This is a genomic window from Streptomyces sp. NPDC090021, assembly GCF_044748225.1.
GTDB lineage: Bacteria > Actinomycetota > Actinomycetes > Streptomycetales > Streptomycetaceae > Streptomyces.
The window spans coordinates 160,854-208,257 of record NZ_JBIVFO010000007.1 but is presented as its reverse complement, the minus strand read 5'-3'; the positions used below and the strand labels follow the sequence as shown (position 1 = coordinate 208,257).

Below are 47,404 nucleotides of genomic sequence, written 5' to 3'. Positions count from 1 at the left end.
GCGGACCCGAGAACCACTACAAGGGCTGCACCCGTATCACCAGCCGAAACGCCGAGCGTTGCGCCGCCAACCGAACCCCTAACCGAACGGCATTGGCCCTAGGCCCTGTCGGGCGGGTCCGGCGGGGCGGGGGTCGGGGCGGGGTGCGGTGACAGCAAGTACCCGGCCTGGAAGCGGGACTTGGCGCCCACCGCCCGCATGATCTCGGCGATGTGACGCTGGCAGGTCCGCTCCGACATGCCGAGGCGGCGCGCGATCACCTTGTCCTCCAGCCCCTCCGACAGCAGCCGGACGATCGTCTGCCGCAGTTCGTCCGAGATCGACCGTGCCGCCTCCGGGCTCACCGACGTGGGGAAGGGCTCCGCCCCCAGCCACGACCGCTCGAAGGCCGCGGTCATGAAGTGCACGACGCTCGGCTCGCGCACCACCAGCGCCGCCCCGCTGCGGTCCGGCACCGACATCAGCCCCGTGCGCCCGTCGAACACCAGCATCCGCATCAGCCCGTCGCCGAGCGTCCGCACCTGCGCGCCCAACGCCGTCACCCGCTCCACGTACGCCGCCGTGGGCCGCGAGTACCGGGCGGTGTGCTGGTAGATCGTCCGCATCCGGACCCCGCGCGTCAGCAGCGACTCGTCCCGTCCGATCGACTCCTCCAGGGTCTCCGGCGGACGGCCGCCCCCCGGCTGCGAGGTCAGCAGCTCCTGCTCGCACGCCGCGGCCAGCTCCGCGATCAGGCCCCGCACGGCGCCGAGGTCGGTGACCAGCTCCAGGCGTCCCGCCCCGCTGAGGTCCCGGTGCGCGGTTCCCGCCTCGTACGCGGGCACGAGCGCCTCCAGCCGGCCCCGCAGCCGGTCCATCTCGTCGTGGGTCTCCCGTACGAGCAGGGCCAGCGGGGCCAGGGCCCGGGCCGCCGCCGCCCGCGGCGCCACCGCGCTCCACCGGTCCGGTCCGCCGCCCGGCGCCCGCTGGAGCAGGTGCGCCGCGGCCAGCTCGGTGAGCGCGGCGGCCGCGCGCGCGCCGAGGGCCCGCGTGGCCTCGTCGGCCTCAAAGGCGTGCCGCTCGACGGCGTACGCGTAGAGGCGCCGGGCGGCGGGGGACAGCTCTCCGGACGCACCGGCTGCCCCGGACGCCGCCCGCGACGATGCGGTCTCCTCGGCTGGCATGTGCGTATTCGTCCCGGTCTGGACCTGTTCGTAAACCCCTCGTGTTCCCGCAAGGCGGCAAGACGACGCCTGAAAGGACCCGATCGGCACATGCCGGCAGGGCACAGTGGTCACACGGCGTGAAGGGGGAGCACGGTCGCGCCGGTCCATCCGTGCCATCCGACCGAGAGGGGGCGGAGCGGCGGGTACGGACGGACCGGCGCGACCACGGGGCCGCGGCGCCGCGACGGGCACGCGACGGGCACGCGACGGGCGGACCCGTCAGGCGGAGGGCTTCGCGTAGTCGGAGAAGCCGGTCCAGTCCAGCGTCACGCACGGCTCGTCGCCCACGACCCAGGCGTTGTGCCCGGGGTGTACCCGCATGTAGTCGCCGGGGCCGAACTCGGCGCTCTCCCCGCCGTCCATGACGACCTTCATACGACCGCTCACGACGTACCCGGTGTGGTCGGCCCGACAGCTGTCCGTCCCGGCCAGCGGCTTGACGTGCTCCGACCACTTCCAGCCCGGCTCGAAGACGGCCCGTCCGACGGCGCCGTCCCCCGTGTCCACGAGATCCAGCCGGCCCATGCCGCCGGCGAACGGCCTGGTCTCGTCCGGATCGTCGAAGGTCCTGCGGTCGATCGCGGCCATGGCGGATCGCCTCCGGGAATGGTGCGGACACCCCGAGTCCACTTCTCACGGTACGCCGTGGGCCCGGGGCGCGACATGCGTCCCGCCCCGCCGCCTCACCCCCGCAGCGACCTCCCGAAACCCGAGGCCAGCGGCATCCTCAGACCCAGCGGCGGAGGCGCGGCCAGGGCGTCCGTGACGGGGCGCGAATACCGCCCCGAGAAGACCGCGCCCAGGACGAAGTCCACGCCCAGCGCCACCACTTCCGCCTGATGCTCGCGCAGCCCGTGGCCGTCCGAGTGCACCTCGAACCGGCACGTCGAGCGGTTCGCCTTCTTCGCCCGCTCCGCCAGCCGGAAGGAGGTCTCCGGGTCGCTGCGCGCGTCGTTCGTGCCGTGCACGATCAGCACCTGCCGCCCCGAGAGTTGTTTCACCGGTTCAGGGGAGTCGGAGGGCATCCCCTCCAGCAGGCAGGGGGCCAGTGCCAGAACCGAGTTGACGGCTTCGTGGCCCGCCGCCCGCAGTGCGGCCAGACCCCCCGCGTCGTAGCCGGCCAGGCACACCGGCACATCCCCGTACCGCCGCACCACCTCGTCCACCGCCCACCGCGCCTGCTCCTCCCGCGGGGACTCCCCGCCGTGCACGACGCCGTGCGCGACCAGGCCGTCCGTACCGCCCGCCCGGGCCAGCGCCCGCGCGAGCGGACGCAGGGGACCGGGGGAGAATCTGGACGCCCCGGGAAGCAGGAGCACCACCCCGTTGACCGGGCTTCGCGTCGGATCCGAGCCGGTTCTCGCGCCGGCCGCCCGCCCCAGGCGGGCCCCGCGCGCCGGCGGCGCATGCTGTGCCATGGCGGAACAGTCTCAGACCTTCGGGTGTACGCCATCCGTCCGCGCGGTCTCTGTTACATATCGACGCCCTCCGGGGAGGCTCCGCTCTACGCGCGTAGGAGTAGAGTGCGCAGATGACGAGCGAGACCCCCAACCTGCCGACCCCGGACCAGATCCGTCGTTCCCCCAAGGTGCTCCTGCACGATCACCTCGACGGTGGACTGCGTCCCGGGACCATCATCGAGCTGGCCCGCGAGGTCGGCTACGAGAACCTCCCCGAGACCGAGGCCGACAAGCTCGGCATCTGGTTCCGCGAGGCCGCCGACTCCGGCTCCCTGCCGCGCTACCTGGAGACCTTCGCGCACACCTGTGCGGTCATGCAGACGAAGGCGGCCCTCTACCGCGTCGCCGCCGAGTGCGCCGAGGACCTGGCCGAGGACGGCGTCGTCTACGCCGAGATCCGCTACGCCCCCGAGCAGCACCTGGAAGCCGGCCTCACCCTCGAAGAGGTCGTCGAGGCCGTGAACGACGGCTTCCGCGAGGGCGAGCGCCGCGCCAAGGCCAACGGCCACCGCATCCGCGTCGGCGCCCTGCTGACCGCGATGCGCCACGCGGCCCGCGCGCTGGAGATCGCGGAGCTGGCCAACCGCTACCGCGACAACGGCGTCGTCGGCTTCGACATCGCCGGCGCCGAGGCCGGGTTCCCTCCCACCCGCCACCTCGACGCCTTCGAGTACCTCAAGCGCGAGAACAACCACTTCACGATCCACGCGGGCGAGGCCTTCGGCCTGCCGTCGATCTGGCAGGCGCTGCAGTGGTGCGGCGCCGACCGCCTCGGCCACGGTGTGAAGATCATCGACGACATCGAGGTCGCCGAGGACGGCTCGGTCACGCTGGGCCGCCTGGCCAGCTACGTCCGGGACAAGCGCATCCCCCTGGAGATGTGCCCCACCTCGAACCTGCAGACGGCCGCGGCCGCCTCGTACGCCGAGCACCCGATCGGTCTGCTGCGGAAGCTGCACTTCAGGCTCACCGTCAACACCGACAACCGCCTGATGAGCGGCACCAGCATGAGCCGCGAGTTCGAGCACCTCGTGGACACCTTCGGCTACACGCTGGACGACATGCAGTGGTTCACCGTCAATGCGATGAAGTCCGCGTTCATTCCTTTCGATGAACGACTGGCCATGATCAATGAGGTCATCAAGCCCGGCTATGCGGAGCTGAAGTCGGAGTGGCTGTTCCGTCAGACCGCCTCCACCAGCGGTTCTGTCTCGGCCTAGGCCATGGCATGACGTACTGAAAGCGCCCGGGAGAGGCAATTTCCGGGCGCTTTCTCGTATAAGCGGATGTTTGCGGGCGGGGGTTTGAAGTGACTAGTTTGCGGAGCCGCTCAATTCCCCGTCGCAAGGAATACCTTTCATGAAGCAGTCAGCTGCCAAGTTCCTCGGTGCCGCCGCCGTCGGTGCCGCCCTCGCCGCCGTCGCCGCCGGTACCGCCTCCGCCGCCGTTCCCGCCATCGGCATCACCGACGCGCTGGGCACCGCCACCGGCGCGCTCGAGGGCGTCACCAGCCAGCAGCAGATGAAGGCGGAAGAGGGGCAGCCGAGCGACCCCACCGCCGCGGTCACCGGCCTGCTGGGCCCGGTCACCGGCGCCCTCAACGGCTGACGCCGAAGCGAGACGGACGAACGCACGCGCGGCGGTCGCACGCTCCTTCGACGAGGTGTGTGTGCCGCCGTGCGGTGTGCCACGATCACCACCAACTGCCCGCCGACGCACGGGGTATGAGGTTCTCGGTCATGCGCATGAAGGCACGAGCGACGTTGGTCGCGCTGGTCCCCGCCCTGCTGTTCGCCGCAGTGGGGTGCAGCAGCCCGGACGCCCCCGCGACGGGCAGGTCCCCCGACCCCAAGGGGTCCGAGGGCAGCACCGGCGGCGCGCCCGGCGCCCCCGCGGCGTCCCCGGACCCGGGCGGGTCGGCCCCGCCGAAGACCGGCGGCACCAGGCTGGAGCGGTCCGCACTCGCCCAGGGCGACCTGCCCGGCTACCAGATCTCCGCCCAGGGCAAGAACCCCAACGCCCCGGACGGACAGCCGCAGGCCGACAAGAAGGCCTGCCAGCCGCTGGCCGACATCATGGGCGACAAGCCGGACCCCGCCGCGCGCGAGACCGTCAACCGGGGCATCGGATCCCAGAAGCAGGCGGGTCTCGCGGTCTCCGCCTCCGTCAGCTCCTACTCCGAGAGCGACGCCAAGGCGCTGCTGGCCCGGCTCAGGGCGGCTGTCGCCGCCTGCGGCACGGGCTTCTCCGCCACGGTCGACAAACAGACCGGCAGCTACCGCGAGGTCCGCGCCACCGACTACCGCACGGCCGGCGACGAGAGCGTCAGCTGGACCACCATCGCGGCCGCCCAGGGCGTCTCCGCGCAGGTCCACATCGTCGTCGTCCGCGAGGGCGACACCGTCGTACGGCTGATGGCTCTGAACGTGGCGGGTGGCGAGCAGAAGGTCCAGGTGCCGCAGGAAGTGACCGACAAGCAGCTGGAGAAGGTCGGTAGGGCCGGCTGAGCGGCGGCCCCGCTACCAGGCGGTCGAGGTGGACTTCTCGTTCGGCAGCAGCACCCACAGCGCGATGTAGATCAGGAACTGCGGGCCGGGCAGCAGACACGAGACCGCGAAGATGGCGCGCATCGTGTTCGCGGAAATTCCGAAACGCCGTGCGAGTCCGGCGCAGACTCCGCCGATCCAACGGCCGTCACGGGGGCGGACCAGGGCGCTCATGGGGTTCTCCTTCGTCGGGATCGCCTTCTTGCGATGCCTCAATACTCCCGCGGGACCGCGGACAGGACGTCGGTCCACGGGCCGAGCCCGACCCTGGAAATCCTCGGGGTGTCCCCCTGATAAACGGCATGTGAGCGGCGCATCCGCGCCCGCAGCGCCGGTACGACGGCAGCGTGGGCCAGCAGCACGCCGAGGGTGTTGAGCAGCACCGAGTCCACGTCGACGACCCGGCCCGGGACCCCGCTCTGGAGCATCTCGATGCTCATCGAGACCAGCGCGCCCGCGGCGGTGGTCCGCGCCAGGGAGGACCACTGGGCCAGCCGCGACAGCCGGAGCCGCCCGCTGACGAGCGGTACCAGCACCCCGAGCGGGGCCAGCAGCGCGAGTCCCTCCCCGATCCGCCGGGTGGCCTCCAGCGGCCCGAGGGCGAGGTCGGCCCGGATGCCCTCCAGCGGGGACAGGTTGCCGGCGGCGGCCCAGGGAACGTCGAGGGGGCGCAGGGTCAGCCAGCCGACGAGCAGGAGATGGGCGGCGAGCAGGACCCCGGCCAGGAGTCGCAGACGGAGGGGGATCGCGGTGGCGCCGGCGGGACTGCCGTCGGCCTCAATACGCTGCACACCTGCCAGGACGCACCAGGTGGTAGCCCCGGTTCCGCCCGGCGGGGGTGGCGGCGGGCACGGACCGGCGCGGCCGTCGGCCGCCCGCGGGGTCAGCGCAGGGCGATCAGGACGATCAGCAGCAGCGCGCCCGCCACGGCGGGCGCGATGATCTCGTACGACCACTGCACGCGCACGCTGCCCTGGGCGCCGGCCCGCTCGGCCCCGCGCTCGGCCAGCCGCTGGAGCTCGTCGACAATCCGGTCCGCACTGGCCCGCATCGGCTCCGCCGGGACCCGGGACTTCTCGCCGGGGGACCGCTCCTCGCGGTCGCGGAGCCCCTCGTGGCGCAGGCGCTGGCGGTTGGCCTTCTTCCGCTCGCGCAGCGATACGGGCACGGACCACAGTTGGTACTTGGACCCCTCGGCCAGCACCTCCGCCGAGTACCCGGAGCGCACGGCGTCCACCGCGGCCCACGGCAGCTCGATGATCCGGAACGGGTTGCGCACGCGCATGCGGTCGTCGTTGGCGAAGACGGCCGGGCGGATGGTGAACGCCACGATCAGCGGTACCGCGCACAGTGCGACCGCCAGCGCGATCCACGGGGTGTTCCCGGAGCCGCGCAGCACGGCGTCCCCGCAGAGCCACGCCGTCAGCGCGAGCAGCAGCACCCCCGAGACGACGCCCATGGTGGAGCGGTAGACCCGGTCTTCGTAGACCGGTTCATCGGTCGGCTGCTGGCTGCTCATGGGGTCGATTCTGCCCCACGCTGCCGCGTGGGCGTATCAGCCGACGAGATCGGCGTACAGGATGCTGTCGTCGGGCCGGCGGCCCTCCCCGATCTCGCCGCCGCAGGTGATGACGCGCGGCTCGGGGCGGGTGGTGTCGCCGGACACCTTGGCGGTACGGGTGCTCCGGGAAGCGGGTCCGGCGGGCCACCGTGAAGGCGGCCCGCCGGAGGGTGGGACGAGGGTGTGCTCCCGGATCAGTGCCGGCTGCGGGCGCGGCGGCGGGCGATGAAGGCCGCGCCGAGTCCGGCGACGATGGCGCCGAGGCCGGCGCCGGCGTACACGGTCGTGGAGTCGTCGCCGTCCTCGGCGGCGATCTCGGCGCCGGCGGCGACGCCGCCCTCGGGCACGACGGCGGTCTGGCCGACGGTCTGGGCCTTCGGGGCGCCGGGAACGGCGGAGGCGGCCGTGGCGGACGGCTGCGCGGACGGCGCGGTCGACCCCGTGGCGGGTGCGGACGGTGCGGACGGTGCGGCGGAGGGGCCGGTGGCCGGCGTCGCCTCCGGCTTCGGGGCGGGGGCCTCGTCCTGGACCGCGTAGGTGAACGTGCAGCCCGCGGGGAGCTCCGGGAAGAGTGCGGTCCCGAACGGGTCCGCCTGCCCCGGGGTCTCGTACGAGAACGACGGCCGGGCCGCGCTCGGGTTCACGATGCGGGCGACGGTCCGGTCGCCCTTCGCCAGGGCCGGGGCGGTACGCGTCAGCTTCCTGTAGGGCTCCTTGGTGACCCCGTCCACCAGCTGCACCTGCGGCCCGTCGGGCGTGGTCGTCAGGTCGGCGACCAGCGTCCCGTGCAGACCGAGCCGCTTCGTCGCGGAGACGCACTCGGCGCCGTGGGTCCGGCCCGCCTCGGACAGCGGCATCGGGAAGGACGTGGCGACGCCCTCCTTCGTGACAGTGAGGAGGGGCGCGGCCGAGTTCATCCGGGTGATCTCCAGCCGCAGGCCGTTCGCGGAGTCGACGGGGTTCATGCGGTCCAGCACGGTCAGCACCCGGTACATGTAGTTGTCGCCCGGCTTCCAGTCCGGCCCGACGGCGCGGATCCAGGCCTCCGGGCCCTCCGCCTCGTGGCGCAGCACCGCCACCAGGCCCTCACCGATGTACACCGGGGTGCCGGAGAACCGGTCGGCGGGGGCCTCCTGGGCGACGGTCGCAGCCTGCGCGGCGGTGGCGGCGTACGCGGCGCCCGCGGCGGGGGCGAGGAGCGCACCGGCGACGACGGCGGCGGCGAGGGAGGCACGGAGGGCGGTGCGCACAACGACTCCTTGAAGCGTGGTTCGGGAAGTGGAGGAGAGCCGCATGCCGCGTTTCTCTGTCGGGTTTTCGTCCGACGAGCTTCTGACGGGCTGCTGTGAAGAAATGTATTGATCGTTTGCGTGCGGTTGATCGCTCTCCGGTCATGGGCGGGTAACGGAGAGCGGAGGTGTCGATTCCGTAGCGGAACGGCTGGAATCAGGGAAGGGGGGTGACAGGTCGCTACGCGCGTAGATATGCTCATCTGGTGACCATGCCCACCACCCTCACCGCATTCGCTGACGTGACGACGTCCGACAGTGCGCTGCGCCGCTTCCTGCACGGGCTGCCCGGCGTCGACGCTGTCGGCCTGGAGGCCCGCGCGGCCTCCCTCGGCACCCGTTCGATCAAGACGACGGCCAAGGCGTACGCCATCGACCTGGCCATCTCGATGATCGACCTGACGACGCTGGAAGGCGCGGACACCCCGGGCAAGGTCCGGGCGCTCTCCGCCAAGGCCGTCAACCCCGATCCGACCGACCGCACGACCCCCATGACGGCCGCCGTCTGCGTCTACCCCGACATGGTGGCCACCGCCAAGGCCGCGCTGAACGGAGCCGACGTCAAGGTCGCCTCCGTGGCCACCGCCTTCCCGGCCGGCCGCGCCGCGCTGCCCGTCAAGCTCGCGGACACCCGTGACGCCGTCGCCGCCGGCGCCGACGAGATCGACATGGTCATCGACCGTGGCGCCTTCCTCGCGGGCCGCTACCTGGAGACGTACGAGCTGATCAAGGCCGTCAAGGAGGCCTGCGCCCGCCCCGACGGCAGCGCGGCCCGCCTGAAGGTCATCTTCGAGACCGGCGAGCTGTCGACGTACGACAACATCCGCCGCGCCTCCTGGATCGGCATGCTCGCGGGCGCCGACTTCATCAAGACGTCGACCGGCAAGGTGGGCGTCAACGCCACCCCCGCGAACACCCTGCTCATGCTCGAAGCCGTCCGCGACTTCAAGGCGCAGACTGGAATCCAGATCGGCGTGAAGCCGGCCGGCGGCATCCGCACCACCAAGGACGCGATCAAGTTCCTGGTCCTGGTCAACGAGACCGTGGGCGAGGAGTGGCTGAGCAACACCTGGTTCCGCTTCGGCGCCTCCAGCCTGCTCAACGACCTGCTGATGCAGCGCCAGAAGCTGAGCACCGGCCGTTACTCCGGTCCCGACTACGTGACGGTGGACTGAGACCCCATGAACATGGACAACAAGACTTCCCTCTTCGAGTACGCACCGGCTCCCGAGTCCCGCTCGGTCGTCGACATCGCCCCCTCCTACGGGCTCTTCATCGACGGCGAGTTCACCGACGCCGCCGACGGCAAGGTCTTCAAGACCGTCTCGCCCAGCAGCGAGGAAGTCCTCTCCGAGGTCGCCCAGGCCGGCGCCGCCGACGTGGACCGCGCCGTGAAGGCGGCCCGCAAGGCCTTCGAGAAGTGGTCCGCGCTGCCCGGCTCCGAGCGCGCCAAGTACCTCTTCCGCATCGCCCGGATCATCCAGGAGCGCAGCCGCGAGCTCGCCGTCCTGGAAACCCTCGACAACGGCAAGCCGATCAAGGAGACCCGCGACGCGGACCTCCCGCTCGTCGCCGCGCACTTCTTCTACTACGCGGGCTGGGCGGACAAGCTCGACCACGCGGGCTACGGCGCGAACCCGCGCCCCCTTGGCGTCGCCGGCCAGGTCATCCCGTGGAACTTCCCGCTGCTGATGCTCGCGTGGAAGATCGCCCCGGCCCTCGCCACCGGCAACACGGTCGTCCTGAAGCCCGCCGAGACCACCCCGCTCTCCGCGCTCTTCTTCGCGGACATCTGCCGCCAGGCGGGCCTGCCCAAGGGTGTCGTCAACATCCTCACCGGGTACGGCGACGCGGGCGCGGCCCTCGTCGAGCACCCCGACGTCAACAAGGTCGCCTTCACCGGCTCGACCGCCGTCGGCAAGGCCATCGCCCGCTCGATCGCCGGCACCGACAAGAAGGTCACCCTGGAGCTGGGCGGCAAGGGCGCCAACATCGTCTTCGACGACGCCCCCATCGACCAGGCCGTCGAGGGCGTCGTGAACGGCATCTTCTTCAACCAGGGCCAGGTCTGCTGCGCGGGCTCCCGCCTCCTGGTCCAGGAGTCGATCCACGACGAGCTGCTGGACTCCCTCAAGCGCCGCCTGTCCACGCTGCGCCTCGGCGACCCGCTCGACAAGAACACCGACATCGGCGCGATCAACTCCGCCGAGCAGCTCGCCCGGATCACCGCTCTCGCGGACACCGGCGAGGCCGAGGGCGCCGAGCGCTGGTCCCCGGCGTGCGAGCTGCCCTCCACCGGCTACTGGTTCGTCCCGACGCTCTTCAGCAACGTCACCCAGGCGCACACCGTCGCCCGCGACGAGATCTTCGGCCCGGTCCTGTCCGTACTGACCTTCCGTACGCCCGACGAGGCCGTCGCCAAGGCCAACAACAGCCAGTACGGCCTGTCCGCCGGCATCTGGACGGAGAAGGGCTCGCGCATCCTCGCGGTCGCGAGCCAGCTCCGCGCCGGGGTGGTGTGGGCCAACACGTTCAACAAGTTCGACCCGACCTCGCCCTTCGGCGGCTACAAGGAGTCGGGCTTCGGCCGCGAGGGCGGTCGCCACGGCCTGGAGGCGTACCTCGATGTCTGAGAAGTCCGAGCAGCGACTCAGCGTTTTCAAGACCTACAAGTTGTACATCGGGGGCAAGTTCCCCCGCTCCGAGAGCGGCCGGGTGTACGAAGTGACGGCGAAGACATCAGCCGCCGGCGCGGCGGGCAAGGGCAAGTGGCTGGCCAACGCCCCGCTGTCGTCCCGCAAGGACGCGCGTGACGCAGTCGTCGCCGCGCGCAAGGCCTTCGGCGGCTGGTCGGGCGCCACCGCCTACAACCGCGGCCAGATCCTCTACCGCATCGCCGAGATGCTGGAGGGCCGCCGCGAGCAGTTCGTCCGCGAGGTCGGCGAGGCCGAGGGCCTGTCCAAGTCGAAGGCGGCCGCCGTCGTCGACGCGGCCATCGACCGCTGGGTCTGGTACGCGGGCTGGACCGACAAGATCGGCCAGATCGTGGGCGGGGCCAACCCGGTCGCGGGCCCGTTCTTCAACCTCTCCACGCCCGAGCCGACCGGTGTCGTCACCGTCGTCGCGCCGCAGGACTCGTCCTTCCTGGGTCTGGTCTCCGTGATCGCCCCGGTGATCGCCACCGGCAACACGGCGGTCGTCATCGCCTCGGAGAGGGCGCCGCTCCCGGCCCTCTCCCTGGGCGAGGTGCTCGCCACCTCCGACCTGCCCGGCGGCGTCGTCAACATCCTGTCCGGAAAGGCCGGCGAGATGGGCCCGCACCTGGCGTCCCACCAGGACGTCAACGCGATCGACCTGGCCGGGGCCGATGCGGCACTCGCCAAGGAGCTGGAGATCGCGGCGGCCGACAACCTCAAGCGCGTCCTGCGTCCACAGCCTGTGGACGACTGGAACGCCGACCCGGGCACGTCGCGCATGACGGCGTTCCTGGAGACCAAGACCGTCTGGCACCCCACCGGGTCGCTGGGCGCGGGCGGCTCGTCCTACTAGGACACGCCCCCACAAGACCGGCCCCGGCAGCGTCCCCCGCGCTGCCGGGGCCGTTTGCTGCCGGGGCCGGTCCGCCTCCGGCGGCGCTCCTGCCGGCTCCAGGCGGGCGTACGTCTTCGAAACCGCTCGTTCTCCCCCTTTTCCGGGCTCGGTTCGCCTCCGGCGGCGCTCCTGCCGGCTCCAGACGGGCGTACGTCTTCGAAACCGGTCGTTCTCCCCCTTTTCCGGGCTCGGTTCGCCTCCGGCGGCGCTCCTGCCGGCTCCAGGCGGGCGTACGTCCTCGAAACCGCTCGTTCCTCACGGTTTCTCCGGGCGCTCGCCCGCCTTCGCCGACGCGCCGCCTTCGGCTCACTCGCCGGGGCGCGCCGGGGCGCGGCGGGGGTCGGAGCGGGGTCAGCGGGGGGCCAGGGGGCCCAGGAGGGACGAGACCGCCGCCGTGGGGAGCTCGCCCACCGAAGGGCCCTGGGTGAGGATCCCCGTGACCGCCGTCGTGCCCACCGCCGGGAAGTCCGCGACCTTGGTGGCCACCCCGTTGTCCAGCGGATCCACACCGGTGTGGGCCAGCGGGTTCACCTTGAGGTTCGCGATCGGGTCCGTGACCCCCGCCAGCGCCGCCGGAACGTCCAGCTCGCCGGCCTGCGCACCCCCCGCCGCCATCGCCAGCGCGGCGCCGGCCATCGAGAGGGTCAGACCCGCGCCGCGGAGCAGGTTCGGCGCCGAAGGGGCTGCGTGACGTGCCATGAGGATCCCGCCTGTGGTCGTGGTCGCGTGCGCACGCAGCGTAGTCGAGGTGTGTTCCTGGACACCAACCGGTCACCGGGAGGATCCCCTACCCGGGGGAATGGTTCAGACTGGTGTCCCGTGAGCTCTTCCTCCCCCTCGCCGACCCGAGTCGTCCTGCTGACCGGTCCGTCCGGCTCCGGAAAATCCTCGCTGGCCGCCCGCTCCGGGCTGCCCGTGCTGCGCCTCGACGACTTCTACAAGGAAGCCGACGACCCCACCCTCCCGCTCGTGGAGGGCAGCTCCGACATCGACTGGGACTCCCCGCTCTCCTGGGACGCCGACACCGCCGTCGCCGCGATCGCCGAGCTGTGCGCGTCGGGGCGTACGGACGTGCCGGTGTACGACATCGCCACCAGCTCCCGCACCGGCTGGGACACCCTCGACATCGCCCGCACCCCGCTGTTCATCGCGGAGGGCATCTTCGCCGCGGACGTGGCCGCCCGCTGCCAGGAACTCGGCCTCCTCGCGGACGCCATCTGCCTGCGCGGCCGCCCCTCGACGACCTTCCGCCGCCGGCTCGCCCGCGACCTGCGCGAGGGCCGCAAGTCCGTGCCGTTCCTGCTGCGCAGGGGCCTGCGCCTGATGCGCGCGGAGCGCGGCATCGTGGCCCGCCACGTGGCCCTCGGTGCGCACGCCTGCGCCCGCGACGAGGCCCTCGGCCGCCTGGCCGCCGCCGCTGCGGGACGTCACCGTACGACCGCCCCGGCATAGTGCGCCGGGGCCGGCCCCGCCCCCGCCGCACGCGCGAACCGCCTGCGACCGCGCATGCGAGAAGGCGGGACCGAGCGGACCCCCGGCCGCTCGATCCCGCCTTCTCTTCCCCCCCCGACGGCCCCCGTCCCACCCCCGCAGGACGGGCCCCCGGCCCGGTGGTCTTCGTGGGTCGCGTCAGGCGACCAGCTCCTCGAAGGACTCCGCCTCGTCGCGGCCGAAGCTCAGCGACTCGTCCTCGCGCAGGCGCCGCAGCGAGCGCCAGATGCTCGACTTCACCGTGCCGACGCTGATCCCGAGGATCTCCGCGATCTCCGGGTCCGTGCGGCCCTCGTAGTAGCGGAGCACCAGCATCGTGCGCTGCGGCTCCGGGATCCGCGTCAGCGCCTGCCACAGCACCGCGCGCAGCTCCGTACCGCGCATCGCGTCCGTGTCGGAGGCCGTCTCCGGCAGCTCCTCCGTCGGGTACTCGTTCAGCTTCCGCCGACGCCATGCGCTGATGTGCAGGTTCGTCATCGTGCGGCGCAGGTAGCCGCCGACCGCGGCCTTGTCGCTGATCCGGTCCCAGGCGCGGTACGTGGAGAACAGCGCGCTCTGCAGCAGGTCCTCGGCCTCGTAACGGTCACCGGTGAGGTGGAAGGCCGTCGCGTACAGGGCGGCCCGCCGCTCCTGGACGTACGCCGTGAACTCCGCCTCGGAGGCGGCGGACGGGGTCTGCTGCCGGTCGGGAACCGCCTGGTACTGGTGTGCGTCAATGGCTACGACGTGGGCCGGCCGGGGCCGGGCGACCGCCACCGTACGGACAGCCGTCCGGCGGTTCACATCGTGCAGCCGCGTGACAACCGCGCTGGTGCTGGTGCTGTGCAGCGTGTTCATCTCGCGCCCCCCGTCGTGGAGTGTCTCTGCTTCGGATCGCTGTGCGTTGACAAGAAGACTGCCGGGCCGACTTAACCGGGGTGTCCGTCGACTGTCACAGCACTGTCACAGCGACCGTCGGCAGGTCCCGGGCGGACTCCCGCAGGATCCGGACCCCTGACGGTCGAACTCCCGACGGCCCATGAGACAGAATGAGCCCGTGCCTTTCCTGTTGCTGATCGAGGACGACGACGCCATCCGCACGGCCCTCGAACTCTCCCTGTCACGCCAGGGCCACCGTGTGGCCACTGCCGCGACGGGCGAGGACGGCCTGAAACTGCTGCGCGAGCAGCGGCCGGATCTGATCGTGCTGGACGTGATGCTGCCCGGGATCGACGGTTTCGAGGTGTGCCGGCGCATCCGCCGCACCGACCAACTGCCGATCATCCTGCTCACCGCGCGCAGCGATGACATCGACGTGGTCGTCGGCCTGGAGTCCGGCGCCGACGACTACGTCGTCAAGCCGGTCCAGGGGCGGGTCCTCGACGCCCGCATCCGGGCCGTACTGCGCCGCGGCGAACGCGAGTCGAGCGACTCGGCGAGCTTCGGCTCCCTCGTCATCGACCGGGCCGCCATGACGGTGACCAAGAACGGCGAGGACCTCCAGCTCACCCCGACCGAGCTGCGGCTGCTCCTCGAACTGAGCCGCCGGCCCGGGCAGGCCCTGTCCCGCCAGCAACTGCTGCGGCTGGTCTGGGAGCACGACTACCTCGGCGACTCGCGGCTCGTCGACGCCTGCGTCCAGCGGCTGCGCGCCAAGGTCGAGGACGTGCCCTCCTCACCCACCCTGATCCGTACGGTCCGGGGCGTCGGCTACCGCCTGGACTCCCCGCAGTGATCCGGTCGTTGCTCGCGGGCCGGCGCTGGACCAGTCTGCGGCTGCGGCTCCTCGTCGTCTTCGCCCTGGTCGCCCTGACCGCCGCCGTGTCCGCGTCGGGGATCGCCTACTGGCTCAACCGCGAAGCCGTGCTCACCCGCGTCCAGGAGGCCGCCCTCGGCGACTTCCGGCAGGAGATGCAGAACCGTGCCGCCGCGCTGCCCGTCGACCCCACGCCCGAGGAACTGCAGCGCACCGCCGAGCTGATGGCGGGCAGCAGCCCCGGCTACAGCGTGCTGCTCGTGCAGGAGGGCAAGGACGACCGCCAGATGTACGGCGCGGCCGGGCCCGACAACTTCCGGCTCGCCGACGTGCCGAAATCCCTGCAGAACGCGGTGAACGACCGGCAGAAGACGACCGCGGCCAACGACGCCGAATACCACGTGTACTGGCAGCGGACCAAGCCGCGCGGCAACCCGTACCTCGTCGGCGGCACCCGGATCGTGGGCGGCGGGCCCACCGGATACATGTACAAGTCGCTCGCCCAGGAGCGGGACGACCTCAACGCGCTCGGCTGGTCCCTGACCATCGCGACGATCCTCGCGCTGCTCGGCTCCGCGCTGCTCGCGCAGGCCGCGGCCCGCACCGTGCTCAAGCCCGTGCAGCGGCTCGGCGACGCGGCGCGCCGGCTCGGCGAGGGCGAACTCGACCACCGGCTCGACGTGTCCGGCACCGACGAACTCGCCGACCTGTCCCACACCTTCAACAAGACGGCCGAAGCGCTGGAGAAGAAGGTCGCCGACATGAGCGCGCGGGAGGAGGCCAGCCGGCGCTTCGTCGCGGACATGTCGCACGAACTGCGCACCCCGCTGACGGCGCTGACGGCGGTCGCCGAGGTGCTGGAGGAGGAGGTCGAGGACCTCGATCCGATGATCGCACCGGCGGTCGGCCTGGTCGTCAGCGAAACCCGTCGGCTCAACATCCTCGTCGAGAACCTGATGGAGGTCACCCGCTTCGACGCCGGAACGGCCAAGCTGGTCCTGGACGACGTCAACGTCGCCGACCAGGTCACGGCCTGCATCGACGCCCGGGCCTGGCTCGACGCCGTCGAACTCGACGCCGAGCGGGACATCATGGCACGGCTCGACCCGCGCCGCCTCGACGTCATCCTGGCCAACCTGATCGGCAACGCGCTCAAGCACGGCGGCTCGCCGGTGCGGGTGTCGGTGACCGTGGAGGAGGACTGGCTGGTGATCGCGGTCCAGGACAACGGGCCGGGCATCCCCGAGGAGGTCCTGCCGCACGTCTTCGACCGCTTCTACAAGGCGAGCGCGTCGCGGCCGAAGTCGGACGGGAGCGGGCTCGGACTGTCGATCGCCGTGGAGAACGCACACATCCACGGCGGCGACATCACCGCGGCCAACGTGCCGGGCGCGGGGGCGCTGTTCACCCTGCGGCTGCCGATGGACGTGCGAAAGGCGATCAGTGGTGATCCGGATGCGTAGGACCCCGCCGGCGCTGCCGGCCGTACTGGTCCCGCTCGTCGGGATCGCGCTGCTCGCCACGGCGGGCTGCGGGATCCGGGCGACGACCGTGCCCGTGGACGTGGGCGCGGCGCCCTCGCGGGTCTCCTGCGACACCCCGGCGCAGCCGGGCGGTCAGAGCGGGGCACCGGGCTTCCCGGCCACGGTGGAGCTGGTCTGCGGATCGCAGCTGGTGGGCGTGGAGCGGATCGTCCCGATGCCCGAGAAGGGCACCGTACGGGACCCCGTCGTGCAGGCCGCGCAGGCACTGCTGGAGGCGCTGGAGCGGACGCCGAGCGCGGAGGAGCGCGACGCGGGCTTCACCACCGGGGTCCCGGCCGGGCTGACGGCGGGCGCGCCGAAGCCGGGCGACCCGGCGGGCACGGTGCGGCTCAGCCGCAAGCCGGAGGATCTGCCGCCGGTGGCGCTGTCGCAGATCGTGTGCACGCTGGCCGGCAGCGAGGCGGTGTCGGCCGGGCCGGGGCCGGTGGTCCTGGGCGGACCGGACGCCGATCCGCCGCGGGCGTGGGAGTGCACGGACGCGGTCCGCTCGCGGCCGGAGTCCGTCCCGACGCTGGGAGAGATCGTCCGCCCGACGGCGACAGCGACAGCGACCGCGACGGCGACGGCGACAGCGACCGCGACGGCCCCCGCAGGCTGAGGTCCGCGCGCGGGCGCGCCGCCGCCGCAGGGGCTCCGCCCCGAGCCCCCGAGCCCCCGCGCCTCAAACGCAGGCGAGGCTGTTCTTCAGCCCGTCCGGCGATTGAGGACCGGGTCCGGGCGGAGCCCGGGAAACGGCGAAACGGCGAAGGGGCGGGGAGAAGGCTCCGCAGCGGCCCGGCCCCGGACACGCCGACGGCCCCCCGAGCCTGAGCTCGGGGGGCCGAGGGGAAGCGGGTGGCCGGGCCCCCGCCGGACGGGGCGGGGGCCCGGCCGGGCGGGGCCGGAGCCCCGGGACCGGTCCGACGGACGGAGTCCGGCGCAGCGGCGCGACGCCGGGCGCGTCCCGGCCGGGGCCGGGACGCGCGAGCGGCGCCGAGAAGAATCAGATGCCCATCGCCGCGGCGAGGTCCTTCTTGATCGCGTCCAGGACTTCCTGGCCGGTCGCGCGCGCCGACGCCAGGTCGGAGGCCTCGGCCACCGGCACGACGACCTCCAGGTAGCACTTCAGCTTGGGCTCCGTGCCCGACGGGCGGCAGATCACCCGCGCCTTGTACGCGCCGTCGAGGTAGTACCGCAGGCCGTCCGTGGGCGGCAGCGACGGCGTGCCCCTGGTCAGGTCCTCCGCCGACTCGACCCGCAGGCCCGCCAGCGAGACCGGGGGCTCCGCGCGCAGCCGCGCCATGGCGTTCGCGATGACCGACAGGTCCGACACGCGGATCGAGAGCTGGTCGGTGGCGTGCAGGCCGTGGGCCATCGCCAGGTCGTCGAGCAGGTCGGTCAGGGTGCGGCCCTGCTCCTTCAGCTCCGAGGCCAGTTCCGCCACCAGCAGGGCGGCGGTCACGCCGTCCTTGTCGCGGACGCCCTCGGGGTCCACGCAGTAGCCGAGCGCCTCCTCGTAGCCGTAGCGCAGGCCCTCGACGCGGGCGATCCACTTGAAGCCCGTGAGGGTCTCCTCGTACCCGACGCCCGCGGCCTCCGCGATCCGGCCCAGGAGGCTGGAGGAGACGATCGACTCCGCGAAGACGCCGGTCGCGCCCTTGTGGACCAGGTGCGCCGCGAGCAGCGCGCCGACCTCGTCGCCGCGCAGCATCCGCCAGCCGTCCGCGGTGGGGACGGCCACCGCGCAACGGTCCGCGTCGGGGTCGTTCGCGATCACGATGTCCGGCCGGACCTCGGCGGCCCTGGCGAAGGCCAGGTCCATCGCGCCCGGCTCCTCCGGGTTGGGGAACGCCACCGTCGGGAAGGCCGGGTCGGGTTCGGCCTGCTCGGCGACCAGGTCCGGCTCCGGGAAGCCGTGCCGGGCGAAGGCCGCCATGACGACGTCCTTGCCGACGCCGTGCATCGCCGTGTAGACCGTCCGCACGCCCCGGGGGGAGCCGGGGGTCAGGACGGCGTCCGTACGGGCGAGGTAGGCCTCCAGGACCTCGTCGCCGAGGTCCTCCCAGCCGGACTCCGGACGGGGGACCGAGGCGAGCGTGTCGACGCGGGCGATCTCCGCCGCGATCTCCGTGTCCGCCGGGGAGACGATCTGCGAGCCGTCGCCGAGGTAGACCTTGTAGCCGTTGTCCCGGGGCGGGTTGTGGCTCGCGGTCACCTCGACGCCGGCCACGGCGCCCAGGTGCCTTATGGCGTACGCGAGGACGGGCGTGGGCAGCGGGCGGGGCAGGACGGCCGCGCGCAGCCCGGCGCCGGTCATGACGGCCGCGGTGTCGCGGGCGAAGTCCGCCGACTTGTAGCGGGCGTCGTAGCCGACGACGACCAGGCCGCCGGCGTGGCCCTGCGCCTTCAGGTAGGCCGCGAGGCCCGCCGCCGCCCGGATGACCACGCTGCGGTTCATCCGCATCGGGCCCGCGCCGATCTCACCGCGCAGTCCGGCGGTGCCGAACTGGAGGGTGCCGGAGAACCGGTCGGCGAGCTCCGCCGTGTCGCCCGCCCCGATGAGCGCGGCGAGCTCGGCCGCGGTCTCCGGGTCGGGGTCCTCCGCCAGCCAGGCCTGCGCCCGGGTGATCAGGTCGTCCTGTTCCTGCACTACTTCCGCCTTACCTCTCGTACGGTCCCGGAGCCTCAGATGCGGGCGAGGACCTGGGTCAGCAGCTTGCCCATGCGCGCGGCCGAGTCACGGCCGGCCTGGAGGACCTCTTCGTGGTTCAGCGGCTCGCCGGAGATGCCCGCCGCCAGGTTCGTGACCAGGGAGATGCCGAGCACCTCGGCGCCGGCCTCGCGGGCGGCGATGGCCTCCAGCACGGTGGACATGCCGACCAGGTCGGCACCCATCACGCGGATCATGTTGATCTCGGCCGGGGTCTCGTAGTGCGGGCCGGGGAACTGGACGTAGACGCCCTCCTCCAGGGAGGGGTCGATCTCCTTGCACATCGCGCGCAGCTTCGGCGAGTACAGGTTCGTCAGGTCCACGAAGTTCGCGCCGATGATCGGCGAGGTGGCCGTCATGTTGATGTGGTCGCTGATCAGGACCGGCTGGCCGGGCTGCATGCCCTCGCGCAGACCGCCGCAGCCGTTGGTCAGCACGACGGTCTTGCAGCCCGCGGCGACGGCGGTGCGGACACCGTGGGCGACGGCGGCGACGCCGCGGCCCTCGTAGTAGTGGGTGCGGCCGAGGAAGACCAGCGCACGCTTGTCGCCGATCTTGTACGAGCGGACCTTGCCGCCGTGTCCTTCGACGGCGGCCGGGGGGAACCCGGGCAGCTCGGTGACGAGGAACTCGGCCTCGGGGGCGCCCAGGGCCTCGGCGGCGGGGGCCCAGCCGGAGCCCATGACGAGGGCGACATCGTGGGTCTCGGCGCCGGTGAGCTCCCGCAGGCGGGCGGCTGCGGCGTCGGCGGCGGCGGTGGGATCGGTAACAGATGCGTTCACGCAGACGAGCGTAGCCGCTCATTGCCTACGCGCGTAGATGGCACAGCTCACCATGCTCGGATCGTTGTCTTGTCGTTTCCGACCAAATGTCCGCCGTGACCCGCCGGGACCCGCCGTGACCTGCGATGACCTGTGGTGACCGGCCGGACGGCCCGCCCCGGGCGGCCCCGGGAGGTCCCGGCGCGGAATCAGCAGGGGCGCTTGCGCAGCTCCATCACGTAGTCGTGCGGGGCGCCCGCGGACTCGGCCGCGTCCGCGATCTCGCCCAGGTAGCGCGCGGAGGGCAGGCCGCCCTCGTAGCCGTTGAGCACGTAGCACCAGGCGGCCTCCTCGCCGTCCAGCGTGTGCACCCGGATCCGCATCCGCCGGTAGATGTCGAGGCCGACGCCCTCCCACCGGTCCATCGAGTCCTCGTCCAGCGGGGCGATGTCGTACAGGGCGACGAAGACCTGGTGGCGCGGTGCCTCGACGATCGTGGCGAGGGAGCCCTCCCAGCCCATCTGCTCGCCGCCGAAGGTCAGCCGCCAGTCGTTGATCCAGCCCGTGCCGCGCAGCGGCGAATGCGGAGCGCGGCGCGTCATCAGCCGCGGGTCGAGGTTGCCGGCGTACGCGGCGTAGAGCGACATGAGGTCGAGGGTACGGGAGGGGCGGCCGTGGAGGTGTGCCCGGCCGGGCGTACCCCGGACGGAGTCCCGGGGCGGGACCGGGCGCGAAGCACCTTGAAGCGTGCGGGACAATGGAGCACGGAATGCATCCCCCGGGGAGACCCCCCGGAACACCGGCCGGGGCGGCAGCCGGCCGGGTAGACGTGAGGCGGACTTTTCGTGACCCGGATCGTGATCATCGGCGGCGGACCCGGCGGGTATGAGGCGGCGCTGGTCGGCGCCCAGCTCGGCGCGGAGGTGACCGTCGTGGACTGCGACGGTCTGGGCGGGGCCTCGGTCCTGACCGACTGCGTACCTTCCAAGACTCTGATCGCGACCGCAGAGGTGATGACCACCTTCGACTCCTCCTACGAGGAGCTGGGGATCATCGTCGCGGACGACACCCCGCACGTCGAGCAGGCGGCGCGCGTCGTCGGCGTGGACCTCGGCAAGGTGAACCGGCGCGTCAAGCGCCTCGCGCTCGCCCAGTCGCACGACATCACCGCCTCCGTCACCCGGGCCGGCGCCAAGGTCATGCGCGGCCGTGGCAAGCTCGGCGGCCCGCAGGGCATCGACGGCACCCGGGACGTCATCGTCACCGCCGCGGACGGCACCGAGACGATCCTGACGGCGGACGCCGTCCTCATCGCCACCGGTGGCACCCCGCGTGAGATCCCCGACGCCCAGCCCGACGGTGAGCGCATCCTGAACTGGACGCAGGTCTACGACCTGGACGAGCTCCCCGAGGAGCTCATCGTGGTCGGTTCCGGTGTGACCGGCGCCGAGTTCGCCGGCGCGTACCAGGCGCTCGGCTCCCGGGTCACCCTGGTGTCCTCCCGCGACCGCGTGCTGCCGGGCGAGGACCCCGACGCGGCCGCCGTCCTGGAGGACGTCTTCCGGCGCCGCGGCATGAACGTCGTCGGGCGCTCGCGCGCCGAGTCCGCCAAGCGGGTCGGCGACCGGGTCGAGGTCACCCTCTCCGACGGCCGGGTGCTGACCGGCACCCACTGTCTGATGGCGGTCGGCGCGATCCCGAACACGCAGAACATGAACCTGGAGGAGTCCGGCGTCCGCCTCAAGGACTCCGGGCACATCTGGACCGACAAGGTCTCGCGCACCTCCGCGCCGGGCGTCTACGCCGCCGGTGATGTCACGGGCGTCTTCGCGCTCGCCTCCGTCGCCGCCATGCAGGGGCGCATCGCGATGTACCACTTCCTCGGCGACGCGGTGGCCCCGCTGAACCTGAAGACGGTGTCCTCGAACGTCTTCACCGACCCGGAGATCGCCACCGTCGGCTACACCCAGGCGGACGTGGACGCCGGAAAGATCGACGCCCGTGTCGTGAAGCTCCCCCTGCTGCGCAACCCGCGCGCCAAGATGCAGGGCATCCGGGACGGCTTCGTGAAGATGTTCTGCCGCCCGGGCACCGGCATCGTGGTCGGCGGTGTGGTCGTCTCCCCGCGCGCGAGTGAGCTCATCCACCCGATCTCGATCGCCGTCGACAACAATCTGACGGTCGAGCAGATCGCAAACGCGTTCACCGTGTACCCCTCGCTGTCCGGGTCGATCGCCGAAGTGGCCCGCCAGCTGCACACCCGGAAGGCCGGCGGGGAGGCGTAACGGTCTCCAACCGCCCCACGCCCCAAGGGTGTTGGGGCGGTGCGCGGCCATGTGGCCGGGCGTTCACCCAGACCTCGGCCCGCGTATACCACTAGTCGCCCCGCCATATGGACAACTTCGGTATTCCGGCGCAAAGAGCTGAAAGCAGACGGTCGTTGGGGTTACTGTCAGTTTCGTGTTCGCTGCAGAACGTCGCCAATTGATCCTCGAAATGGTGCGGGCCAACGGAGCGGTGTCGCTCCGGGAGCTCGCCCGTGTCGTCCAGACCTCCGAAGTGACCGTACGGCGGGACGTGCGGGCGCTGGAGGCCGAAGGACTCCTCGACCGCCGACACGGCGGTGCGGTCTTGCCGGGCGGTTTCACGCGGGAGTCCGGCTTTCCGCAAAAGTCCCATCTCGCGACGGCGGAGAAGACCGCCATCGCCGATGTCGCGGCCGGCCTCGTCGAAGAGGGCGAGGCCGTCGTCGTCGGCGCGGGCACCACGACCCAGGAGCTGGCCCGTCGGCTCGCCCGGGTGCCGGGCCTGACCGTCGTGACCAACTCCCTGCTGGTCGCCCAGGCGCTGGCCCACGCCAACCGGGTCGAAGTCGTCATGACCGGCGGCACCCTGCGCGGGTCCAACTACGCCCTCGTGGGCAGCGGGGCCGAACAGTCCCTCCAGGGCCTGCGGGTCTCCCGCGCCTTCCTCTCGGGCAGCGGTCTGACGGCGGAGCGCGGCCTGTCCACGTCCAACATGCTCAGCGCGAGCGTGGACCGGGCGCTGGTGCAGGCGGCCGCGGAGGTGGTGGTCCTGGCCGACCACACCAAGCTCGGCACGGACACGATGTTCCAGACGGTGCCGACGGACGTGATGACCCGCCTGGTCACGGACGAACCCCCGCCGCACGACGACCGCGCCGCCACCGAGCTCCAGGCCCTGGCGGACCAGGGCGTCCAGATCACGGTGGCGGGCGGCCAGGCCGCGGCCTCCGGCGGCCTGGACGGTCTGGGCGGCCGCCGCCCCCGCCGCGACTCCCCCCTCCCGGTCCAGCGCCGCGGCGGCCCGACGGCCCAACTCCGCAGCGCGTCCCCCCTGTCGGACCCGGGCGACCGCGAGCGGGAACGAGCCAGGGTGGCGGACATGCGGCGGCGGTGAGAGGCGGGGGCGCGTACCTCTGTCCGGTGCGGGAGTTGATGAATGAGCGCAGTGAACGAGGGTCCCGTCGGAGTGCGACGAGACCCTCGTTCTGCTACGAACCAGTCAAATCAGTTGTTTTCCGGAGGTCCTTCGGACTCTCCCGAAGTGTCGCTGTACGAGCGGCTGTAATTGGCCAGCCACTGATCGACGTCACCAGCGAGAGAAGGGTGCCGTTCCTTCACGGAATCGGCCAGTTCGACGAGATCTTTCCAGGAGTCCGCCATGAAGGCCTCGTCCAGTCCCATCGCTACGGCGACCCGAAATTCGTCCTTCGACGCCAGCCACTTCTTTCCGACCTCGAAAATTCGCCCACCTTCCTGTGCGTCAAGAATCCAGGACAGTGATAGGAGCTGCTCCGACAGGTAGCCCGGCGGAAGATTCGGCGCTCTATGTCTTGCCAGGTGATCCATTACATCTTCGATGTCCAAATAATCACTTCTTCCGGTAGATCCTGGTTTCGAACTTGGCGCCTGCCGGTATTTCGCCGCCGTCTGCACGCTTCATTATGCCGAACGCATGCTCGGGTATGAGGTCGCCGACTGAAACCAGCTCGAATCCCGCCTCCGCTATGGCGTCAGCGCTTGCCTTTCTCCATTTGTTCGACCTTGCTGCCGTCACCATCAGCATGCCACCGCTCTGCATGACGCGTGCGGTCTCTGCGGAGACGGCTTGGAAGCCGAACGGATTGATGGCGTGCACGGTACTGAAGGTTCCATCACGGAAGGGCATCGACTCGGCGCTGGCGATGACGTCCACTCCGGCGTTCGGTTTGATGTCCAAATTGGTGGCCCCCTCCATGGGGTTGTCCCCGGAGCCCAGGTTCAGATCGCAGTTGCGGACCAGAACCGCAGTCGCCCCAGCCAGCACGTAGTAGGTGTGCTCACTGGAGACGGTCAGGTTGCGGACCTGCTTCTGCTGGGTCCAGCGCTTGACCTCGGTGACCTGCACCCAGGTGCCCGCAGATGTCTGCAACCACTGCCCAGCCGTGAGGTCGGTGGCCTTCAGCCATCCGTTCAGAGCCGGGGCCCAGAAGGGGTGGCCGTCGGTCGCGGTGACCGATTCGGAGGCGTCACCCCTGTCGCCGTCCGTATCGATCGTGACCTCGACAAGGTTCTTCTGTCCCTCGCCGATAATCTGCGCTACCACCGGCTGCGAGGACGTGGCACCGGATGAACTCAAACGGACCTGGAAGGGGATGGGTGAATGAAGGATGCCTGGATCATCGTCGCCGGCGTGGCTGCCCTGAATGTGGCGGGCTTCCTCGCGGCGGTGCTCTTCGTCAAGCTGCACCGTCTTCGAGCCCGCCGCCGGGGCTGACGAGACGTCTGAGCGAGCCCCTCCAGAAGTGGCGAAGGCGGACCAGAATGGACCTCGGGCTCATCACGAGCGCGTGGAGCCGCACGTGTGCCCGACGTCCACCTGCGCGAGCAGGAGATGAGCCTGCGTGACATCGCCGCCCGACTCCGCAAGGAGACGGGGCAGCGCCCATCGGCGGCGACCGTCCTCCTGCGGGGGTCCAGGTGGTGCCGCTTCCGCAACTCGATCTCGCACGCGCTGACCGGCCGCCACCGCCCGGTGGGGGCGAACCCCGGGGAATTGCATCGAATGCGTGACCCCTACAGGGCCCATGCCGCCAGGCTGCGGGAAGTCTAGCGTCGTCGCCCTGCCAGGCACACCGATGTGATCGAAGCTCTGACCTGGCGGTTTGGTAGAGATCAGTCATTAGATGCACGATTCTGCCCCCTCCTGAGAGGGGGCGGGGAGTGTCCGAAGGTACGCGTGAAGTCGCTGGCTCGGCTCGGCTGGAGCTGGTCTCGGGGGTGCATCTGCTGCATCCCGAGGACGTGGTGTTGGAGGCGATGCTGGCGGGATGGGCACGCCAGCAGATCGGCGGCCGTGGCCTTGCGAAGAAGACGGTCCACGACCGTCGCAAGATCGTCGAGCAGTTCAGGGACTTCACGAACGAGTACCCCTGGAAGTGGACGGCCGCGGACATCGACGAGTGGATGGCCGACCTGGTGATGCGCCACGACCGGGCCAAAACGACGCTCCGCACCTACCAGGGGGCCGTGGGCGTGTTCATGGACTACCTGCTCAACCCGGTCTACGGGTGGGTGGAGGTCTGCCTGGAGAGGTTCGGTACGCACCCGACGCCGATCCTCCACGACGGTAACCGGCGCGAGCACCTGGTGGACTACGAGGGCGATGGAGACCGCCGGCCGATGACGCGGGAAGAGTGCCAGCTGTTCTTCGACCACATCGATGAGCGGGTCGAGAAGGCCATCAAGCGCGGCCGCAAGGGGGCTTTGACCGCCTACCGTGACTCCACGCTGTTCAAGACGATCTACGGGTGGGGGCTGAGAGCCTCGGAGGCGTCCGGCCTGGACGTCGCCGACCTCTACCGGAACGCGAAGGCTCCGCAGTTCGGCCGGTACGGCATGGTGCACGTCCGCAAGGCCAAGGGCACCCGCGGTTCGGGACCACGGCGGCGGAACGTCGCCAGCATCAAGCCGTGGGTGGTCGAGGCCCTGGAGGACTACGTCGTCAACCTCCGGCCCCGCTACGGCTTCCCTGGCCACCCGGCCCTCTGGTTGACCGAACGCGGTGGCCGGCTGCGGGTCCGCGAGATCGAGGACCGGTTCGCCCTCTACCGCGACGAGCTCGATCTCCCCAAGGAGCTCGTGCCGCACTGCCTGAGGCACTCCTACGTGACGCACAACATCGAGGACGGCGTCGACCCCAGGTTCATCCAGGAACAGGTCGGCCACCTCTACGCGTCCACGACCGCCCTCTACACCGCGGTCAGCGACGACTTCGCGAACACGATGATGCTCAAGGCCATCGACCTGGCCTTCGGCAACGACTCCGGCCTCACGGGCCGGGAACGGAACGGACGACGATGACGGTCAAGCTCGACTACAAGTGGCATCTGCGCGAGGTCATGGCGACCAGGGGCATGTTCTCCACCACCGACCTGCGGCCTCTGCTGGCCGAGCGGGGCATCGACCTGTCGGCCAGCCAGGTCTACCGCCTGGTGGTCGAGACGCCGGAACGGCTCAACCTCAAGGTGCTGATGGCTCTGCTCGACATCCTTGGCTGCTCGATGGATGACCTGATCGAGCCGGTCGCCGCGGGCAGGTCCCGGGCGAACAAGGCCGCGGATGGCACCGAGAGCACCGGCGTTGGCGCTCTCCGTCCCAAGCGGGCCCGGATCGTCGGGCCGTCGTGACCGCCATCCCGAGGGCCGAGACGGATCCGAACGCGGTGATCGTCGACCTCGTCGCCGCGGTCGAGCCCGACTTGCCGCCGCAGACGGTCCAGCACGCGATATCTCAGGCCGTGCACGCTAAGCCGCGTGTTGTCCTCCTGGCCCGGACGCTGGAGCGCGATCCCGGGCTGCTGACTTCGGGCCGGGCCGAAGGCCCGGCTTCGGTTGAGCGCTTGATCCGCCTTCTTGTCCAGGCCGGCGCCGTCAACGTCGTCCGGCCGCCCTGCTCGCGCTGCGGCAGGCTGGGGCCGCTGACGAACACCAACGGCTCTGGCCTGCGGACTTGTGCCTCATGCGGCGCCAGACGCCCGGACATGCAATGGGCGTGCGGCGGCTGCGGCAACAGCAAGACCCCGCGCTACGGGCTGGACCGCTCCGGTCGTGAAGTCTGCCGGTCCTGCTACCAGGCCGAGTGCACCGAGGACCCGGCCGCCGACCTCCTGAACTACCTCAACGGCCTTGCCCTCGGGCTCGGCGAGTCCGTGCTCCAGGAGGTGATCGCCGAGGTCACCAAGGGCAGCAGCTCCATCACCCGGCGCCTGCTCTGGGACGTTCAGTGCGTTGTGGCAAACCGGATCTTGTTCGAGCGGCAGCAGGTGATCATCTGGACGGAGGTTCGGGTGCGGCCGCGGCCATGAGAGAACGGGCCCCTTGGTAGTGACGCGGTTACGACACCCAGCACGACCAAGAAAGCCCGTTGCCGGATCAGTTGAGCAGCATCTCTGTGGCTGCGTCCACCGCGGTCACTCCTGGGTGTGACTGCTACGTGCACCGGTTCGGTTCGATCGCTCCGGGACTACGGGCAGCCTGCTATCCGAGTGACATGACGGATGCGGAGTGGGCAGAAGTCCGCTCCGCGATGCCGGTGCCGACCTGGCTCCTCAAGCAGGGCGGGCGTCCCGAGGGGTATTGCCACCGCGAAATACTGGACGCGGTGCGCTACCTCGTCGACAACGGTGTGAAGTGGATGGCCCTGCCGGTCGATTTCCCGTACTGGCGGGCGGTCTACGACTTCTTCCGCCGCTGGCGGACCTACGACTACGTGGCGGAGCTGCACGAACGCCTGCGCCGTACGGCCAGGGAACGTGAAGGGCGCAACGCCGAGCCGTCCGCGGGAATCATCGACAGTCAGTCGGTGGACGCCTCCGAGACCGTCGGTGCGGACAGTAGCGGATACGACGGCGGAAAATCACGCGACGGGTGCAAGCGCCACATCCTGACCGACACCGAGGGCCTGCTCCTCGAGGTGACCGTGACCACAGCCGATGTGCACGACTCCAAGGCCGCTCCCTCGCTGCTGGAGACGTATCTGGACCAGCCGGGCCGACTGCTGAAACTGGTGTGGGTCGACAGCGCCTACCAGGGTCCGGCACTGGCGAAGGCGTTCGCCCGCCACGGAGTACGGGTCGAGGTCGTACGCCGCTCCGACGGAGAACGCGGGTTTGTCGTCCTGGCCCGCAGGTGGGTGGTGGAAAGAACGCTGAGCTGGCTCTCCCGGTCCCGCCGCCTCAACCGCGGCCACGAACGCCGCCCCGACCACCACGCGGCGATGGTGTGGTGGGCCGCCGTGATCAGGCTTTCGCGCCGGATGGCCGGCGACGCTCCACGCTGGCCGGAGAAGCGTCCCGGCCGACCGCCCCGGGCGCGGGCATGAACCGTCCGTCCTTCGCCCGCACCAGCCAGCCCCGCTTCTCCAGCACGTAGGCGCGGTGACGGATCTTCTCCACCTCGTTCTTGATCTCCGCTTCCCGGCCCACCGCCCGCGTCAGCTCCACTCCGTTCACGGGCCCCGCAGCGGTCACCACCGCGGCGAACACCTCCCGATACAGGCCGCTGAGCACATCCTCGCCCAGGCCCGGCCGCCACACCGGCGGCCTCTCGCCAGGCCCCGCGCCGGAGCCGCCCGATCCCACGGCAGTAGCCACCTCACCACCAGACGGCACGGAAACCGGCGTATCCACCGGGCTCTCCTCGGCCAGCACCGACACGAGCTCCTCCCGCCCCACCCGGGCCCGCTCGACCCGCTCCCGCGCGGCATCCACCTCCGCCTGAGCCTGCTCCAGGACCTCCGTCCAGGACTCCAGATCCTGCCTCGCCCGCGCCTCACGCCGTTCCATCAACCCCAGCACCGACGGCATCGCACCCTCCTCGATCCACAACACGCCGCCCGCTGCCTGCCCCTACCCCATCGCGGTCATGCCCCGCACACGAAGAAGCCCCCGCTCATCGAACAGGGGCTCCCTTTGCCACAACGCACTGAGTCCGGCCGTTGCGCGGCCCTGCTCGACATCTGCACCACGATGCCCGCAGGCGTCCTCGAACGGCTCCTCGGCATCAGCCCAGCCGCTGCCGACCGATGGGCAGCAGGAGCCGTCAGAACGGCCTACGCAGCCGAGGTGGCCCGCCGATCAGACGCTGGCGAGACTCTGGATCACTTTTGATGTCCTCAGCTGGTGCTGTCCTTGACGCCTCCTCGGAGGCCCCACTCATCCAAGCCGGAGTAGATCAACGCAGTGCGGCCCCGCGGAAAGGAGAGGGCCTCGGCCTCACCTGTATAGACCGCCACCAGCGAGTCGGCTCCTCGCCACCAAGTGTCGGCCAGTCCCATCACTTCGCGCACCGGCTCGAACCCGTCCAGCACGATGCTATCGACGTCGTCGCCGGTGACCTTGATGATCCGTGTTGCCCACATGGACGCGTGGTGGGTCAGCGCGAGCGACTCCACCCAGCCTTCGACGGTGGCATGGAGAGGCACCCACTGACCTGAGCGAATGCCGAACTCGCCAGACGGCCCGATCCAGAACCCGTACGGGACCGCGCTCCGCTGCATCCCAGCCTCGAACCACCAACCTTCAGATTCAGAGCCTTCGGGGGAGTCTGCTGCGAGGTACCTCGGGCCGCCGTCGTACCGAGATGCGGGTGGTAGGACCAGACCGCCCCAGCGCTCCTCATAAGCCGCCATCCGGTCGATGACCGCAGCCGGGAGGTCTCGCTCAAGCCACCACTGTCTGTGGTCCTCAACGCGCATGACGTCGACTTTGACTCCGTGCACTGAGACGAACGATCGAGCTCGCTGAGTCAGGCCGTCGGGCACATCGTTGAAGAGGTTGAGATTCACCAGAAGGACGCTACCGAGTAGCCCAGGGACAGCAGGCTCCGGCTCCCTGCGCCTCCTGTGGCACCGTGTCCCTGCCGAGCTGGAGGCATGGGCCTCATTGCCCTATTTCACACGCCCGAATATCGGAACCTACCGACAGTGAGCCGTCTGCGGACGTCCGTCCAGTTCCAGTGATGCCGCTCTTGCAGCAGCCGGATGACTCGCCACCAGACGAGGTTGTCCAGATTGCTGAAGGTGCGCTCTGTACGGCTTCGGCGACGGCCGTTCGGCCCTGTTCACGCTGACGGGCCGACCCGACGGCGGGCTCAACGACGACTTCGTGAGCTGGACCCGCGAGAGCGGATGGTGGGCGAGCTCCCTCGGGAACCTGGTGTCCGGTGACACGGACAAGGACGGCCGTGCCGACGTCTCGGTCATGTACAACACCGCCAAGGGCGCGACCTCGGCCTACACCTTCAAGGCCCGGCCCGACGGCGGCTTCAACGAGCACCTGAGGAGCTGGGAGGCGACGCCGGGCACCTGGTAACAGGACGCCCGCACATGACACCGGCCCCCAGGACCCGTTCGGGTCCTGGGGGCCGGGTGCGTTCCGCGGGGCCGGGGTCAGTCCTTGATCTCGCAGATCGTGGCGCCCGAGGTGACCGAGGCGCCGACCTCGGCGGTGAGGCCCACGACGGTGCCGGAGCGGTGCGCGTTGAGCGGCTGCTCCATCTTCATCGCTTCCAGTACGACGATCAGTTCGCCCTCGGTGACCTGCTGGCCCTCCTCGACGGCGACCTTGACGATCGTGCCCTGCATCGGGGAGGCGAGCGTGTCGCCGGAGGCGGCCGGGCCGGACTTCTTGGCCGCGCGGCGCTTCGGCTTCGCGCCGCCCGCGGCGGCCGTACGGGCCAGGGTCATGCCGAGGGAGGACGGCAGCGAGACCTCCAGGCGCTTGCCGCCGACCTCGACGACGACCGTCTCGCGGCCCGGCTCGTCCTCGGTCTCCTCCGCGGCCGGAGCCGTGAACGCGGGGATCTCGTTGACGAACTCCGTCTCGATCCAGCGGGTGTAGACCGTGAAGGGGCTGCCGTCGGTGGGCGCGAACGCCGGGTCGGCGACGACCGCACGGTGGAAGGGGATGGCCGTGGCCATGCCCTCGACCTCGAACTCGGCGAGCGCGCGGGCGGCGCGCTGCAGCGCCTGCTCGCGGGTGGCGCCGGTGACGATCAGCTTGGCCAGCAGGGAGTCCCAGGCCGGGCCGATGACGGAACCGGACTCGACGCCCGCGTCGAGGCGGACACCCGGGCCCGTCGGCGCGACGAACTTCGTCACCGTGCCGGGCGCCGGGAGGAAGCCGCGGCCCGGGTCCTCGCCGTTGATGCGGAACTCGATGGAGTGGCCGCGCAGGACCGGGTCGCCGTAGCCGAGCTCCTCGCCGTCGGCGATGCGGAACATCTCGCGGACCAGGTCGATGCCGGCGACCTCCTCGGTGACCGGGTGCTCAACCTGCAGGCGGGTGTTGACCTCCAGGAAGGAGATCAGGCCGTCGGCGGAGACCAGGAACTCCACCGTGCCGGCGCCGACGTAGCCGGCCTCCTTCAGGATGGCCTTGGAAGCGGCGTACAGCTCCGCGTTCTGGGCCTCCGTCAGGAACGGCGCGGGGGCCTCCTCCACCAGCTTCTGGTGGCGGCGCTGGAGGGAGCAGTCACGGGTCGAGACGACGACGACGTTGCCGTGCGTGTCGGCCAGGCACTGGGTCTCGACGTGGCGCGGCTTGTCGAGGTAGCGCTCGACGAAGCACTCGCCGCGGCCGAAGGCGGCGACGGCCTCGCGGACGGCGGACTCGTAGAGTTCCGGCACCTCTTCGAGGGTGCGGGCGACCTTCAGGCCGCGGCCGCCGCCGCCGAAGGCGGCCTTGATGGCGATCGGCAGGCCGTGCTCCTTGGCGAAGGCGACGACCTCCTCGGCCCCGGAGACCGGGTCCGGCGTACCGGCGACCAGCGGCGCGCCGGCGCGCTGGGCGATGTGACGGGCGGCCACCTTGTCGCCGAGGTCACGGATGGCCTGCGGCGGCGGGCCGATCCAGGTCAGACCGGCGTCGAGCACGGCCTGGGCGAAGTCGGCGTTCTCGGACAGGAAGCCGTATCCGGGGTGGATGGCGTCCGCACCCGAGTCGGCGGCGGCCTGAAGGACCTTGGAGATGTCCAGGTAGCTGGCGGCCGGGGTGTCACTGCCCAACGCGAAAGCTTCGTCGGCCGCGCGGACGTGCAGAGCGTCCCGGTCCGGATCGGCGTAGACGGCTACGCTCGCGATCCCGGCGTCCCGGCAGGCCCGAGCAACGCGGACAGCGATTTCGCCACGGTTGGCGATGAGCACCTTGCGCACGATGGCTCCCTCCTTGAAACAAGCTGAGTTTAGGGACAGCCCACACGGCCTTTCGACCCTTCCCCGGTGGTGACCTTGCCCACACAGAGTGTGATGCGAGGCCCGCTCGGCCGGGGAACCCTTGTGGCGCCCCAGGTCAGGGGGATCCCCGACTGCACAGTAACCCCGTCATGTATCCAAGGTCTCTGTCCCCCGGGTCAGCGGCCCCGGGTGATTCTTTGTCGAGTCCCTACGAACGGCCCACATTTTCTTTGCGGTCGAGCGAGGAGTTGTCCCCTTGTTTACTGATTGGTAGCTCCGTCGTCCCGCAGGGCGAACCGGGACAACACCGTACCCACAGCCAGGTGCCCGATCGGGGTCCCTACGGGCCGCAGCGCGCCGGGCGTGTACTCCGGACGGGCGATGCGGGCGCATCCCTTGCCCACCGGGCTACCCGTTAGTAGCCTCCAGGCGTCGAACGGGCGTATGGCGCTTGGGGGTGGGTGCACATGGTGCGAAGACTCGTGGCCGGACTGGCCGCGATCGTGCTGGTCGCGGAAGCCGCCGTGCTGGTGCTCGTCCACATCGTGCTCGGCCGGACCACGGCCAACCAGTCGATGTCCATCGCGGGCAGCGATCCGGACGTCATGTCCAAAGCCACCTACGCCATGGGCGCGGGCATGGGCGCCTTCCTGGCGCTGTGCGCCGGGTTCGCCGCCGTCACCGCGCTGCGCGACCGGGCGCCGGGCCGCTTCGCCCGCGTCGTCCTCGTCAGCGCCGCCGTCACCCACGCGGTGCTCGGCATACTCGCCGTCGGCCTGGTCGGCTGGGCCGCCTTCGCGACGCTGATGCTGATCCTGTGTCTCCTCGTACTGATCCTGACGCTCTACCCCGCAGCGGCCCGGCAGGGCGGCGGGGGTGACGACGGCGGACCGGTCGGGGACACCCCGCCACCGCCGCCGTTCGGGGAGCTCAAGCCCACAAGTCCGTGATGGACACGTCCAGTTCGCCCAGCAGCGAGCGCAGCAGCGGCATCGACAGGCCGATGACGTTGCCGTGATCCCCGTCGATGCCGTCGATGAACGGCGCCGACAGCCCGTCCAGGGTGAACGCCCCCGCCACGTGCAGCGGCTCGCCGCTCGCCACGTACGCCGCGACCTCGGCGTCCGTCGGCTCGCCGAAGCGGACCGTCGTCGAAGCCGTGGCCGAGACCTGCCGTCCCGTCGCCGTGTCGATCACGCAGTGCCCGGTGCGCAGCACACCGGCCCGGCCGCGCATCGCCTTCCAGCGCGCGGTGGCCTCCTCGGCGTCCGCCGGCTTGCCCAGCGCCTCGCCGTCCAGCTCCAGCACCGAGTCGCAGCCGATCACCAGGGCGCCCGAGGCCTCGTCCAGTCCCGCGACGACCGCCGCCTTCGCCTCGGCCAGCGCCAGCGCCAGCTGGGCCGGCTCGTCGTGGTCGAGGGCGTCCTCGTCGAAGCCGCTGACGATCACGTGCGGGGCGAGACCGGCCTGCCGCAGCAGGTTCAGCCGGGCGGGGGAGGCGGAGGCGAGGACGAGCTTGCGCACGCTCGCGAGCTGGGGTGTGGCAGTCATGCCCGCCATCGTAGGTGCGCCCGGGGCGGCTCAGAAGTGGCTCACGCCCAGGACGTACACCACCACGAGCATGGCGAGGGCGAGCACCACGGTCAGCCGCCGGATCATCGCCTGCGCGTCGCGCATGTCCTCGGGCGGCTCGTTCTTCGGGTCGGACCAGAGCATGTTCCGATCCTGGCCCTGTGGACCGGTGCGGCGCCTGAGTACGGGTACTCAGGCGCCGCACCGCGTTCACCACATGCCGGCCTACCCGGGCCAGTACGTCCGGCCCCAGGCCCGCGGCCCCGGCTGCGGCAGCCGCCGCCGGGCCACCCGGGTCGGCGTCGACCACTCGTCCGTGACCCGCGGGGCGCCCGACGGCTGCGACGCGGCCAGCAGGGCCGCGCGCGCCTGTACCACCGCCAGTGCGGCGGCCAGCTCCTCAGGGGTCGGATTGCCCTTGACGACCTTGATCACCACGGTGACCTCCTGGAGGGACTAGAGGGGGATGTTGCCGTGCTTCTTCGGCGGCAGGGACTCCCGCTTGGTGCGCAGCTGCCGCAGCCCCTTCACCACGTGCGCGCGGGTCTCGGACGGCATGGTCACCGCGTCGATGTAACCGCGCTCGGCCGCCGTGTACGGGTTGAGCAGCGCGTCCTCGTACTCGGCGATCAGCCGGGTCCGGGTCGCCTCCACCTCCTCGGGGGCGGCCTCGGCGAGGGTGCGGCGGTGCAGGATGTTCACCGCGCCCTGCGCGCCCATGACGGCGATCTGCGCGGTCGGCCAGGCCAGGTTCAGGTCCGCGCCGAGGTGCTTGGAGCCCATGACGTCGTAGGCGCCGCCGAAGGCCTTGCGGGTGATGACGGTGATCAGGGGGACGGTGGCCTCCGCGTACGCGTAGATCAGCTTGGCGCCGCGCCGGATGATTCCGTTGTACTCCTGGTCGGTGCCCGGGAGGAAGCCCGGCACGTCCACGAACGTCAGCACCGGGATGTTGAAGGCGTCGCAGGTCCGCACGAAGCGGGCCGCCTTCTCGGAGGCGTCGATGTCCAGGCAGCCGGCGAACTGCATCGGCTGGTTGGCGACGATGCCGACGGGGTGGCCCTCGACCCGGCCGAACCCGGTCAGGATGTTCGGCGCGAAGAGCGACTGCGTCTCCAGGAACTCCGCGTCGTCGAGCACGTGCTCGATCACGGTGTGCATGTCGTACGGCTGGTTCGCGCTGTCCGGGATCAGCACGTCGAGCTCGCGGTTGCTGTCGGAGACCTCGGTGTCGGCCTCCTCGGGGAAGGCGGGCGGCTCGGAGAGGTTGTTCGAGGGGAGGTACGACAGGAGCGACTTCACGTACTCGATGGCGTCCTTCTCGTCACCCGCCATGTGGTGGGCGACGCCGGACGTGCTGTTGTGCGTACGGGCCCCGCCCAGCTCCTCGAAGCCGACGTCCTCGCCGGTGACCGTCTTGATGACGTCCGGGCCGGTGATGAACATGTGCGAGGTCTGGTCGACCATCACCGTGAAGTCGGTGATCGCGGGCGAGTACACGGCGCCGCCCGCGCAGGGCCCGACGACCAGGCTGATCTGCGGGATCACGCCGGAGGCGTGGACGTTGCGGCGGAAGATCTCGCCGTACATGCCGAGCGCGCTGACGCCCTCCTGGATGCGGGCGCCGCCGGAGTCGTTGATGCCGACGAGCGGGCAGCCGGTCTTCAGCGCGAAGTCCATGACCTTCATGATCTTCTGGCCGAAGGTCTCGCCGAGGGCTCCGCCGAAGACGGTGAAGTCCTGCGAGAACACGGCGACGGGGCGGCCGTCCACCGTGCCGTAGCCGGTGACGACGCCGTCGCCGTAGGGGCGGGTCTTCTCCAGCCCGAAGTTGGTGGAGCGGTGCCGGGCGAACTCGTCCAGCTCGACGAAGGAACCCTCGTCCAGCAGTAGGGCAACCCGCTCACGCGCCGTCAGCTTGCCCTTGGCGTGCTGCTTCTCCACGGCACGGGCGGAACCGGCGTGGGTGGCTTCGTCGATGCGGCGCTGCAGATCCGCGATCTTGCCCGCGGTGGTGTGCATGTCGATCGGCTCTGACGGATGTGACATCGGGGTCGCGGCTCCCTGCATGGTGTCAACTGCCTGGTCAATTGATTGACTACTGCTGGCTACTGGTGCGTAGCGTATCGGCGGGCATGGCGCTCGGCAGTGCGGCGTTTGACACACCTACATTGGGTTGCTTGGCCTCGTCGCGTTCCCTAAGAGGAAGCGTTCCCGCCCTTACGGACGGGCTTTCCTGCTTCGTAGCGGGCCGCCCCGTCGCGGCGGAAGCCCGCCGGGGTCCTACGCCCGCTCCACAGGCTGACACCGCCAGCCCGGCGGCCAGGACGTTGATCGCCGCATTCTCGTCGCGGTCGTGGTCCGTCCCACATGCCTCACACTTCCACGCGCGGACGCCCAGGGGCATGTCCTGGGCGAGGGTGCCGCAGACCGAGCACAGTTTTGAGCTGGGATGCCACCGGTCGATGACGATCAGCTCACGCCCGTACCAGGCCGTCTTGTACTCCAGCATGCTCCGTAGCTCGCGCCATGCCGCATCGGAGATGGCGCGGGCGAGACGGGGGTTCTGTTGCATGTTGCCGACCGCGAGGTCTTCGATCACGAGCGTTTGGTTTTCGCGCACGAGTCGGGTGGTCAGCTTGTGCAGGTGGTCCCGGCGGCGGTCGGCGATCCGTGCGTGGACCTTCGCTGTTCGGGTACGTGCCTTGGCCCGGTTCTTGCTGCCCTTCTCCTTGCGTGACAGGGCTCGCTGGACCCGCGCCAGGCGTTCGCGGTCCCTGCGTTCACACTTCGGGTTGATGATCTTTTCTCCGGTCGACAGGGTGACCAGTGCTGCCAGCCCTGCATCGATCCCGACCGCTCGCGCCATCCGGGGAAGCGGGTCGGGCCCGTCTTCGCAGAGCAGGGAGACGAACCAGCGACCGGCCGAGTCCCGGGACACCGTCACGGTGGTGGGCTCCGCGCCCGCCGGCAAGGGGCGCGACCATACGACCGACAGGGGAGACGTCATTTTGGCGAGAGTCAGTCGACCGTCCCGGAAACGGAAAGCAGAACGGGTGTACTCGGCACTCGTCCTGGACTTTCGCTTCGACTTGAACCGGGGGTGGCGGCACCGCCCGTCCCGGAACGCGACGAACGCCCGCTGGAGGTGCCGCAGGGCCTGCTGGAGCGGCACGCAGGACACCTCGTTCAGGTACGCCAATTCCGTGGTCTGCTTCCACGCGGTCAACATGGCCGACGTTTGTGCGTAGCCCACGCCCTTCTGGCTGGCGCGGGCCGAGAGCGCCAGGTTGTAGACCTTCCGCACGCAGCCGAACGTCTTGGACAGCTCCGATGCCTGCGCGTCGTCGGGGTAGAAACGGAACTTGAATGACCGCTTTACCGCAGAATTTCCCACAGTGAGGAAGCTAGGGTCAGTCAAGATCCGAACACAAACCCGGGTCAGAGGATCACACACGGCGACATAAGGAATTCGACCATGTCATCAGACGCCTCAGCAGGAGCCTCCGCAGGTCGTTGGTCGAGCCTGGACCGGCCGCCGCTCAATGCCGCCGCGCTGCGGCGGGCCCTCGTCACCGGGGACGGGCTGTGGACCTCCGTGGAGGTGGTGGCCTCCACCGGGTCCACCAATACCGACCTTGCCACGCGGGCGGCCGAGCTGCCCGAGGGGGCCGTGCTCGTCGCCGAGGAGCAGAGCGCCGGACGCGGCCGGCTCGACCGGAGCTGGGTCGCCCCGGCCCGCTCCGGGCTGTTCTTCTCCGTGCTGTTCAAGCCGGGCGACGCGGTCCCGCAGGAGCAGTGGGGCTGGCTGACCCTCCTGGCGGGCGTGGCCACCGCGACCGGGCTCTCCCGGGCCGCCGGTGTGGACACCGCACTCAAGTGGCCCAACGACCTGCTGGTCACCGTCGAGGGCGAGGAGCGCAAGGCCGGCGGCATCCTCGCCGAGCGCACCGCGGACGGCATCGTCGTTGGGATCGGGCTCAACGTGACCCTGACCGAGGAGGAGCTCCCGGTGCCCGCCGCCGGGTCGCTGCTGCTGGCCAAGGCCACCGTGACCGACCGCGAGCCACTGCTGAAGGCCGTACTGCGCTCCCTTGAGGAGTGGTACGGGAACTGGCGCGCGGCCGGTGGCGACCCGGCCGCCAGCGGCCTCCAGGAGACCTACGCGGCGGGCTGCGCCACCCTCGGCCGGCACGTGCGCGCGGAGCTCCCCGGCGGGCGCACCCTCACCGGAACGGCCGAAGCCGTCGACACCGATGGCCGCCTGGTGATCCGTACGGCCGACGGGACCCACGAGCCGGTGGGGGCGGGCGACGTCGTCCACCTGCGGTCCGTGCACTGACACGGGCGGGGCCGGACGTACGGCGGAATGCGCGTAATGCCGGGTTTCGGGTGCGTACGGCCTCACGCGCCGCCGCGCGGAGCCCGGGCCCGGCCCGGATCCGCCCCGGGGAGGGGGAGTGAGCTACGGCACACCTGCCGTATGGTTTAGGCGATCCCGCTGCTCGTGGTGATCAACCGGTTCGGCAGGGCAGTGCGCACGGAATGGACAGGAGGCGGCCCTTGACCGTCGACGACTCTGCCTCCGGCGCGTCCGCCCCCGGGCCCACCGGTCCGAGCACCCCGATCGGGCGCGACCAGCACACCCCCCACCACGAGGTGGACCACACCGTGCAGCCGACGGCGGATCCCCTCGCGATCCGCCTGGAGCAGCTGATCCTCGGCGCCGAGCGCCGGTACACGCCGTTCCAGGCCGCCCGCAGCGCCGGGGTGTCGATGGAGCTCGCCTCCCGCTTCTGGCGGGCCATGGGCTTCGCCGACATCGGCCAGGCCAGGGCGCTGACGGAGGCCGACGTGCTGGCCCTGCGCCGGCTCGCCGGTCTGGTGGAGGCCGGGCTGCTGTCGGAGCCGATGGCGGTGCAGGTGGCGCGGTCCACCGGGCAGACCACGGCGCGGCTGGCGGAGTGGCAGATCGACTCGTTCCTGGAAGGGCTCACGGAGCCGCCGGAGCCGGGGATGACCCGTACGGAGGTCACGTACCCCCTGGTCGAGCTGCTGCTGCCGGAGCTGGAGGAGTTCCTCGTCTACGTGTGGCGGCGCCAGCTGGCGGCGGCCACCGGACGCGTGGTGCAGGTCGCGGACGACGAGGAGATGGTCGACCGGCGGCTCGCGGTGGGCTTCGCCGACCTGGTGGGCTTCACCCGCCTGACGCGGCGCCTGGAGGAGGAGGAGCTCGGCGAGCTGGTCGAGTCCTTCGAGACGACCGCGGCGGACCTGGTGGCCGCGTACGGCGGCCGGCTGATCAAGACGCTCGGCGACGAGGTGCTCTACGTCGCCGACGACGCGGCGACGGCGGCGGAGATCGCGCTGCGGCTCATCGAGACGATGGAGGCCGACGCGCAGATGCCCGAGCTGCGGGTCGGGATCGCCTTCGGCACCGTGACGACCCGGATGGGCGACGTCTTCGGGACCACGGTGAACCTCGCGAGCCGGCTGACGTCCATAGCTCCCAAGGACGCGGTGCTGGTGGACGGGGCGATGGCCGAGGAGCTGTCCCGGACCGGCGCCGCACCGGTGTCGGAGAAGGAGGCGGAGGCGGAGCCCGACGAGGGTGCGGCCTACCGGTTCGCCCTCCAGCCGATGTGGCAGCGGCCGGTGCGCGGTCTGGGCATCGTCGAGCCCTGGTCGCTGACGCGCCGCAAGCGTCGCTGACACCGCCTGCCTGCCTGCCTGCCTGCCCGCCCGTTGCGGTGCGGTGCGGTCGGGATGCCCGTACGCGGGGCCCGCAGGTCCGGGACGGGGGCGCGAGCCCGGCTTCGGTGGGGCCGGGCGCCCGCCGGGGCGTCTCCTCGGGCGCCGAACGGTTCTCGGGGCCGGAAAGCGCGGCAGCGGTGCGTTCGGCGCCCTGCGGGGATCGCCCCGGCACGCACCCGGCCCCGGCGGGGTCGAAAGGTGCGGCCGGGTTGCGGCCGGGGTGCGGCCGGGGAGCGGTCGGGGTGCGGTCGCAAGTCGTGGGGCCCGCAGCGGTCCGGCTCCGGAGCCGCCGGGCGGGCGCCGGGCGTCGCGGACGGCGGGGCGGCCCGCCTACTATCCCGACGTAACGTTCGTTAACCGGGAGGGTCCTATGACGTCCGAGTTCGAGTCGGAGTTCGTGGCGGTACGCCGCCACGAGGGCGGGGTCGCGGAGCTGGTCCTGGACCGCCCCAAGGCCATGAACGCGGTGTCGACCGACATGGCCCGTGCCATCGGCGCGGCCTGCGTCGCGCTGGCCGCGGACCGTTCCGTACGGGTGGTCGTGCTGTCCTCCGCCGCGGAGCGGGCCTTCTGCGTCGGGGCCGACCTCAAGGAGCGCAACTCGCTGTCGGACGCCGAGTTGGTGCGGCAGCGGCCCACCACGCGCGGCGCCTACGGCGGCGTGCTGGAGCTGCCGATGCCGACGGTGGCGGCCGTGCACGGGTTCGCGCTGGGCGGCGGCTTCGAGCTGGCCCTGGCCTGCGACGTGATCGTCGCCGACGAGACCGCGGTGGTCGGCCTGCCCGAGGTCTCGGTGGGCGTGATCCCCGGCGGTGGTGGTACGCAGCTGCTGCCGCGCCGCGTGGGCGCGGCGCGGGCCGCCGAGCTGATCTTCACCGCGCGCCGGGTGGAGGCCGCCGAGGCGCTCTCCCTGGGCCTGGTGGACTCCGTGGTCCCGGCCGGCCGGGACACGGCCGAGGCGCTGGCTCTGGCGTCGCGGATGGCTGCCAACTCGCCGGTGGGCCTGCGGGCCGCCAAGCGCGCGCTGCGGCTGGGGCACGGGATGGATCTGGCGGCCGGGCTGGAGATCGAGGACGCCGCCTGGCGGACGGTCGCCTTCTCCGGTGACCGTGCGGAGGGTGTGGCGGCCTTCAACGAGAAGCGCACGCCGAACTGGCCGGGGGAGTAGGCGCCCCGCCGTGCCCAGGCCGGGCGCTCCGCCGTGCCCAGGCCGGGCGCTCCGCCGTGCCCAGGCCGGGCGCCCCGCCGTGCCCAGGCCGGGCGCTCCGCCGTGCCCAGGCCGGGCGCTCCGCCGTGCCCAGGCCGGGCGCTCCGCCGTGCCCAGGCCGGGCGCTCCGCCATGCCCAGGCCGGGCGGCGCGCCATGCCCAGGCCGGGCGGCGCGCCCGGCCTGGGCTGCGGCGGGGCCCCGGGGTCCCGGGTGCCGCCTCGGGCCCCGCGTGCTGCCTCGGGCCCCGGGTGCCCGCCTCCGGTCCTGGGTGCCGCTTCGGGTCCTGTGTGCCGCTTCGGGTCGCCCGGCCGGGCCGCGGCGGGGCCTCGGGCCCCGGGTGCCGCTTCGGGTCCTGCGTGCTGCCTCGGGGCGGCCGGTCCCGGCGGGTCTCGGGTCGCCTCGCGGCGGCCTCCGGTGCGTCGAAACTCGCGCCATTTGTCTCAAAATCTGACAAAACTCCCTAACCTGGGGTGATGGGAGCTGACGGGCGGCTGCGAGCCGTGGTGGGCCTCGCCCAGGCGATGGCCGCGGCGGGCACGCCGCGCGACAGTGTGCGTGCGGCCGCGCGGGGTGCGCGCCTGGCGATGGACGGCTCGTTCGCCGCGATCTCCGCGTGGGAGCGGGAGCGGGGGTGCCTGCGGGTGCTCGTCAACGAGGGCGGGCGGCGGGCGGGCGAGGAGGAGTTCCCGGAGGACGAGTCCTACCCGGTGCACGACTTCCCCGAGATCGCCGAGTTCCTGCACGAGCGGTGGGTGGGCGGTGGCGGCCCGCACGCCTGGGTCGAGAGCGCCGCCGGCGACCGGCCGGGGCGGCGCGGCGAGGCCCTGCGCCGCCGCGGCCGCGGGACGTGCGTGGTGGCGCCCGTCGTACTCAGCGGCCGGGCCTGGGGCGAGCTGTACGTCGCCCGGGACGAGGGGCTGCCCGACTTCGACGGCGACGACGCGGAGTTCGCCACCGTGCTCGCCGCCGTGGTCGCGGCCGGCCTCGCGCAGAACGAGCGCCTGGAGGAGGCGCGGCGGCTCGCCTTCACCGATCCGCTGACCGGGCTCGCCAACCGCCGTGCGGTCGACATGCGCCTCGACGAGGCCCTGGAGGAGCACCGGCGGACCGGCGTCGTCGTCAGTCTCGTCGTCTGCGACCTCAACGGCCTGAAGAAGGTCAACGACACCCTCGGGCACGCCATGGGCGACCGGCTGCTGGAGCGGTTCGGGTCGGTGCTGAGCCTGTGCGGGGCCATACTGCCGGGCGCGCTGGTGGCACGCCTGGGCGGCGACGAGTTCTGCCTGGTCGGGGTCGGCCCGTCGGCGGACGACGTCGTCCGGGTCGGCGAGGAGCTGTGCGCGCGCGCCGCCGAACTGGAACTGGGCGAGGGCGTGGCCTGCGGGGTGGCCTCCACCGGGGACCCGATCGGGCCGGTGAAGTCCTCCAGGCGGCTGTTCCGGCTCGCGGACGCCGCCCAGTACAAGGCGAAGGCGGCCCGTTCGGCCGGTCCGGTGGTGGCGGGCCGGGACACGGCGGTGGTGCGGCTGGCGGACGCCGCCGCCCAGGAGGCTCCGGGGGAGCGGCGGCGCTTCCGCGGCCGACAGTGACCGTGCGCCCGGATGCTCGGATGCTCGGATGCTCGGATGCTCGGATGCTCGGATGCTCGGATGCTCGGACGCCCGGAGGTCCGGAGGTCCGGAGCCCGGAGGTCCGGCGCGCAGGTCCGCAAGGGGTGTGTCCGTAAGGGGTACAACGGCTGCCCGATCGTGACAGTTCCAGCTAGTGACATACAGCGATTCAATCCGTAGGGTGCTGAATATGGATATGCACACTGTCGTGGTGGGGACGTCCGGTACCACCGCCGAGGACGTCATCGCCGTTGCCCGCGGCAACGCACGGGTCGAGCTGTCCGGCGAGGCGCTCGACGCACTCGCCCGCGCCCGCGAGATCGTCGACGCGCTGGCCGCCAAGCCCGAACCCGTCTACGGGGTGTCCACCGGGTTCGGCGCCCTCGCCTCCCGGCACATCAGTCCCGAGCTGCGCGCCCAGCTCCAGCGCAACATCGTCCGCTCGCACGCCGCCGGCATGGGCCCGCGCGTCGAGCGCGAGGTGGTCCGCGCGCTGATGTTCCTCCGCCTGAAGACCGTCGCCTCCGGCCACACCGGGGTCCGTCCTTCCGTGGCGCAGACCATGGCCGACGTGCTCAACGCCGGGATCACCCCGGTCGTCCACGAGTACGGCTCCCTCGGCTGCTCCGGCGACCTGGCACCGCTGTCCCACTGCGCACTCGCGCTGATGGGCGAGGGCGACGCCGAGGGTCCCGACGGCGTCGTCCGCCCCGCCGGCGAGCTGCTCGCCGAGCACGGCATCGAGCCCGTCGAGCTCCGCGAGAAGGAGGGCCTCGCCCTCCTCAACGGCACCGACGGCATGCTCGGCATGCTGGTCATGGCCCTTGCCGACCTCGACAGGCTCTACAAGTCCGCCGACATCACCGCCGCCCTCACCCTGGAGGCGCTGCTCGGCACCGACAAGGTCCTCCGGCCCGAGCTGCACGCCATCCGCCCGCACCCCGGCCAGGGCGCCTCCGCCGCCAACATGGCCGCCGTACTGAAGGGCTCCGGGCTGACCGGGCACTTCCAGGAGGAGTCCGCGCCGCGCGTGCAGGACGCGTACTCCGTGCGCTGCGCCCCGCAGGTCGCCGGCGCCGGCCGCGACACCATGGCGCACGCCGCCCTGGTCGCCTCGCGCGAGCTGGCCTCCGCCGTGGACAACCCGGTGGTGCTGCCCGACGGCCGCGTGGAGTCCAACGGCAACTTCCACGGCGCCCCCGTCGCCTACGTACTGGACTTCCTCGCCATCGCCGCGGCCGACCTCGGCTCCATCGCCGAGCGGCGCACCGACCGGCTGCTCGACAAGAACCGCAGCCACGGCCTGCCGCCGTTCCTCGCGGACGACGCCGGCGTCGACTCCGGTCTGATGATCGCCCAGTACACGCAGGCCGCCCTGGTCAGCGAGATGAAGCGGCTCGCGGTGCCGGCCTCGGCCGACTCGATCCCCTCCTCCGCCATGCAGGAGGACCACGTCTCGATGGGCTGGTCGGCCGCGCGCAAGCTGCGCACCGCCGTCGACAACCTGACGCGGATCATCGCCATCGAGCTGTACGCCGCCACCCGCGCCATCGAGCTGCGCCACGGCCTGACGGCCGCCCCGGCCAGCCTGGCCGCGATCGCCGCCGCCCGCGAGGCGGGCGTGCAGGGTCCCGGGCCGGACCGTTTCCTCGCCCCCGACCTGGCCGCCGCCGACGAGTTCGTCCGTACGGGCGGGCTGCTCGCCGCGGTGGAGCCGGTGACGGGTCCGCTCGCCTGACGACGGACGCCCGCGCCGCACGAACCGATGGGCCGCCCCGGGATGTTTCCCGGGGCGGCCCGTCGCCGTCGTACGGGGACGCTCTACGAGCCGGGGGAGCGGCGTACCGAGAAGGCCACGAAGGCGGCCCCGACGCCGAGGCAGAAGGTGCCGCCCAGGAGGTAGGGGGCGGTGTCGACGGAACCGGTGTCCGCGAGCGAGAGGGACTGGGCCCGTGCACCCGAAGCGGAAGGCGCCGAGCCCGTGATCGTCCCGGTGGCAGCCGCTCCGTCGGCCGCCTCCGCGGTGTTCGCGCCCGCGGGGACGGCGGAGGGCCCCTCCGCCGCTTCCGGGGCGGTCGCGCCCGCCGAGGGCACGAACCACAGGGCGGCGAGGAGGGTGGTCGCTCCGAGAGCGGTGAGCAGCGGTCGGCGTGCGGACACGGTGCGATCCCCCTTGTGGCAGCAGCGAATTGGCCGTGTGCGGTGATGCTACGGAAAGGGGCGGGTCGTGGGAAAGTCAGGGCCTCCCCGGGCTTACTCTCCGTCGTATGAACCCTTCTGAGACATCACGATATGTACGACTTCGGGTGGATCTGGTGCTTGAAGTACCGGACGCCCAGGCGCTCACGGGTGCGGCGCTCGCCCACATCAAGGCCGACGAGTTCATGCCGGACGAGGAGCGCAGCCATGCGGAAGCCGCCGTCCGGGAGGACGAATCGGAGGCGCTGGCCTACCTCGTGGACCCCACCGACCTGGTCCTGGACGTCCCCGGGGTGGAACTCGCGCAGGCATCCTGGAGCAGCGAGCCCGTCGAATACGACCCCGAGTCGATGGAGTGGGACCTCGACGAGGAAGATGGGGACTTCGACGAAGAACCCGACAACGCCTGACCGTGTGGTTGCCCACATCCGAACGGAATGTGGAACCGGCCGACGCCGTTAACGCGTTGTCAGGACCAGGCGGGGGGCTGTGTCCCCCTGGCGGGCCAACCCCGGGACGGCGGTCTCGGGGTTTCCGGCAACGATGGAGTGGCGTGTGAGGACGGACAGCAAGCGGCGGAGAAGGTCCCTGGCGGCCATATCCGTCGTGCTCGGCGGCGTACTGGTGCTCTCGGCGTGCAACGACGAGGGCGGCGGGGACCCGAAGGGCAACGGGGAGGCCAGCAAGTCCCAGGCGGACGTGGACGCGGCAGCGGCCAAGGACACCTCGAAGGCCAAGATCACGATAACCCCGGAGGACGGCGCGACCAACGTCGGCCTCAACGACGCGGCCGGCGTCGCCGTCGCCGACGGCACACTGACCCAGGTCGAGCTGAAGACGAGCGAGGGCACGGCCGTGGCCGGCGACATAGCCGCCGACGGCAAGAGCTGGAAGCCCAAGGGCGCGCTGAAGCGCTCGACCAAGTACGCCCTGTCGGTGACGGCCAAGGACGCGGACGGCAAGGAGGCGCACGAGAACGCCTCCTTCACCACCGTCTCCCCGGAGAACAGCTTCGTGGCCAACTTCGTGCCGGAGGAGGGCCAGACCGTCGGCGTCGGCATGCCGGTCTCGATCACCTTCAACAAGGCGATCAAGGACAAGAAGGCCGTCCAGGCGGGCATCACCGTCTCCTCCAGCAGCGGCCAGGAGGTCGTCGGGCACTGGTTCAGCGCCCAGCGCCTGGACTTCCGCCCCGAGCAGTACTGGAAGGCGGGCTCCACCGTCACGCTGAAGCTGGCGCTGGACGGCGTACAGGGCGCTCCCGGCGTCCAGGGCGTCCAGAGTAAGACCGTCACCTTCAAGATCGGCCGCAGCCAGGTCTCCACGGTCGACGCGAAGACGAAGAAGATGACGGTCACCCGGGACGGCGCGGTCATCAAGACCATCCCGATCTCCGCGGGCGCCCCGGCCACCCCGACCTACAACGGCCAGATGGTGATCTCCGAGAAGTTCAAGGAGACCCGCATGAACGGCGCCACCGTGGGCTTCACGGACGCCGACGGCAAGGGCGAGTACGACATCAAGGACGTGCCGCACGCCATGCGACTGTCGAACTCCGGGACCTTCCTGCACGGCAACTACTGGGGTGCGGACTCGATCTTCGGCAGCGCGAACACCAGCCATGGCTGCGTGGGCCTGAACGACGTCAAGGGCGCCGGCGACCCCAACCAGCCGGCCGCCTGGTTCTACGACAACTCCCTCATCGGCGACGTTGTCACGGTGGTCAACTCCCCGGACAAGACCATCAAGCCGGACAACGGCCTCAACGGCTGGAACATGAGCTGGGCCGACTGGAAGGCCGGCTCGGCCGCCTGACACCGGCACGGCCGGCCACCGCCGGCCCGTACGACCGCGAACGGCGGGGAACCCCACGGTTCCCCGCCGTTCGGCGTTCCCGCCGTTCGACGCAGCGGCGCACGGTGGCCGAAAACCTCCGGGCGGCGCGCCGGGGCAGTCCCTAAGGTCGGGGCCATGATGATCCACTCGCTCGCCCTGCCCCCGTCCGACACCGAGGTGGACGCCTGGCTGGCGGTCCTCACCGCGGCCGCGGCCGTCGACCTGCCCCAGTTGCCCCCGCCCTCCCGGGTGGAGGTCGCCGGACGGCTGCGCGTGACGCCGGTACGCGGCCGGCCCGTGCTGTGGACGGCCGGCGCGAACGGGAGCCGGGAGGGGAGTGACGGGGTGGCCGGCCTGCTCCTGTTCACCGAGGAGGGCAACACGCACACCGCGTTCCTGGACGTGCTGACCGTACGCCCCGGGGCGCGGCGCCGGGGCGTCGGCACCGCCCTGTGGGAGCGGGTCCGCGAGGAACTGCTCGCGCGCGGCCGGACCTCGGTCGCGGCCATGCTGGACCTCGGCGGCCCCGGCCAGGCCTTCGCGGAGGCGATGGGCTTCGAGAACGTCCTGCCGATGGCCTGGTACACACAGGAGCTCCAGGCCGACGTGCCCGTACCGGCCCCGGCCCCGGTCACGCCCGGCTACGAGCTCCTGACCTGGCACGGCCTCGTCCCGGCCGCGTGGGCGCCGGCCGCGGCCGCCGCCCACGCGGCCATGGAGGACGCGCCGACCGGCGACATGGACGAGCGGATCCAGACCTGGACGCCCGAGCGGCTGCACGCCCTGCAGCAGGTGGTCCTCGACCGGGGAGGCGAGATGACGACGGTGGCGGCGGTCACCCCCGGGGGCGAGGTCGCGGCGTACACGGAGATCGTCCTGCCGGACCCCGAGGGCACGAGCGCCGTCCAGTACGACACGGTGGTCGTACCCGCTCACCGCGGCCACGGCCTCGGGCGGGCCGTGAAGGCGCACATGGCCGCGCGGGCCGCCGCCCACCACCCGCGGCTGCGCCGCATCACCACCACGGTGGCCGACGAGAACGGCCCCATGCGGGCGGTCAACGAGGCACTCGGTTACCGGCGGGAGCGTGGCGTGGGCATCTACCAGATCAAGCTG

General features: G+C 71.5%; 51 protein-coding genes (2 of these 51 only partly in view). 27 read left to right on the top strand and 24 right to left on the bottom strand.

Translation table 11 applies throughout. The features are described 5' to 3' along the window. Positions 1-98: 98 nt before the first annotated feature. From ACIPXC_RS07865 to ACIPXC_RS07855, 3 genes are all read right to left on the bottom strand, one after another. Positions 99-1,163, bottom strand: coding sequence for a LuxR C-terminal-related transcriptional regulator (locus ACIPXC_RS07865; RefSeq protein ID WP_401614601.1), 1,065 nt, complete (start codon positions 1,161-1,163; stop codon positions 99-101). A gap of 261 nt (positions 1,164-1,424) precedes the next feature. After that, the gene (locus ACIPXC_RS07860) at positions 1,425-1,793 is read right to left on the bottom strand and encodes a cupin domain-containing protein (RefSeq protein ID WP_401614599.1); all 369 of its coding nucleotides are present in this window, start codon (positions 1,791-1,793) and stop codon (positions 1,425-1,427) included. A gap of 95 nt (positions 1,794-1,888) precedes the next feature. Continuing rightward, entirely contained in the window at positions 1,889-2,623 is a 735-nt protein-coding gene (locus ACIPXC_RS07855) for an alpha/beta hydrolase (RefSeq protein ID WP_401614597.1), read from the bottom strand. 113 nt (positions 2,624-2,736) lie between these two features. On the opposite strand from ACIPXC_RS07855, the gene ACIPXC_RS07850 reads away from it, so the two are divergent. The 3 genes from ACIPXC_RS07850 (at position 2,737) to ACIPXC_RS07840 (ending at position 5,172) form a co-directional block, all read left to right on the top strand. Beyond that, on the top strand, positions 2,737-3,885 hold the full coding sequence (locus tag ACIPXC_RS07850) for an adenosine deaminase (protein WP_401614595.1): 1,149 nt from the start codon (positions 2,737-2,739) through the stop codon (positions 3,883-3,885). A 139-nt stretch (positions 3,886-4,024) separates the two neighbouring features. Then, positions 4,025-4,273, top strand: coding sequence for a hypothetical protein (locus ACIPXC_RS07845; RefSeq protein ID WP_030964396.1), 249 nt, complete (start codon positions 4,025-4,027; stop codon positions 4,271-4,273). 131 nt (positions 4,274-4,404) lie between these two features. Next, positions 4,405-5,172 (top strand): hypothetical protein, encoded by a 768-nt coding sequence (locus ACIPXC_RS07840; protein ID WP_401614593.1) that lies wholly within the window; start codon positions 4,405-4,407, stop codon positions 5,170-5,172. Positions 5,173-5,184: 12 nt separating this feature from the next. Here the strand turns inward: ACIPXC_RS07840 and ACIPXC_RS07835 are convergent, their stop codons facing one another. From ACIPXC_RS07835 to ACIPXC_RS07820, 4 genes are all read right to left on the bottom strand, one after another. Further along, positions 5,185-5,385 (bottom strand): PspC domain-containing protein, encoded by a 201-nt coding sequence (locus ACIPXC_RS07835; RefSeq protein WP_030663827.1) that lies wholly within the window; start codon positions 5,383-5,385, stop codon positions 5,185-5,187. A gap of 38 nt (positions 5,386-5,423) precedes the next feature. Further along, the gene (locus ACIPXC_RS07830; RefSeq protein ID WP_401614611.1) at positions 5,424-5,993 is read right to left on the bottom strand and encodes a VanZ family protein; all 570 of its coding nucleotides are present in this window, start codon (positions 5,991-5,993) and stop codon (positions 5,424-5,426) included. Positions 5,994-6,094: 101 nt separating this feature from the next. Further along, entirely contained in the window at positions 6,095-6,730 is a 636-nt protein-coding gene (locus ACIPXC_RS07825; RefSeq protein WP_401614591.1) for a PH domain-containing protein, read from the bottom strand. A gap of 236 nt (positions 6,731-6,966) precedes the next feature. Next, a complete protein-coding gene (locus tag ACIPXC_RS07820) occupies positions 6,967-8,022 on the bottom strand; it encodes a hypothetical protein (protein WP_401614589.1) in 1,056 nt (351 codons plus the stop codon). Between the two features lie 251 nt (positions 8,023-8,273). On the opposite strand from ACIPXC_RS07820, the gene deoC reads away from it, so the two are divergent. From deoC to ACIPXC_RS07805, 3 genes are read left to right on the top strand one after another with little or no spacing between them, the layout of a single operon-like run. After that, on the top strand, positions 8,274-9,236 hold the full coding sequence (deoC, locus tag ACIPXC_RS07815; protein ID WP_401614609.1) for a deoxyribose-phosphate aldolase: 963 nt from the start codon (positions 8,274-8,276) through the stop codon (positions 9,234-9,236). Between the two features lie 6 nt (positions 9,237-9,242). Continuing rightward, on the top strand, positions 9,243-10,694 hold the full coding sequence (locus ACIPXC_RS07810; RefSeq protein ID WP_401614587.1) for an aldehyde dehydrogenase family protein: 1,452 nt from the start codon (positions 9,243-9,245) through the stop codon (positions 10,692-10,694). Then, positions 10,687-11,610: an aldehyde dehydrogenase family protein gene (locus ACIPXC_RS07805; protein ID WP_401614585.1), complete on the top strand. Its 924-nt coding sequence runs from the start codon at positions 10,687-10,689 to the stop codon at positions 11,608-11,610. The genes ACIPXC_RS07810 and ACIPXC_RS07805 overlap by 8 nt, the downstream gene beginning before the upstream one ends. 393 nt (positions 11,611-12,003) lie before the next feature. Here ACIPXC_RS07805 and ACIPXC_RS07800 read toward each other — a convergent pair whose 3' ends face one another. Continuing rightward, on the bottom strand, positions 12,004-12,351 hold the full coding sequence (locus ACIPXC_RS07800) for a hypothetical protein (protein WP_401614583.1): 348 nt from the start codon (positions 12,349-12,351) through the stop codon (positions 12,004-12,006). Positions 12,352-12,402: 51 nt separating this feature from the next. On the opposite strand from ACIPXC_RS07800, the gene ACIPXC_RS07795 reads away from it, so the two are divergent. Next, the gene (locus tag ACIPXC_RS07795) at positions 12,403-13,104 is read left to right on the top strand and encodes a uridine kinase (protein WP_386464042.1); all 702 of its coding nucleotides are present in this window, start codon (positions 12,403-12,405) and stop codon (positions 13,102-13,104) included. A gap of 177 nt (positions 13,105-13,281) precedes the next feature. Here the strand turns inward: ACIPXC_RS07795 and ACIPXC_RS07790 are convergent, their stop codons facing one another. Beyond that, a complete protein-coding gene (locus ACIPXC_RS07790; protein ID WP_401614581.1) occupies positions 13,282-13,980 on the bottom strand; it encodes a SigE family RNA polymerase sigma factor in 699 nt (232 codons plus the stop codon). Positions 13,981-14,179: 199 nt separating this feature from the next. Between ACIPXC_RS07790 and afsQ1 the strand changes: the two genes are divergently transcribed. Genes afsQ1 through ACIPXC_RS07775 form a run of 3 tightly spaced genes read left to right on the top strand, consistent with a single transcriptional unit; the run spans position 14,180 to position 17,020 of the window. Next, positions 14,180-14,857 (top strand): two-component system response regulator AfsQ1, encoded by a 678-nt coding sequence (gene afsQ1 / locus ACIPXC_RS07785; RefSeq protein WP_063754818.1) that lies wholly within the window; start codon positions 14,180-14,182, stop codon positions 14,855-14,857. Next, positions 14,755-16,341, top strand: a complete 1,587-nt coding sequence (locus ACIPXC_RS07780; RefSeq protein WP_401614607.1) for an ATP-binding protein — start codon at positions 14,755-14,757, stop codon at positions 16,339-16,341. The genes afsQ1 and ACIPXC_RS07780 overlap by 103 nt, the downstream gene beginning before the upstream one ends. After that, on the top strand, positions 16,334-17,020 hold the full coding sequence (locus ACIPXC_RS07775) for a hypothetical protein (protein WP_401614579.1): 687 nt from the start codon (positions 16,334-16,336) through the stop codon (positions 17,018-17,020). The genes ACIPXC_RS07780 and ACIPXC_RS07775 overlap by 8 nt, the downstream gene beginning before the upstream one ends. Before the next feature lie 384 nt (positions 17,021-17,404). Here the strand turns inward: ACIPXC_RS07775 and ACIPXC_RS07770 are convergent, their stop codons facing one another. From ACIPXC_RS07770 to ACIPXC_RS07760, 3 genes are all read right to left on the bottom strand, one after another. Then, a complete protein-coding gene (locus ACIPXC_RS07770) occupies positions 17,405-19,051 on the bottom strand; it encodes a phospho-sugar mutase (RefSeq protein WP_401614577.1) in 1,647 nt (548 codons plus the stop codon). A 35-nt stretch (positions 19,052-19,086) separates the two neighbouring features. Continuing rightward, positions 19,087-19,893, bottom strand: coding sequence for a purine-nucleoside phosphorylase (locus ACIPXC_RS07765; protein ID WP_401614575.1), 807 nt, complete (start codon positions 19,891-19,893; stop codon positions 19,087-19,089). Between the two features lie 188 nt (positions 19,894-20,081). Continuing rightward, on the bottom strand, positions 20,082-20,519 hold the full coding sequence (locus tag ACIPXC_RS07760; RefSeq protein ID WP_030822886.1) for a gamma-glutamylcyclotransferase: 438 nt from the start codon (positions 20,517-20,519) through the stop codon (positions 20,082-20,084). Positions 20,520-20,717: 198 nt separating this feature from the next. Between ACIPXC_RS07760 and ACIPXC_RS07755 the strand changes: the two genes are divergently transcribed. Both ACIPXC_RS07755 and ACIPXC_RS07750 read left to right on the top strand, forming a co-directional pair. After that, positions 20,718-22,157, top strand: a complete 1,440-nt coding sequence (locus tag ACIPXC_RS07755; RefSeq protein ID WP_401614573.1) for an NAD(P)H-quinone dehydrogenase — start codon at positions 20,718-20,720, stop codon at positions 22,155-22,157. 175 nt (positions 22,158-22,332) lie between these two features. Continuing rightward, complete coding sequence (locus ACIPXC_RS07750; protein WP_401614571.1) at positions 22,333-23,292, top strand: DeoR/GlpR family DNA-binding transcription regulator; 960 nt, start codon at positions 22,333-22,335, stop codon at positions 23,290-23,292. A 110-nt stretch (positions 23,293-23,402) separates the two neighbouring features. Here ACIPXC_RS07750 and ACIPXC_RS07745 read toward each other — a convergent pair whose 3' ends face one another. Beyond that, positions 23,403-23,762 carry a hypothetical protein gene (locus ACIPXC_RS07745; RefSeq protein ID WP_401614569.1) on the bottom strand — a complete coding sequence of 120 codons (360 nt, stop codon included), beginning with the start codon at positions 23,760-23,762 and terminating at the stop codon, positions 23,403-23,405. 4 nt (positions 23,763-23,766) lie between these two features. Beyond that, positions 23,767-24,624: a polymorphic toxin-type HINT domain-containing protein gene (locus ACIPXC_RS07740; protein WP_401614567.1), complete on the bottom strand. Its 858-nt coding sequence runs from the start codon at positions 24,622-24,624 to the stop codon at positions 23,767-23,769. Positions 24,625-24,738: 114 nt separating this feature from the next. On the opposite strand from ACIPXC_RS07740, the gene ACIPXC_RS07735 reads away from it, so the two are divergent. The 5 genes from ACIPXC_RS07735 (at position 24,739) to ACIPXC_RS07715 (ending at position 28,256) form a co-directional block, all read left to right on the top strand. Then, positions 24,739-24,987, top strand: a complete 249-nt coding sequence (locus ACIPXC_RS07735; protein ID WP_401614565.1) for a hypothetical protein — start codon at positions 24,739-24,741, stop codon at positions 24,985-24,987. A 167-nt stretch (positions 24,988-25,154) separates the two neighbouring features. Beyond that, complete coding sequence (locus ACIPXC_RS07730; protein WP_401614563.1) at positions 25,155-26,237, top strand: tyrosine-type recombinase/integrase; 1,083 nt, start codon at positions 25,155-25,157, stop codon at positions 26,235-26,237. After that, positions 26,234-26,563: a helix-turn-helix domain-containing protein gene (locus ACIPXC_RS07725; RefSeq protein WP_401614561.1), complete on the top strand. Its 330-nt coding sequence runs from the start codon at positions 26,234-26,236 to the stop codon at positions 26,561-26,563. The genes ACIPXC_RS07730 and ACIPXC_RS07725 overlap by 4 nt, the downstream gene beginning before the upstream one ends. Then, a complete protein-coding gene (locus ACIPXC_RS07720) occupies positions 26,560-27,240 on the top strand; it encodes a hypothetical protein (protein WP_401614559.1) in 681 nt (226 codons plus the stop codon). Before ACIPXC_RS07725 ends, ACIPXC_RS07720 begins: the two co-directional genes overlap by 4 nt. A gap of 185 nt (positions 27,241-27,425) precedes the next feature. Continuing rightward, a complete protein-coding gene (locus ACIPXC_RS07715; protein WP_401614557.1) occupies positions 27,426-28,256 on the top strand; it encodes an IS5 family transposase in 831 nt (276 codons plus the stop codon). Here the strand turns inward: ACIPXC_RS07715 and ACIPXC_RS07710 are convergent. Next, entirely contained in the window at positions 28,174-28,740 is a 567-nt protein-coding gene (locus ACIPXC_RS07710; protein ID WP_401614555.1) for a hypothetical protein, read from the bottom strand. The two genes, ACIPXC_RS07715 and ACIPXC_RS07710, sit on opposite strands and share 83 nt — an antisense overlap. 308 nt (positions 28,741-29,048) lie before the next feature. Next, positions 29,049-29,720, bottom strand: a complete 672-nt coding sequence (locus tag ACIPXC_RS07705) for a hypothetical protein (protein ID WP_401614553.1) — start codon at positions 29,718-29,720, stop codon at positions 29,049-29,051. 319 nt (positions 29,721-30,039) lie between these two features. Here ACIPXC_RS07705 and ACIPXC_RS07700 point away from each other — a divergent pair, with 319 nt between their 5' ends. Then, positions 30,040-30,246, top strand: a complete 207-nt coding sequence (locus ACIPXC_RS07700) for a hypothetical protein (protein WP_401614551.1) — start codon at positions 30,040-30,042, stop codon at positions 30,244-30,246. 77 nt (positions 30,247-30,323) lie between these two features. Here ACIPXC_RS07700 and ACIPXC_RS07695 read toward each other — a convergent pair whose 3' ends face one another. Beyond that, positions 30,324-32,087: an acetyl/propionyl/methylcrotonyl-CoA carboxylase subunit alpha gene (locus tag ACIPXC_RS07695; protein WP_401614549.1), complete on the bottom strand. Its 1,764-nt coding sequence runs from the start codon at positions 32,085-32,087 to the stop codon at positions 30,324-30,326. A gap of 488 nt (positions 32,088-32,575) precedes the next feature. Between ACIPXC_RS07695 and ACIPXC_RS07690 the strand changes: the two genes are divergently transcribed. Further along, complete coding sequence (locus ACIPXC_RS07690) at positions 32,576-33,058, top strand: hypothetical protein (RefSeq protein ID WP_401614547.1); 483 nt, start codon at positions 32,576-32,578, stop codon at positions 33,056-33,058. Here the strand turns inward: ACIPXC_RS07690 and ACIPXC_RS07685 are convergent. From ACIPXC_RS07685 to ACIPXC_RS07665, 5 genes are all read right to left on the bottom strand, one after another. Continuing rightward, a complete protein-coding gene (locus ACIPXC_RS07685; protein ID WP_401614545.1) occupies positions 33,039-33,668 on the bottom strand; it encodes a Maf family protein in 630 nt (209 codons plus the stop codon). The genes ACIPXC_RS07690 and ACIPXC_RS07685 overlap by 20 nt on opposite strands. Positions 33,669-33,689: 21 nt before the next feature. Then, on the bottom strand, positions 33,690-33,824 hold the full coding sequence (mmpB, locus tag ACIPXC_RS07680; protein WP_401614543.1) for a morphogenic membrane protein MmpB: 135 nt from the start codon (positions 33,822-33,824) through the stop codon (positions 33,690-33,692). Between the two features lie 81 nt (positions 33,825-33,905). Continuing rightward, the gene (locus ACIPXC_RS07675; protein WP_401614541.1) at positions 33,906-34,118 is read right to left on the bottom strand and encodes an acyl-CoA carboxylase subunit epsilon; all 213 of its coding nucleotides are present in this window, start codon (positions 34,116-34,118) and stop codon (positions 33,906-33,908) included. Positions 34,119-34,136: 18 nt separating this feature from the next. Continuing rightward, positions 34,137-35,729, bottom strand: a complete 1,593-nt coding sequence (locus ACIPXC_RS07670; RefSeq protein WP_401614539.1) for an acyl-CoA carboxylase subunit beta — start codon at positions 35,727-35,729, stop codon at positions 34,137-34,139. 49 nt (positions 35,730-35,778) lie between these two features. Further along, the gene (locus ACIPXC_RS07665) at positions 35,779-37,077 is read right to left on the bottom strand and encodes an RNA-guided endonuclease InsQ/TnpB family protein (protein ID WP_401614537.1); all 1,299 of its coding nucleotides are present in this window, start codon (positions 37,075-37,077) and stop codon (positions 35,779-35,781) included. An 81-nt stretch (positions 37,078-37,158) separates the two neighbouring features. Between ACIPXC_RS07665 and ACIPXC_RS07660 the strand changes: the two genes are divergently transcribed. From ACIPXC_RS07660 to hutH, 5 genes are all read left to right on the top strand, one after another. Further along, positions 37,159-38,022 (top strand): biotin--[acetyl-CoA-carboxylase] ligase, encoded by an 864-nt coding sequence (locus ACIPXC_RS07660; RefSeq protein ID WP_401614535.1) that lies wholly within the window; start codon positions 37,159-37,161, stop codon positions 38,020-38,022. A 221-nt stretch (positions 38,023-38,243) separates the two neighbouring features. Beyond that, positions 38,244-39,392, top strand: coding sequence for an adenylate/guanylate cyclase domain-containing protein (locus ACIPXC_RS07655; RefSeq protein ID WP_401614534.1), 1,149 nt, complete (start codon positions 38,244-38,246; stop codon positions 39,390-39,392). A gap of 412 nt (positions 39,393-39,804) precedes the next feature. Continuing rightward, positions 39,805-40,602, top strand: coding sequence for an enoyl-CoA hydratase/isomerase family protein (locus ACIPXC_RS07650; protein ID WP_401614533.1), 798 nt, complete (start codon positions 39,805-39,807; stop codon positions 40,600-40,602). A 514-nt stretch (positions 40,603-41,116) separates the two neighbouring features. Further along, the gene (locus tag ACIPXC_RS07645) at positions 41,117-42,232 is read left to right on the top strand and encodes a diguanylate cyclase domain-containing protein (protein ID WP_401614531.1); all 1,116 of its coding nucleotides are present in this window, start codon (positions 41,117-41,119) and stop codon (positions 42,230-42,232) included. 217 nt (positions 42,233-42,449) lie between these two features. Next, positions 42,450-43,991: a histidine ammonia-lyase gene (gene hutH, locus ACIPXC_RS07640; RefSeq protein ID WP_401614605.1), complete on the top strand. Its 1,542-nt coding sequence runs from the start codon at positions 42,450-42,452 to the stop codon at positions 43,989-43,991. 83 nt (positions 43,992-44,074) lie between these two features. Here hutH and ACIPXC_RS07635 read toward each other — a convergent pair whose 3' ends face one another. Continuing rightward, entirely contained in the window at positions 44,075-44,413 is a 339-nt protein-coding gene (locus ACIPXC_RS07635) for a hypothetical protein (RefSeq protein ID WP_401614529.1), read from the bottom strand. Positions 44,414-44,568: 155 nt separating this feature from the next. On the opposite strand from ACIPXC_RS07635, the gene ACIPXC_RS07630 reads away from it, so the two are divergent. From ACIPXC_RS07630 to ACIPXC_RS07620, 3 genes are all read left to right on the top strand, one after another. Further along, a complete protein-coding gene (locus ACIPXC_RS07630) occupies positions 44,569-44,862 on the top strand; it encodes a hypothetical protein (protein ID WP_401614527.1) in 294 nt (97 codons plus the stop codon). Positions 44,863-44,995: 133 nt separating this feature from the next. Beyond that, entirely contained in the window at positions 44,996-46,267 is a 1,272-nt protein-coding gene (locus ACIPXC_RS07625) for an Ig-like domain-containing protein (RefSeq protein WP_401614525.1), read from the top strand. Positions 46,268-46,423: 156 nt separating this feature from the next. Then, a protein-coding gene (locus tag ACIPXC_RS07620) for a GNAT family N-acetyltransferase (RefSeq protein ID WP_401614523.1) crosses the window boundary here: on the top strand, positions 46,424-47,404 show its 5' portion. 3 nt of this gene lie beyond the right edge of the window; only the first 981 of its 984 coding nucleotides appear in the window; the start codon lies at positions 46,424-46,426; its stop codon lies beyond the right edge, outside the window. Further along, on the bottom strand, positions 47,397-47,404 hold the 3' end of the coding sequence (locus ACIPXC_RS07615; RefSeq protein ID WP_401614521.1) for a helix-turn-helix domain-containing protein. Its footprint extends 1,000 nt past the window's final position; only the last 8 of its 1,008 coding nucleotides appear in the window; the start codon falls outside the window, past its right edge — the gene reads right to left on this strand; it ends in the stop codon at positions 47,397-47,399. The genes ACIPXC_RS07620 and ACIPXC_RS07615 overlap by 11 nt on opposite strands.

Bases quoted from the DNA above. Each gene is read 5' to 3' on its own strand.
- ACIPXC_RS07690 (WP_401614547.1), top strand. From the start codon at position 32,576: ATGGTGCGAAGACTCGTGGCCGGACTGGCCGCGATCGTGCTGGTCGCG.
- ACIPXC_RS07710 (WP_401614555.1), bottom strand. From the start codon at position 28,740: ATGCCGTCGGTGCTGGGGTTGATGGAACGGCGTGAGGCGCGGGCGAGG.
- ACIPXC_RS07835 (WP_030663827.1), bottom strand. From the start codon at position 5,385: ATGAGCGCCCTGGTCCGCCCCCGTGACGGCCGTTGGATCGGCGGAGTC.
- ACIPXC_RS07685 (WP_401614545.1), bottom strand. From the start codon at position 33,668: ATGGCGGGCATGACTGCCACACCCCAGCTCGCGAGCGTGCGCAAGCTC.
- ACIPXC_RS07840 (WP_401614593.1), top strand. From the start codon at position 4,405: ATGCGCATGAAGGCACGAGCGACGTTGGTCGCGCTGGTCCCCGCCCTG.
- ACIPXC_RS07845 (WP_030964396.1), top strand. From the start codon at position 4,025: ATGAAGCAGTCAGCTGCCAAGTTCCTCGGTGCCGCCGCCGTCGGTGCC.
- mmpB (WP_401614543.1), bottom strand. From the start codon at position 33,824: ATGCTCTGGTCCGACCCGAAGAACGAGCCGCCCGAGGACATGCGCGAC.
- hutH (WP_401614605.1), top strand. From the start codon at position 42,450: ATGCACACTGTCGTGGTGGGGACGTCCGGTACCACCGCCGAGGACGTC.
- ACIPXC_RS07625 (WP_401614525.1), top strand. From the start codon at position 44,996: ATGGAGTGGCGTGTGAGGACGGACAGCAAGCGGCGGAGAAGGTCCCTG.
- ACIPXC_RS07760 (WP_030822886.1), bottom strand. From the start codon at position 20,519: ATGTCGCTCTACGCCGCGTACGCCGGCAACCTCGACCCGCGGCTGATG.
- ACIPXC_RS07865 (WP_401614601.1), bottom strand. From the start codon at position 1,163: ATGCCAGCCGAGGAGACCGCATCGTCGCGGGCGGCGTCCGGGGCAGCC.
- ACIPXC_RS07645 (WP_401614531.1), top strand. From the start codon at position 41,117: ATGGGAGCTGACGGGCGGCTGCGAGCCGTGGTGGGCCTCGCCCAGGCG.
- ACIPXC_RS07715 (WP_401614557.1), top strand. From the start codon at position 27,426: ATGACGGATGCGGAGTGGGCAGAAGTCCGCTCCGCGATGCCGGTGCCG.
- ACIPXC_RS07670 (WP_401614539.1), bottom strand. From the start codon at position 35,729: ATGTCACATCCGTCAGAGCCGATCGACATGCACACCACCGCGGGCAAG.
- ACIPXC_RS07855 (WP_401614597.1), bottom strand. From the start codon at position 2,623: ATGGCACAGCATGCGCCGCCGGCGCGCGGGGCCCGCCTGGGGCGGGCG.
- ACIPXC_RS07825 (WP_401614591.1), bottom strand. From the start codon at position 6,730: ATGAGCAGCCAGCAGCCGACCGATGAACCGGTCTACGAAGACCGGGTC.
- ACIPXC_RS07775 (WP_401614579.1), top strand. From the start codon at position 16,334: ATGCGTAGGACCCCGCCGGCGCTGCCGGCCGTACTGGTCCCGCTCGTC.
- ACIPXC_RS07650 (WP_401614533.1), top strand. From the start codon at position 39,805: ATGACGTCCGAGTTCGAGTCGGAGTTCGTGGCGGTACGCCGCCACGAG.
- ACIPXC_RS07725 (WP_401614561.1), top strand. From the start codon at position 26,234: ATGACGGTCAAGCTCGACTACAAGTGGCATCTGCGCGAGGTCATGGCG.
- ACIPXC_RS07805 (WP_401614585.1), top strand. From the start codon at position 10,687: ATGTCTGAGAAGTCCGAGCAGCGACTCAGCGTTTTCAAGACCTACAAG.
- ACIPXC_RS07800 (WP_401614583.1), bottom strand. From the start codon at position 12,351: ATGGCACGTCACGCAGCCCCTTCGGCGCCGAACCTGCTCCGCGGCGCG.
- ACIPXC_RS07810 (WP_401614587.1), top strand. From the start codon at position 9,243: ATGAACATGGACAACAAGACTTCCCTCTTCGAGTACGCACCGGCTCCC.
- deoC (WP_401614609.1), top strand. From the start codon at position 8,274: ATGCCCACCACCCTCACCGCATTCGCTGACGTGACGACGTCCGACAGT.
- ACIPXC_RS07860 (WP_401614599.1), bottom strand. From the start codon at position 1,793: ATGGCCGCGATCGACCGCAGGACCTTCGACGATCCGGACGAGACCAGG.
- ACIPXC_RS07790 (WP_401614581.1), bottom strand. From the start codon at position 13,980: ATGAACACGCTGCACAGCACCAGCACCAGCGCGGTTGTCACGCGGCTG.
- ACIPXC_RS07850 (WP_401614595.1), top strand. From the start codon at position 2,737: ATGACGAGCGAGACCCCCAACCTGCCGACCCCGGACCAGATCCGTCGT.
- ACIPXC_RS07660 (WP_401614535.1), top strand. From the start codon at position 37,159: ATGTCATCAGACGCCTCAGCAGGAGCCTCCGCAGGTCGTTGGTCGAGC.